This window comes from Mesorhizobium sp. M7A.F.Ca.US.006.01.1.1, assembly GCF_003997935.1.
GTDB lineage: Bacteria > Pseudomonadota > Alphaproteobacteria > Rhizobiales > Rhizobiaceae > Mesorhizobium.
Genome location: NZ_RZQL01000001.1, coordinates 1 through 56578 on the forward strand (window position 1 = coordinate 1; position 56578 = coordinate 56578).

The window sequence follows — 56578 nt, forward strand, 5'->3', positions numbered from 1 at the left end:
TCTCAGCACCATGGGCAAGATGGACATCAAGGGGCCGGACGCCGAGGCGCTGGTCAACCATGTCATCGTCAATGATGCCGCTGCCATGAAACCGGGCCAGGTCCGCTATTCCACCGTCTGCCGCGAGGATGGCGGCATCATGGACGACCTCACCGTGTTCCGGTTGGCGGCCGAGCACTTCATGCTGGTGACCGGCTCGGTCAACCGCCTGAAGATGCTGCCCTGGCTGCAGCATCACGCGCAGGGTCGCAAGGCCTATGTCACCGACATCACGGCGGCCATCGCCTTCCCGACCATCCAGGGTCCGCGCTCGCGCGAACTGCTGAAAGCGTTGATCGCGGATGCCGATCTGGATGGACTGAAGCGCTGGTCGTTCACGTCGGGCCATATCAACGGCACGCGGGTGCTGATCTCGCGCACCGGCGTCACCGGCGAACTCGGCTTCGAGCTGTTCGTGCCGGCCGACCAGGCGGCTTCGGTCTGGGAGGCGCTGATGCGGACCGGCCGTGACTTCGGCCTGAAACCCTATGGCGTGCTGGCGATGTTCACGCTCGGGCTGGAAAAGGCCTATCCGGCGCATGGCATCGACATGGACGAGAGCCGCACGCCGTTCCATGTCGGCCTCGACCGCTGGATCAAGTTCGACAAGGGCGATTTCGTCGGCCGCGAAGCGCTGCTCAAGGTCCGCGACCAGGGCCTCGACGAGCAATGGGTCGGGCTGATCCTCGACGGCGACAAACCAGCCGCGACCGATGCCAGGGTCCTGGCCGATGGCGAGGACGCCGGGGTGGTCACCTACAGCGACCACGGCTATTCCCTCGGCAAGGTGCTGGCCACCGCGCACCTGCAGCTGCCCTTCACCGCCATCGGCACCGAACTCAGCATCGACATCGACGGCAAGCCGACCCGCGCGGTCGTGGCGCCGATACCGTTCTTCGACCCCGAGGGGATGAGGTTGCGCGGCTAACTCGGCTTGCGTCAACAACTGCGTGCGTTGGCGATTGGCGGAAACGTCCACCGCTTCGTCTCCACGGGCGGAGCAAGGAGCGAAGCGACGCAGCGCAGACCCGAGGATCCATGCCGGGACTCCAACGCGTCACCACTGTGCAGAATTCTGCTCCGCTGCGTTCCACGGCTAAGGTCACGGAATGGATCCTCGGGTCTCCGCGACGGAGCTTCGCTCCTCCTTCGCCCGTGAATGACGAAGGCGGGGAGGCCTCCGCCTATCCCGCACGCGGCGGTGCCATCAACCAGTCTTTCACCCCCGTCTATCCAGCCTCGCCACCAGCCTGTCCCCCACCCACTGGATGCCGCAGACCAGGATGATCAGCACGATGACCACGGCGATCATCACCGACGTCTCGAAGCGCTGATAACCATAGCGGATGGCGAGGTCGCCGAGGCCGCCGGCACCGATGGCGCCGGCCATGGCTGACGCACCGATCAGCGTCACCAGCGTCACCGTGAAGCCGGCGACGATGCCGGGCAGGGCTTCAGGCACCAGCACCTCGCGGATGATCGTCCAGCGGTTGCCGCCCATGGCGCGCGCCGCCTCGATCAACCCGCGGTCGACTTCGCGCAGCGACACTTCGGCGATGCGCGCGTAATAGGGCGTGGCGGCGATCGACAGCGGCACGATGGCTGCCCATGTGCCGATCGAGGTGCCGACGATCAGCCGCGTCACCGGGATCAGTGCCACCAGAAGGATGATGAAGGGCACCGAGCGGAAACCGTTGATGACGGCGCCGAGCGCCCGGTTCACCCACAGGCTTTCGGCAATGCCGCCGCGTTCGGTAGCAATCAGGGCCAGGCCGAGCGGCAGGCCGAAAACCAGCGAGATGAGGCCGGAGGCGGCCGTCATCAGCACCGTCTCCCAGATCGAACGCAGCAGAAGTTCAAACAGGATTGGCGACATGGCCAAGCACCTCCACCCGCGCCTGGCGGGCCTTCAGGAATGTGATGATGTCAGCGAGATGATTTGCATCGCTGCCGGGAACCGAAAGGAACAGCGTGCCGACCGGCTGCTGCTGGATATGGTCGATGCCGCCATGGACGAGGCGGAAGGCGCCTGGAACAGCCGTGGCAAGGTCGGACAGCAATGGCCCGCTTGCCGCTTCGCCGGCCACATCCACGCGCAGGATCGTCTCCGCGCCGGCCGCCGGCAGCAGCCGGGCCGCCAACTCGGCCGGCAGTTGCGGCCGGATGGCGCCGAGCAGGCTTTTGGTGATGTCCGAGCGCGGGTCGGCAAACACCGACCAGACCGGCCCTTGCTCGACGATGCGTCCGGCGTCGATCACCGCAACCCGGTCGGCGATCGAACGGATCACCTCCATCTCATGGGTGATCAAAAGGATGGTCAGGCCAAACTGCCGGTTGATGTCCTTGAGAAGGGCGAGGATGGAGCGCGTTGTTTCCGGATCGAGCGCCGAGGTGGCTTCGTCCGACAAGAGCAGCGCCGGGCGTGCTGCCAGCGCCCGGGCGATGCCGACACGCTGCTTCTGGCCGCCCGACAGCGACGCCGGATAGGCTTTTGCCTTCTCCGACAGGCCGACGAGGTCGAGCAGTTCGGCGGCGCGCTTCAGTCGCTCGGCCTTCGGGCGGCCTTCGATCTTGAGCGGCAGCGCCACATTGTCTTCGACGGTCTTGGCCGACAGCAGGTTGAAATGCTGGAAGATCATGCCGATGCGCCGCCGCAGCGGCTGCAGCTCGCGCTCGCCGAGCCGGCTGATCTCGCGGCCCTCGATGAACACCTCGCCGGAGTCAGGCCGTTCCAGCCCGTTCAGGCAGCGGATCAGCGTTGATTTGCCGGCGCCGCTGCGGCCGATGATGCCGAGGATCTCGCCCTTGCGCACCATCAGCGACACGCCGTCGAGCGCCGCCGTCACACCGAAGCGGCGCTTCAGGTCGACGAGGCGCACGACGTCCTGGCATGTGTCGGGCCGGGCCTGGGTCGGATCGGCGGTGTCCCCGGATGCCGTGATATGCTGGTTCATGAATGTTCCTGTTCCCGAAAACGCAATCGCGGCCCGCGCCTGAGCGCGGACCGCTGTTGCTCTCGAACCGGGCTTCCGGTCGACGATCGGATCAATAGGCGCTGAGGCCGGTGCCCTTGTAGACCTTGTCGAACTCGGCCTTCACCGCCTCGTTCTGATAGGAGGCGACCAGCGTCTTCACCCAGGCCTCGTTCTCGTTGCCGGTCTTCACCGCGATGAAGTTGCGATACGGATTGTCGGCGATGGGCTCCTGCGCGATGCGGTTTTCCGGAGACAGGCCGCTTTTCAGCGCCCAGTCGGTGTTGACCACGGCCGCGTCGAGATCCTCGACCGAGCGGCCGACGATACCGGCGTCGAGTTCCTTGATCACCACCTTCTTCGCATTCTCGGCGATGTCGGCGGTGGTGGCGAGAATGCCGGTGCCATCCCTGAGCTTGATCACGCCCTCGTTCTGCAGCACGCGCAGCGCCCGGCCCTCGTTGGATGGGTCGTTGGGCACACCGACGACCGCGCCCTCAGGCAGGTCGGCGACCTTCGTATACTTCTTCGAGTAGAGGCCGATCGGCCAGACGCCGGTATAGCCGACGCGCACGATGTGATAGCCTTGAGTCTTGATCTGGTTGTCGAGATAGGGCTGGTGCTGGAAGGCGTTGGCGTCGATTTCGCCACGCTCCAGCGCCTCGTTGGGCTGGGTGTAGTCGTTGAACACGATGGTCTCGATGGCGAGGCCCTTTTCGGCGGCTTGCGCGACCACGACGCGCCAGACATCCTCGTCCTCGCCGCTGATGATGCCTACCTTGATCGCCTTCTTGTCTTCAGCGAACGACGCATGAGGCGCCATCAGGCTGCCGATCGCGACGGCTGAGGCGAACAGCAGAGCCAAGCCGCTGCGCCGGTTGACGGTTGACCCCGGGGAAGATGGCAAAGTGTTCTTGAAGTCGGACATGATTGATCTCTGCGGTTGTGAAGTCATGGCAGCCAGGCGGATTGCCTAGCCCTGGTCACATCCTCAGAAATTCTATCTGTCATATCAAAGAACGCGTTTCGCAGTTCTCATCAAAGCCGGGAATATTCTCTCAAAAATCTCAAGAACGTGAGCAAAAGACGCCACCTGGCCGGCCACAGCTGGTCGCGGTGCGATCTCGCGCGCCTCGGGAGGTCGTCAGATTCTCAGGGCCGCCGGTCTCAAAGCGCGATCCAGGCGGTCTTCAGGTCAACATACTTTTCCAGCGCGTGAAGCGACTTGTCGCGGCCAAAGCCGGACTGCTTGACGCCGCCGAGCGGCACGGTGATATCGGCGCCACCATAGGTGTTGACATGGACGACCCCGGCATTGATGGCACGCACCATGCGATGCGCGGTGGAAATGTTGGCGGTCCACACCGCCGAGGCAAGGCCGTAGACGGTCGAATTGGCAAGCCGCACCGCTTCTTCCTCAGTGTCGAAGCGCATGACGCTGAGCACCGGCCCGAACACTTCTTCGCGGGCCAGCTGCATCTCCTGCGTCACGTTCTCGAAGATCGTCGGCGCCATGTAGCTGCCGCCGGTCTCGGTCAGAATCTGTTCGCCGCCGGTGACCAGCCGGGCGCCTTCTTCGGTGGCCCTGGCGACGAAACCGAGATTCTTGTCGAGCTGTTCGGCACTCGACACCGCGCCGACATCACTGGTCAGATCGAGCGGATCGCCGACCTTGAGCCGTGTGGTAGCAGCGAGAAGCGCGTCCATGAAGCGGTCATAGACCGACGACTGGACGAGAAGGCGCGAGCCGGCGACGCACACCTGGCCGGAATTGCGAAAGATGCCATTGGCCGAGACGACCGCCGCCCGTTTCAGGTCGGGGGCATCGGCAAAGACGATGTTCGGCGACTTGCCGCCGAGTTCGAGGAAGACGCGCTTCAGATTGGAGCGAGCGGAATATTCGAGCAGCCGCCTGCCGACCGGGCCGGAACCGGTGAAGGCGATGGCATCGACATCCATATGCAGGCCGAGCGCCTCGCCGGTAACCGAACCACGGCCGGTGACGACATTGAGCACACCGGCGGGAAGTCCGGCCTCGCTTGCCAGTTCGGCCAGCCGCAGCAGCGTCAGCGAAGCGATTTCCGGCGGCTTGACCACCACGCAATTGCCGGCGGCCAGTGCTGGCGCGATCTTCCAGGCGCCGATCATCAGCGGGAAATTCCACGGCACGATGACGCCGACGACGCCGAGCGGCTCCTTGTGGATCAGCCCGAGCACATTGTCGGCCGTCGGCGCGATCTCGCCATAGACCTTGTCAATGGCCTCGGCGTAGTAGCGGATGGTGCCTGCCGCCGAGAGCGGTTCGGCCTTGTAGGCCATGCCGATCTCGGTGCCATTGTCGCGCACGCCGAGCACGGCGAGCTCGTCGGCATGCTTTTCGACCAGCTCGGCGAATTTCGTCAGCACCTTCTTGCGAAAGGCCGGCGCTGATCGCGACCATGAGCCCTTCTCGAACGCCTTGCGCGCCGACTTGACGGCGCGGTCGATATCGGCGGCGTTGCCGTCGGCGATGCTGGCGAAAGGCCGGCCATCGATCGGCGACGTCACCGGCAGGCTCGCGCCGCTTGTTGCCTCGACCTGCACGCCATCGATGAACAGGCCCCGTGCGCCGATCTCCGTCTTGCGCAGCGTGTCGATGGCATTCTGACTGATCATGGGTGACGGACTCCAAGGGAAACATGCAATGTGGTTGGCGCGCGGAATTCCCAGCCGCGAAACACCGATTCCTTGCCGTGCACAAGGCTGAGATCGGGGAACCGCTGGAGCAGCAGTTTTACCGCAAGGCACATCTGCTCACGCGCGAAGAACCGGCCCGAGCAGAAATGATGGCCGAAGCCGAAGGCGGCATGATTGCCTTCGTCGCGGTTGATGTCGAAGCGGTCGGGATCGGCAAAGCGGCTCTCGTCGCGGCTTGCCGAGGAGACGAGTGCGGCGACGGCGGCACCGGCTGGAATCGTCACGCCGCCAAGCTCGACCGCCCGTGTCGTCTGCCGCGTCTGCGTGCCGATCGGCGCCACCCAGCGCAGGCCCTCGTCGACCGCTTTGGGCACGAAGGTCTCGGGATCGGCGAGCACCTGCCGCAGTTGCTCGGGGTGGGCCAGCAGGCCGGCGAGGATCGAGCCGGCGCCATGTCCGGGCTCCTGCATGCCGCCGAGCAGGATGACCTTGATGCTCGGCATCAAAAAATCGATTGGCCGCGTCGTGCCCTCCGGCATGCCGTCATGCAGCATATGCGACAGCGCCGAGTCATCTGGCTGGCGCGCAAGCCTTTCCAGCGTCGGCAGGATGGCGTCGCCAACCTCGGCACTGATTGCGTCGGCGATCTCCTGCCGCTTCGGGTCGTTCTCGAAATTGATGGCGCCCTGGGCAAGGCCGTAGAACCAGCGGCGCAGCGTCGGCATCTCGATGTCGGCAAGACCGAGCGAGCGCGCCAGGCTGAGCGTCGACACCGGCTCGAAATAATCGGCCATCAGCTCGGCGGAGCCCTGGTTGGCGATCCGGTCGAGAAAAGGTTCGGCAATCGACCGCACGAGGTCGCCGGCATAGGCGGCGACGGTGCGCGGCCGGTATTTCGGGTCGACGCCTTGGCGCAGTTGCTTGTGCGTCTCGCCATCGGTGGTCAGGATGGTGGGCTTGCCGAAGGACCGCTCGACCGGCGACGAGCCGACGACGGCGGAGAAGATGTCGGGCGACTTGGCGACGCTCTCGACATCTTTCCAGCGGGTGACGAACCACAGATTGACCGCCGGCACGAAGACAACCGGCGCACTGCGCCTGAGCTCTGCGTAGATCGGGTAGGGATCGGCTTCCAATGCCTCGACGGTGATATTTTCGGCAAAGCTCAAACCCGCCACTCCCTTTGTAGTAAGGGGCGGCGTGGCACGCCGCCCCTTTGCTCTTTTCAATCTTTCAGCGGCTGGCCGAGGTTTTTGAAGGCTATGGGATCACGGCTCTTCAGCGCGCTGGCCAGCAGCAGTCCGACGATCGCGGCGATCAGCACCAGCCCCGGCAGGAGCACGCCAAGGAAACCGCCGGCTCCCGACAGGCTGCCGAAATTGATGACGATCAAATAGATGATGATGACGAAGGCGATGAAGGTCAGCCCTGGCAGGATGGTGGTCTTCAGCGCATTCTCGTGGGCCGCCGGGTTGGCTCGGAAGAACATCACCACGGCGAGCGAGGCCACCGCCATCATGACGATGACGCCGAGCGTCGCGACATTGGTCAGCCACGAAAACAGCGCCAGCACCGGATCGAGGCCGAGCACGGCGAACAGCCCGACGACGACCGCGGCGAGCACGCTCTGGATGACGGAAGCGACATGCGGGCTCTGATGCACCGAATGCGTCACGCCGATCGTCTGCGGCAACAGCTTCTCGCGGCCCGAGACATAGATGTAGCGGGCAACCGCGTTGTGGAACGCCAGCACGCCGGCAAACAGGCTCGACACGAACAGGATGCTCATCGCCTGCGACAGCATCGTGCCGGCGTAGCGGTCGGACAGGCCGAACAGGAAGTTCGTCGGATCCTGCAGCCCCTGCAGTGTCGGCAGCAGCTTATCGACACCGGCGCCGACCGCCATCAGCCATGCCGTGAGCATGTAGAAGACGCCGATCAGTACGACCGAGAAATAGGTGGCGCGCGGAATGGTGACCTTTGGATCGCGGGCTTCCTCGGCATAGATCGTCGTCGCCTCGAAACCGATGAAAGCGGCGAAGCAGAACAGGATGGCGATGGCCGGCGAGCCGCTGACGATCTGGCTCCAGCTGAACGGCGCCGCCGACAGGCCGCTATCGCCGCCGGTCTTGAGGATGGCGATGTCGAGGACCAGCACTACAAGATATTCGCACAGCACCAGCACCGTCAGGATCTTGGCCGACAGATCGACCTGTCGGTAGCCGAGCACGGCGACCAGCGCGATGGCGATAAAACTCCACACCCACCAGGGCAGGTTGATGCCCCAGCCGGCGAACAGGCCTGATGTCGCGGCACCGAGCAAGCCCATGACCCCGATCTGCATGGCATTGTAGGACAGGATGGCGATCAGCGCCGTGGCGCCGCCGGCCATGCTGCCGAGGCCGCGCGCCGCATAGGCATAGAAGGCGCCGGCATTGCCGACATGGCGTGACATGGCGACATAGCCGACCGCGAACAAAAGCAGCAACACCGTCACGATCAGATAAGTGCCGGCAAAGCCGGCGCCATTGCCCATCAGCATGCCGAGCGGCGTGCCGCCTGCGACTGCCGTCAGTGGGGCGGCCGCAGAGATCACCATGAAGGTGATGGCGCCGACGCCAAGACTGTTCTTGCGCAGCCTGTTGGCCGGCGCCTGTTCTGCAACTGCTGTCATTGATCCCTCCTGTTTGCGAACCCTTGAGCTCGCCGGCCGAATGGCCTGTCCCATGCACTCTGGTGGTTGGTTCATTATTTGAACCGTTATTTTGAATATAGACTTGCAAACAATACCGATGCCTGTCAAGTTAATTCACATGTTAAATGATTGTCCCGAACCGGGAGGCAAAATTTGAGTACGGTCGGAAAAGCGATCTCGCTTCTGGAGCTGTTCAGCGTCGACGAGCCCGAACTCGGCCTGTCCGATCTGGCACGCCGCTCGGGCTTCGACAAGGCGACGACAAGGCGGCTGCTGATTGCGCTGGCCGGCCGTGGTTTCGTCGAGCAGGATGCGGGTACGCGGCACTATCGCCTCGGCGCCGGCCTGTCGCGGCTGGCGCGCATCCGCGAGGCGCGCTTTCCCTTCCTGCAGACGGCTGTTCCGCTGGTGCGGGAGCTCGCGGCATCGACGGTCGAGACCGTGCATTTGTCGGAATTCGGCGTCGACAGGCTGGTCACCGTCCATGTCGAGCATCCGGCATGGGCGAACCGGGTCAACATCGACATCGGTCAGTTGCTGCCCCTGCATTCGACCGCGTCGGGCATCGCCTATCTGGCCTTCGCCCGCGACGAGACTGTCAAGGCGTGCCTGACGGGTTCGCTCGACGCCTTCACGGCCCATACGCTGATCGAGGCAGCCGCCATCTCGAGATCCATGGGTGAGGCGCGCGAGCGCGGCTATTCGATCTGCGACCAGGGCTATGAGGAAGGTGTGATCAGCGTCGCGGCGGCAATCCGCGGGGCGGATGGCTTTGCACTGGGCACCATCGCGGTGGCGGCGCCAAAGGCCAGAACGACGGCAGCCGCGATCACGGAGCGGGGACTTGCCGTGTGGGAGGCGGCACGGGAGATTTCCATGCGCCTCAACGGCGAAAACCTGCAAACCCTGAGGAGGCAGGCCTGATGCCCTCGGAGACTGCGCCCCGCATCCTGGTCATCGGCACGGGCGACACAAAGGCCGAAGAACTGCTGTTCATGAAACAGTGCATCGAGCAGTCAGGCGGCAGCGCCGTGATGATGGATGTCAGCGTTCTGGGCGACCCGCCCTACAGCCCGGATCACGACAAGCACGCCGTGGCGCGGGCGGTGGATGTGACAATCGCCGAGATCGTTTCGAGCGGTGACGAGAACACCGCCATGACGCTGATGGCCGGCGGCGCCGTGCAGCTGGTGCGCAAGCTCCATCAAAACGGCGAGATCGACGCCTTCATCGCCATCGGCGGTTCGATGGGGACCGATCTGGCGCTCGACGTGGCGCTTTGCCTGCCGCTCGGCGTGCCGAAATTCGTCGTCTCGACCATCGCCTATTCGCATCTCATCCCGCCCGAGCGCGTCGCGCCCGACCTGATGATGATCCTCTGGGCGGGCGGGCTGTACGGCCTCAACTCGATCTGCAGGCTGGTCCTGTCGCAGGCCTGCGGCGCGGTCGTCGGCGCGGCCAGGATCGTGCTGGAGACCCGCATGTCGGCTCCGGCAATCGGCCCGACCATCGGCATGACCTCGCTCGGCAGCAGCTGCCTGCGCTACATGAAGACGCTGAAGCCGGCGCTGGAACGGCGCGGCTATGACGTTGCCGTCTTCCACACCACCGGAATGGGCGGCCGCGCCTTCGAATCGATTGCCGGCCAGGACCATTTCTGCGCAGTCTTCGACTTCAGCCTGCAGGAAATCACCAATCATCTCGCGGGCTCAGTCGTCAGTTCCGGCACCGACCGGCTGGAGAATGCCGGCGCTCGCGGCATTCCGCAGATCGCCGCACCTGGCGCGGTCGACATGGTCGATCTGCCGACCTGGCAGGATTTGCCGGCCAAATTCTCGACGCGGCCGTTTCATGCCCACAACAGGCTGATCGCTTCGGTCACCGTCGATGCCGACGATCGCCGCCAAGTCGCCAGGACCATCGCCGCCAAGCTCGGTGCCGCGAAAGGCCGTTCCGCCTTCATACTGCCAACCGGAGGCATCCAGGAATGGGACGTGCAGGGCGAGCCGCTCTATGAACCCGAGGCTCTCGCGGCCTTCACTGACGAAATGCGCAAGGTCATTCCTGCCGGGGTCGAGTTCCACGAGATCGACGCTCACATCAACAGCGACGACTTCGTCGGCAAGGCGCTCGAGATATTCGACCGCTGGGTCGAGGAAGGCATCGTCCCGCGCGGCAAGCCGGCCGAGGGAGTGGCGGCGTGAGTGCTGTTCCCGCCCAGGCGCTTGTCCTTGATTTCGGCGGCGTCGTCACCCGCACGCTGTTCGAGACCCATGCCTTGACCGAACAGGCGCTCGGCCTTGCGCCGGGAACGCTGCAGTGGCGCGGGCCGTTCGATCCGGACCTCGATCCGCTGTGGCGCTCGATGCAAGCCGACGAGATCAGCGAGCGCGACTATTGGCGCACCCGCACAAGCGAGGTCGGGCATCTCGTCGGCGAGGACTGGCAGGCGATGGAAACCTTCGTCCGGCGCGCGCGTGGCGCAGAGCCGGAAAAGGTGGTGCGGCCGGAGGCTGACAGCGCCATTCGCACGGTGCATGCGGCCGGTTTTCGACTGGCCATCCTGTCCAATGAACTCGACCTGTTCTACGGCGCCGACTTCCGCCAGCGGCTGCCGTTGCTCGGCTTCTTCGACGTGATCATCGATGCCACTTACACCGGCATCCTGAAGCCAGATCCGCGCGCCTATGCCTTCGTCGCCGAGGCGCTCGGCCTGCCTGCCGGCGCTTGCGTCTTCGTCGACGACCAGCGGCGCAATGTCGATGGCGGCTGTGCTGCCGGCATGCGCACGGTCCATTTCGACGTCGCTCGCCCGGCTCATTCCTATGCCGAGGCCCTCGGCCATTTCGACCTCGTCCCAGTTGCCTGAGATTTTGCGGAGCCCTTTATGCGCGACATCAATTTTCTCACCGAAACCAACGCCAAGCCGATCTGGCACCCTATGGCGCATCCGGCCGAGATGCGGGCCAATCCGCCAAAAGTGATCATGAAAGGCGAGGGTGTGATGGTCACCGACATCGCCGGCAACACCGTGCTCGATGCCGTCGGCGGCCTGTGGAACGTCAATCTCGGCTACAGCTGCGAACCGATCAAGAAAGCGATCGCCGACCAGCTTGGCGCACTGCCCTATTATTCCGGCTTTCGCGGCACCTCGACCGGCCCGTCGATCGAGCTCGCCTACGAACTCTGCGAATGGTTCGAGCCCGAAGGCATGGTGCGGACCTTCTTCACCTCGGGCGGTTCGGACTCGGTCGAAACAGCGCTGCGGCTGGCCCGGCAATACTGGAAGATCCGCGGCCAGGCCGATCGGACAAAATTCCTCGCCTTGAAGAAAGGCTATCACGGCACGCATTTCGGCGGCGCCTCGGTCAACGGCAACGCCAATTTCCGCCGCAACTACGAGCCGCTGCTGCCGGGCGTCTTCCACATTCCCGCGCCCTGGACCTTCCGCAATCCGTTCGACGAGACCGACCCGGCGCGGCTGGCAAAACTCTGCGCCAGGGCGCTGGAGGACGAGATCGCCTTCCAGGGCGGCGACACCATCGCCGCGTTCATCATGGAGCCGGTTCTCGGCGCCGGCGGCGTCATCGTTCCGCACGAGAGCTTCATGCCGCTGGTGAGCGAGATCTGCGACCGCCACGAGATCCTGCTGATCGCCGACGAGGTGGTGACGGGCTTCGGCCGCACCGGCGCCTGGTCGGGTTCGCGGCTGTCGGGTGTGAAGCCGGATTTCATGACCATCGCCAAGGCGATCACCTCGGGCTATTTCCCACTCGGCGCCACGCTGATCGGCGGCAAGGTAGCCGATGTCTTCGAGGCGGACAAAACCAGCTTCGGCGCCATCGGCCATGGCTATACCTATTCCGGCCATCCGGTCGGCTGCGCGGCGGGGCTGGCGGCGCTTGCCGAAACCAAGCGGCTTCGCCTGAACGAGAACGCGGCCGCGCGTGGCATCGAACTCGCGGCCGTGCTGGAGGGGCTGAAGGCCAGGCACGCGATCGTCGGCGATGTCAGGTACAAGGGCCTGATGGCGGCGCTGGAGCTGGTCTCGGACCGCGCCACCAAGAAGCCTGTCGACAAGAAGACCATGGCCGTGGTTTCGGAGGCGGCCTACGAAGCCGGCGTCATGCTGCGTGTCTCCGGCAACGCCATCATCCTGTCGCCGCCGCTCATCATCAGCGCCGCGGATGTCGCGAAGATCGGCGAAGCATTGGATGCAGGCCTGTCGAAAGTCTGATGGCTATTGGATGGAACGGAGTTTCGAGACGCAATGACTCAACCGCAAGAAGAGCTGGTTAGCCGGCGCTCGCGCCTGCTCGGTGCGAAATCGCAATTGTTCTATGATGAACCCGTGCACCTGGTGCGCGGCGAAGGTGTCTGGCTCTATGATGCCGACGGTCGCAAATATCTCGATGCCTACAACAATGTCGCCCATGTCGGTCACTGCCACCCGCATGTGGTCGAAGCCCTGTGCCGGCAGGCCAGCCTGCTCAACACCCACACGCGCTATCTGCACACCGCCATCCTCGACTATGTCGAGCGGCTGACCGCCACTTTCGACGCCAGCCTGTCGACCGCCATCCTGACCTGCACCGGCAGCGAGGCCAACGACATTGCGCTGCGCATGGCGCAGGCCGCCACCGGCCGCATGGGCATCATCGCCACCGACGCCACCTATCATGGCAACACCACGGCGGTTTCGCAGCTCAGCACCCGCATGCCGCCGGTCGGCGGTCGCGCCCGCAATGTCAGGCTGGTGCCGGCGCCTGACAGCTATCGCCATCCGGAGGCGATGGCCAATGGCAAGGCGTTTGGCGATGCGGTGCGCGAAGCCATCGCCTCGCTGGCAAAGGACGGCATCGGCCTGTCCGGCATCATCCTCTGTCCGCTGCTGGCCAACGAGGGATTTCCGACGCTCCCGTCCGGATTCTTCGATGATGCGGTGCGTGCGGTGCGCGACGCCGGAGGATTGGTCATCGCCGATGAGGTGCAGCCCGGCTTCGGCCGCACCGGCAGCCATTTCTGGGGTCATCAGCGCGCCGGCTTCGTTCCCGACATCGTCACCATGGGCAAGCCGATGGGCAACGGCCATCCGGTCGCCGCCGTGGTCACATCAAGGGACACATTGGCGACCTTTCGCAACGCGTTCCGTTACTTCAACACCTTCGGCGGCAATCCGGTTTCCTGCGCGGTGGCGAATGCCGTTCTCGACGTCATCGAGCAGGAAAATCTCGTCGCCAACGCGCGTGACGTCGGCGCCTATGCGCTCAACCTGCTGCGCCCGCTGGCCGAGCGCCATGAATGCATCGGCGAGGTCAGGGGCGCGGGCCTGTTCTTCGGCGCCGAGCTGGTTCATCACCGCGAGACCCGCGAACCGGCGCCCGACATTGCCGAGCAGGTCGCCAACCGGATGCGCCATCGCGGCGTGCTGATGGGCAAGACCGGCATCCACGGCAATGTGTTGAAGATCCGCCCGCCAATGCCGTTCTCCCGCGACAATGCCGACGTCCTGATCGGCGTCCTCGATGAGGTGCTTGGCGAAGTCGGCGGAGTGAAGGCGTGAGCGCAGTTTCCGCGCAATCCGAGTCCGAGACGGCAGCCGATGTCACGGCGCTGGCCAGACTTGCGCTCGCCCATTGGGGCATTCGTGAGGGTGAGCCGGAGCTGCTGAAATTCCGCGAGAACGCGGTCTTCCGCATCCGTCTGCCCGATGGCCAGCCGGCCGCCATGCGCATTCACCGGCTTGGCTATCACACGGACGCAGCACTGCGCTCGGAACTGCAATGGATGGGTTTTCTGCAATCGGCCGGCATCGCCACGCCATCTGCGGTCGCCACGCCGGTCGGCGATCTGTTCGTGCTTGTCAGCGCGAACGCCTCAATGCAACCCCGGCAAGTCGATTGCCTGAGCTGGCTGGAGGGCCGCGCCGTCGGGGCACGAGGCGTACCGCTGGATTTTACGCCCGAGCAGGCAAGGCAGGTCTTTACCGAGATCGGGCGTACCATCGCCCACATGCACAATGTCACAGCAGCCTGGACGCCGCCCGCCGGCTTTGCCCGCCATGCCTGGGATTTCGACGGCTTCTTCGGCGCGAACCCGAACTGGGGCCGTTTCGAGACCTCGCCCTTCCTCGACGGTCCTCGCCGCGAGCTGGTTTTCCAGGCGCGGGAAAAGGCCGTGCGCGCGCTGTCGACATATGAACGCAGTGCCCGCAATTTCGGCATCATCCACGCCGACCTGGTGCGCGAGAATGTGCTCGTCCATGACGGCGCGGTCCGCATCATCGACTTCGACGATTGCGGCCATGGCTGGCACATGTACGACCTTGCTGTCGCGCTTTACCAGAACCGCGATGAGGCGATCTATCCGCTGATCGAGGCCGCTTTGCTCGAGGGCTATCGGCGGGAGCGGGCGCTGACGGCGCAGGACATCGCCGCGCTGCCGCTGTTTTCGGCATTGCGGGCCTTCGCCTTCCTCGGCTGGGTACAGAGCCGTGTCGAAGGCGACATCACCAGGGATGTCGGCATGCGCATGTCGGCCATCGCCGCCGATGTGGTGATCGCCTATCTGCGTGGCGAATAGGGACTGCCGTGCGGGCTGGCCACGGAACCGTCAGCCCTTCGCGAAATGGATGCTGACCGTTCCCGAACTGCCGAAATCGGCGACGATGGTGTCACCGGGCCGCGCCTCGACCGGACGCACGAACGAGCCCGAGAGAACGACTTCACCGGCCGCAATCGACATGCCGTAGTGGGCAAGCCTGTCCGCCAGCCAGGCGATGCCCATCGCCGGATGGTTGAGCACGCCGGCGCCAAGTCCGGTTTCCTCGACCTCGGCATTGCGCGAAACGATGGCGCCGATCCAGCGCATGTCGGCCTCATCAGGTCGTTGCGGGCGCCCGCCGATGACGATGCCGGCATTGGCGGCGTTGTCGGAAATCGTGTCGAAGAAGGTCCGCACCTTCTTCGTCTCCGCATTGACGCGCTCGATGCGCGTGTCGAGGATTTCCAGCGACGGGGTGATGTAGTCGGTGGCGTTGAGCACATCGGAGATGGTCACGCCGGGGCCTTTCAGCGGCGCCTTCATGACGAAGGCGATCTCGGCCTCGACGCGCGGCTGGATGAAGCGGTCGGCCGGCACCGTCGCGCCGTCATTGAAGAACATGTCGTCGAACAGCACGCCCGAATCCGGCGTGTCGATGGCAAGCGCATATTGCATCGCCTTGGAGGTCAGGCCGATCTTCCACCCCTTCGGTTTCAACCCGGCATCGATCTTGCGCGTCACCAGCGCTGCCTGCACGCGATAGGCATCCTCCATCGTCGCCTCGGGAAAATCGAGGCTGAGCAGGCGGATCTGACGGCGCGACCGCTCCGCTTCGAACAGCCGTGCCGCGGCGTCTTCCACTTGCTCCGGGGTCATGCTGCTTCCTCGTCGACGACGCTGTTGCCCAGCACGCCGATGCCGTCTGCCTCGACCTCGATGACGTCGCCGGGCTTTAACCAGATCGGCGGCTCGAAGCGGGCGCCGGCACCGGTTGGCGTGCCGGTGACGATGATATCGCCCGGCACCAGCGTGGTGAAGGTCGAGATGTAATTGATGATCTTGCGGAAGGAAAAAATCATCCGACTGGTACGATCCTGCTGGCGCAGCTCGCCATTGACGCGGGTGGTCAGCGCGATGTCGGCGATCTGCGCCTCGTCGGTGAACGGCACCAGCCAAGGGCCGATCGAGCCGGTGCGATCGAAATTCTTGCCTTGCGTGACGTTGAACTTGGCATGCCGCACCCAGTCGCGGATGGTGCCTTCATTGCACAGCGACAGTGCCGCGATATGGCCGAGTGCATCGGTCTCGGCGATACGTCGCCCCGCCTTGCCGATGACGATGACGATTTCGCCCTCATAGTCGAGCTGTGGTGATTCCGGTGGCCGCACCAGCGGCGCGCCATGGCCGACGAACGAACGGGGAAAGCGGACGAACAGCGAGGGATTGGAGGGGGCTGCCTGGCCGTCCTTGTACTCCTCGTTGCGGTCCGGGTAGTTGACGCCGACGCAGATGATCTTTTCCGGTGACGGAATGGGAATCTCGTAGGCGATGGCGTCGAGCGGGAAATCTGCGGCGAAGGCCCCAGCCGCTTCCGCCAGCCGCCGCAAGGCGCCGGCCTCGATCACTTCACGCAGCGTCGGCCATTGGCCGTGGCGCGCCGACAGGTCGACGACGCCCTTGCTCGTGATCGCGCCATAGCGCACCTTGCCATCGGCGGTGAAGGTGACGAGCCGGGGCGGGGTCATGGGGCGGCTCCGGCGATGGTGATGGGCGAGGATGGCGCTCCACGGCGCCCCCCTCTGTCCTGCCGGACATCTCCCCCTCTTGGGGGGAGATCGGATGTCATCTCTGCCTTCGCCAATTTCCAACGCTGCAAGAGAGGCGCTGACCATGGGCCTAGCCAATCTCCCCCCTTGAGGGGGAGATGTCCGGCAGGACAGAGGGGGGCGCCACGGAACGCTGACATCTCCAAAATCCCACTCACGGCGCAATGATCGGCGAAGCCGCCAAATCCGGCTGGCGCGCCTCCGCCCCGGCAAACGCACTGCCTTCCTCGAACCAGCTTTTCGGCGCCGGCGCGCCCCACAGCGTCTGGCGCTGCGGGTCCTTGAGGTCCCATTTGATCGGTTCCAGGTCCGGATCGACCGTCTGGTAGTCCGAACAGTAGATCTCGATGCGGTGGTTGTCCGGATCACGGACATAGAGGAAGAAGGCATTGGAAATGCCGTGCCGGCCGGGGCCGCGTTCGATGTTCGGCAGATACCCCGTCGTTGCCATCAGGTCGAGCAGGTCGATGATGTTGAGCGGCGTCGGCACCCAGAAGGCGACATGATGCAGGCGCGGCCCGACGCCGTTGGTGAAGGCGATGTCGTGCACGCCGCCCTTGCGGTGCGTCCACGCCGCCCACAGTCTTCCGCTGCTGGCATCCTCGGTGTATTCGGTGACGCGGAAGCCGAGCTCGTTGTAGAAGGCGACGGACTCGTCGACATTGGGCGAGAAGCAGTTGAAGTGGTCGATGCGCAGCGGCTTGACGCCCTTGTAGAGCGCATATTTCTGGTGGATCGGCGGCAACCTTTCCATCTCAGCGTAGAATTCAAGCGGAATGCCGTGCGGATCGCGGGTACGAAAAGTGCGCGACTGGTAGGGCCGCTCGACCCACTCCACCGCCATGCCCTTGCCCCTGAAGAAGTGCTCGGCTTTGTCGAGATCCTCGTCCGAGAAGACCTTGAAGCCGAGGTCGCGGGCTTCGGCCGTGGCCCCCCTCTTCAGCACGATGCAATGGTGCCCGCGCTCCTCCAGCGCCCTGAGATAGATGGTGTCCGATGTCTCGTCGGTGACCTGCAGGCCGAGCGTGTCGACATAGAAGGCGCGGGATTTGGCGAGGTCGGTGACGGCCAGCTCGACATGGCTGAGGCGCACGATGTTGAAGGCGGGGTAGAGATTGGGCTTGGGCAAGGGCATCTGATTTCCTCCGGTCAGCCGCCGAGTTTCTGGATGGCGTGCGCCGTCGTCGCGAAGGCTACGTTCTTCGTCTCCATGTAGAAATCGAAGGAATGGTCGCCGCCGTCGCGGCCGATGCCGGAATTCTTGACACCGCCGAACGGTGTCGGCAAATGGCGCACATTCTCCGAATTGACCCAGATCATGCCGGCGTCCAGCGCGTCGGTGAAGCGGAAAGCGCGGGTGACGTCAGAGGTCCAGAGATAACCGGTCAGGCCGTATTGCGTGTCGTTGGCCAGCGCCAGCGCTTCGGCCTCGTCCTTGAACGGAATGGCGCTCAGCACCGGCCCGAAAATCTCCTCCTGCGCGATGCGCATGCCGTTGGTCACGTTGGTGAACAGGGTCGGGCCGACATAGCAGCCGCCGCCCGGCCCATCGACCTTGCCGCCGCCGACGGCGAGCGTGGCTCCCTCCGACCTGCCGATGTCGATATAGGACAGCACCTTCTTTTCGTGCACCGGATGGATCAACGGCCCGACCACCGTTTTCGGATCGAGCGGGTGGCCGACGACGATGCGCTTCGCCCTCTCCGCGACTTTGGCGGTGAAGCTCTCATAGACCGAGGCTTCGACCAGTAGCCGCGACGACGAGGTGCAGCGTTCGCCATTCAGCGAATAGATCATGAATACGGCGGCGTCGGCGGCGCGCTCGAGATCGGCGTCGGCAAAGACGATCACCGGGTTCTTGCCGCCAAGCTCGAAATGCACGCGCTTCAGCGTGTCGGCGCCTTGTTTCATGATCATCGAACCGGTGCGGCTTTCGCCGACAAAGCCGATCGCCTTGATGTCGGGATGCTCGGTCAGCGCCTTGCCGGCATCTTCACCAAGACCGTTGACCAGATTCCAGACGCCTTTCGGCAGGCCGGCCGCCTCGGCGATCTCGACCAGCAGGCGGGCTGTCAGCGGTGAGAATTCAGCCGGCTTATGAACCACGGTGCAGCCGGCCGCCAGCGCCGGTGCGATCTTCCAGGTCGACAGCATGAATGGCGTGTTCCATGGAGTGATGATGCCGACCGGGCCAATCGGAACGCGGGTTGTGATGTTGACCTGGCCAGATGTCCGCAGCGTCTCGCCGTCGCGGGCTTCGGGCGCACGGTCGGCGAAGAAGCGGAAATTCTCGGCACCCCGCAGCGCCGCCTTGGCCATGAACTTCAGCGCCTGGCCGGTGTCCATGCATTCGACGAAGGCGATCTCTTCGGCGCGCGCTTCAATCGCGTCGGCGATTTTGTGCAGCAGCTTCTTGCGTGCCTCGCCCGGCATGGCGGCCCAGGCCGGGAACGCCGCCTTCGCCGCCTTGGCGGCGCGGTCGATATCGGCAGCCCCGCCGCGCGCGACGCTTGCCAGCGGCTTCAGGTCCACCGGCGACAACGTTTCGAACGTCGTGCCGTCGAGCGCCGGCACCGCCTCGCCGCCGATCTGGTTCAACACGCCATCGCGCTTGAAGCGGGCCAGATAGGCCTCGGCCTTGTTCAGATTGCCTTGCAGGTCGGACATGTCGGGTTCCGTCACTTGCCGCGCAGCCGCGGGTGGATTGCGTTTTTCTTCCAGCTCAACACCGGGTCGATTTCCCGGATTTCGAGCGACAGGGCGAAATGCGGCGTCTCGAACAGGGTGGCAAGGTATTCGCTCACCGCCGCGAAGACAGCCTCGCCGGTCCGCTTCTTCTCGTCAGGACTGCGGCCGGTGCCGATGCGAAACGACATGTCGAGAAAGGCGTTTTCCGGCAGGCTGTCGGCCATCGCGTAGGCCTCGGCGCGAAAGGCCCGCACCCGCACGGCGCCGGTCTCGAACAGCCCGGTGTCCAGCACGGTGCGCAACACCAGCGCGCACAATTCGCCCATATCGACCTTGGCATCGAGATTGGCCGAATACTCGATGGAGAAGTGAGGCACGGCGCTTCGTTCCCTGGGTTATTGCCTTGTTGTAGTTAACGCGTTAATTACATGCAGCATGCGCGAAGTCAAGTCTTGCATCGGGCTTGGCGCAACGATACGGGATGGCAGGAATGGGCCCCGGCAGGCGGATTCGGCCGAGGGGAGGCCTGTTTCGATCGCAAGCGTGGGAGGCTCTTTTTTGCTGCCTGAAAATACCCGTCGTTCCCTGCCGATGGCGCTGCTTCATGCCCGCGAAGCGGTGATGGCGCGGTTTCGGCCGATGCTTGCGGCGCATGACGTGACCGAACAGCAATGGCGCGTGCTGCGTGTGCTGAGCGAAGCCGGCCCGGTCGAGGCGACGGAACTTGCCGATCGCGCCTCGGTTTTGCCGCCCAGCCTGACACGCATCATCAAGGCGCTCGAGGGACGCAAATTCATCACCCGCAACAAGGCGGAAGGCGACGGCCGCCGCGTCGTGCTGACCATTGCACCCGCCGGTTCCGCCCTGATCGACGCGCTGTCGCCCGAGCGTCGTGTCATTTATGACGATATCGAACAGCGCTTCGGCCACGAGAAGCTTGAGCAGCTTCTTGATCTGCTGGAGAGCCTGATCGACGGCGAGAGTTGAGCCTTTTTGGCAGGCAGATACATAGGCTTGGATATTGGCGAGACCCCATCGCTTCGTCATCCTATGGCGGAGCAAGGAGCGAAGCGACGCGGCGCAGACCATAGGATCCATGCCGGGACTCCTGAGCGTCGCCACGGTGCAGAATTCTGCTCCGCTGCGCCCTACGACTGAGGTCGCGGCATGGATCCTCGGGTCTCCGCGACGGAGCTTCGCTCCTGCTTCTCCCGTGGATGACGAAGTCGGGAAGGCTTCGCCTCCGCGCATAAAATCCTATCAACGCCGTCAATTGCTTCACCCGCCAAAGCTGCCCAGCCGCGTTGGCTGCGTGTAATTGCGGTCGACATAGAGCAGGGCCGAGCCGCCGCTACCGTGTCGGACATCGATGACGCGGCCGATCATGACATTGTGCGTGCCGACGACATGCACAGCCTCGATCTCGCAATCGAAATTGACGATCGCATCCGACAGCGCCGGTGTACCGGAGGTCAGCGTCTGCCAGCGCGCCGAGGAGTAGCGGGCTTCCATATCCCTGGTCGCGCCGGCGAACTTTCCCGCCAGATGCATATGGTCATGCGTCAGCACGTTGACGCAGAAGCGCCGGTTGGACAGGAACATGGCGGCCTGCGTCGAGCGCCCGTTCATGCACACGAGCAGCGTCGGCGGCTCGTCGGAGACGCTGCACATGGCGGTGGCGGTGAAGCCGCCACGCCCGGCCGGCCCATCGGTGGTGACGATGTTGACCGGCGCGCAGACCCTCGCCATGGCGTCGCGGAAATCGGTTTTCGAAATCTGCGTGGCCATCTGATTTCACTCAGCCGTTGAAACAAGCGGATTGAGCCAGGTATCTCCGGTCCAGCCATTCTCGTCATAGTCGGCCATGCAGGTGTCGACCAGTTCCTCCATCGCCTTCAGCCGCCCGCCGCGCTCAGCACCCTTCAGCACCTGCAGCCGCACCTCTTCCGGCGCGCCGGCATAGTTGAGCTCATAGAGCGCGTGGCGACCGCCGAACTCGGTGCCGGTCGCGTCCCACAGCAGCTTCATGATCTTGATGCGTTCGATGTGGCCCATGTCGTTGGAGCCGCGCACATATTGCGCCAGATATTTGTCGATCTCGGGGTTGTTGAAGTCGCGCACCGATGACGGCAGGTAGATCAGCCCCGAGGCGATCACCCGGCGCACGGTGTCGATGACGCGCGGATAGGCTTCCGACATGAAAGTTCGGTAGGCGAGTGCCGCTTCCAGATTGGGCAGCACCGCGCCATTCGCCCACGGGATCGGGTTGTAGGCCATGGCATTGGAAAAGCTCCAGAACATGTGCCTGAGCGCAATGACCTCGCCAAGTGCCGCCCGGTTGCCGCGGAAGGCATCGCCGCCGGTGGCGCGCAGCGCCTTGGCCAGCAGGCCGGCGAGGAAATCGAGCTTGACGGCGAAACGCGTGCAGCCCTGGAAGCAGTAGCCATGCATGAAGCCGGAGGCCGGATGGAAGGACAGGATTTTCTGCGCGTCGCGCAGCACCAGAACGTCCTCCCAGGGGATGAAGACATTGTCGAGCACCAGGATCGCGTCGTTCTCGTCGAAGCGCGACGACAGCGGATAGTCGAAGGGTGCCGCCACGGTGTTGGCCGTCTGCTCGTAGGAGACGCGGCAGAACATCTTTATCCCAGGTGCATTCATCGGCACGATGAACATCACCGACAGCGACGGATCCTCAGTGATCGTCGCCGACCCCTGCGCCAGAAAATTGTAATGGGTCAGCGCCGAGGACGTCGCCACCACCTTGGCGCCGGAGACATAGATGCCGGCATCCGTCTCCCTGGTGATGTGGACGAAGACGTCCTTTACCTGTTCGGCCGGCTTGTGGCGGTCGATCGGCGGGTTGACGATGGCGTGGTTCATGAACAGTGCGGCTTCCTGCGCACGCCTGTGCCAGGACAGCGCATTGTCCTTGAACGGCCCGTACCAGTCGGCATTGGCGCCGAGCGTGTTCATCAGCGCCGCCTTGTAGTCGGGTGTGCGGCCCATCCAGCCATAGGACATGCGCGACCACTCGGCGATTGCCGTCTGCTGGGCGACAAGCTCGGCGGAAGACTTGGCAACGCGGAAATACTTGTGGGTGTAGCCGCCCGAGCCGGTGTCGGTCGGCGAGGTCAGCGTGTCCCGTCGCTTGGCCTCATGCAGCGCGTCGTAGAGGCGTGCCAGCGACCGCGCCGAATTGCGCATCGAAGGGTGCGTGGTGACGTCGGCAATGCGTTCGCCGTTGATATAGACCTCGCGGCCGTCGCGCAGGCTCTCCAGATATTCGGCGCCGGTGAACGGGCGTGTTTTATCAGTGCGGAAGTCTTCTGATCGCATGATGGTCCTCCTCTTAAGCCGCAACACTAGCGCCCTGGGCATCGATCGGTTATGGACGGAACGGCAAAACCGATTGGACTTTTTCCGGCGACATGAGCCAGAATTCCATCCCCGACTTCTTCGTCTATGGCGAGCCGGTGCGGCCGCTCGATGTCGGTTTCCTGCATGTCGAGACCGTGCTTGCGCGCAGCAATATCCATCTTGGTCAGGTGGCAGCGCACAAACATCCGCAGATGGGCCAGATCACCTACTGGACCAGCGGCTCCGGCGCCTATCGCATCGAAGACCAGACCTGGGACTTTTCGGCGCCCGCCGTCAGCTTCGTGCCGAGCACTATCGTGCATGGCTTCTCGATCGGGCCCGGCACCGACGCCATCGTCGTCTCGGTCGCCGACGGCGCGCTCGCCGCAATCGCCGCTCACAGCCTGCTGCCGCTGGACCGGCCGGTCTTTGCCGACGGCCTGCCGCGGCACGCAGCGTGGGCGAGATTGGCGGCGGTGCTGGAGATGATCGCCGCCGAATACGCCGAGGCGCAGGCCGGCAATGACAGGGTACTGCCGGCGCTGATCGCCGTCGCGCTCTCCCACATTGCGCGCCTCAGCCCCGGCGTGACCGCTGCCGCAACCTCTTCCGACGCTTCGCTGGCGCTAGGGCTGCGCCGGCTCGCCGACGCACATTTCCGCGACAACTGGCCTGTCGACCGCTACGTCGAGGCGCTGGCAACGACACCGCATCTTCTCGACAAGGCTGCCCATGCGGTTCTGGGCGCCGGCGTCAAGCGGGTCGTCAGCGAAAGGCGACTGCTGGAGGCCAAGCGGCTGCTGCTGTTCACCGTGCGCACGGTCGAGGACATCGCCTACGAAATCGGCTTTGACGACCCGGCGTATTTTTCACGGTTCTTTCGCGCGCGGGTCGGCGAAGCGCCCGCCGCCTGGCGGCGAAAACAGTTGCAGGGCCATTGATCTGGCCATGATGGATACGGCCCTTGCGGCCCGCATCCAGTTTCGGGCTAGCGCTCCCGGCGCGCGAGCCCGCTTCCCAATCGCCAGCCATGATGCAGCCACTGCCAATTTTTCGTGAAGCTGAACGGGTTGATCCGATCGCCTGTTTGCCTAGGTAGAAAGGGGCGGCGGGCGCCACGCAAATCCGACAATCGGGCAAATCTACAATCGATATGATATTTTCCTGTGTTCGAAAGCTTGCCCTTCCAGTCCTGTTCGTCGCCATCCAGGCTTCCTGCGTCGTTCCCGACGATACGTCGCGTATCGCCAAGGTTGATCCGACGGCGGCGGCTGCCCGCAAGGAGATGGTCGGCCTCAGCGAAGCCGATGTTCGAATGTGCGCCGGGTTTCCGACCGCCACCGCCGACGCCGGCCGATCGGGCCAGATCTGGACCTACAAGCGCATCGTCCAGCGCGGCAATCTCAGCATTGTGGTTCCGACTTTGGCGGTCGGCGCGATCCCGGCGGTCGGCGGCTCCGTCAATGTCGCTCCCGGCGGCTATTGCGACACGCAAATCCGCATGGTCGACGGCCGCGTCGCCGAAGTTGCCTATGCCGGCGACAACAATCTGCCGAACAGGCGCGACGCGCTTTGTGTCAGCACGGTTGACGCCTGTGTGACCTATGCCCGTCAACCGGGTCAGAGGCCGGCGGCCAGATAGCCGGCGGCAGCGAAACGGCGATGACGGTCACGCAAATATCGTTGAGGGCTTGACTGACCCGCCGGACAGAATACGCTAGTGCAAAATACCGGCTCTGATCGCCGGGCGGCAAGAATGCCTCGTATGCCTCGCCCCTCCGGCGCAGGCTGCGGGGCATTGTCATTTTGGGGTCCTGTTTGAAACGGCGCATCAAGATCGGCATCCTGTATTCCCGCTCGGGGAGCTATCAGCTCGTCTCCGATGCGTGCCGGATCGGCGCCATGCGTGCGATTGCCGACATCAACGCCGATCGCAGCTCAGGCATCGAACTGGTGCCGGTCGAGCGCGATCCGCAAAGCAATGCGGACCGCTACGCGACGCTGTGCGAGGATATTTTCAAGACCAGCAGCGCCCGCCATGTCGTCGGCTGCGTCACCTCGTGGAGCCGCAAGGAAACCATTCCGGTGCTCGAGAAGGCGGGCGGCATGCTCTGGTACGCCTGCCCCTATGAGGGCTTCGAGGCCAACGAGCACGTCGTCTACATGCACGCCTGCCCCAACCAGCATCTGGTGCCGTTGATGGCGCATGTCGTGCCGCGTTTCGGCGCCAACGGCTTCCTGCTCGGCTCGAACTACATCTGGGGCTGGGAGATGAACCGCGTCGCGCGCGACCTGATCGCCGATGCGGGCGGCAAGGTGCTGGGCGAACGCTACCTGCGCATCGGCGAGACCGATGTGTCGCGTCTGATTGCGGAGATCCGCGCCACGCGGCCGAACTTCATCCTCAACAATTTGATCGGCACCTCGTCCTACGCCTTCCTCGCGGCCTACCGCGACCTGGGTCACGAGGATGCCGCCTTCAGTCCCGAGACTTGTCCCGTCATCTCCTGCAACCTCACCGAAGGTGAGCTGCCGGCGATTGGTGAATCCGGCAAGGGACATCTGTCGGTCGGGCCGTATTTCGCGCCGCGCCCGGCCGCCTTCGCCTCGTCCTTCGAGGCCTCCGCCTATGCCTCGGTGCAGGTGATGGCCGACGTGCTCTCACGCGATGCCGACGCCGGTCCGGCGGAATTCTCCAAAGCCTTCGCCGAACGGCGCTTCTCCACCCGGCTCGGGCCGATCGCCATCGACGCCCACTCGCAGCACGCGACATTGCCGGTGATCATCGGGCGCATCGCGGATGGCTTCTTCGAGGTCGTCAGCCGCGAAGACGAAGTTGCGCCGGATCCGTATCTGTCGCGCTACGACCCGGCAAAAACATTCGGCCGCCCGCGCCTGAGGGTGGTGTCGTGACGAGAGCCTCACGCATCCCCAATCTCGGCGGCGCCAGGGCGTTTATCCTGCATCGCCCGCATCCGACGGTGCAGGCGATCACCAGGCAATTGTCGGCCATCGGCCTGATCACGCTGGATTGCTGGCCGGAACTGCCGCCCGAGGCGCTGGCCGCCGATTTCGTCTTCTTCGACGCCGATCTCGGCTTTGACGAGCAATTCCCCTGGAAGCCGGGCGAAGCGCCGATGCCGCTGGTGGCGCTGATCGGTTCCGAGGCGCCCGGCCGCATCGAATGGGCGCTGTCGCACAAGGCCGACGCCCAGCTGCTGAAGCCGGTCGGCAATGCCGGCGTCTACAGCGCACTGCTGATCGCAAGGCAAAGTTTCGAGGCGCGCAAGCACCTGGCCAGCGAAATCGCCTCGCTTCGCCAGCGCGTCGCCGAGCGCCAGACCATCGTGCGCGCGGTGACGGCACTCGCGAAAGGCACCGACGACGGCCGCGCCTATGCGCAGCTGCGCTCGCTGGCAATGAGCTGGCAGATCAGCGTCGAGGATGCCGCGCGGCGGATCGTGGCCATGACAAGTGAACAAGCAACGGAAGAAGAAGGCGGCGATGACCAGTCCCATCGCGCCTGATCTCACCGCGCCAGGCCGCATGCCGGTCAAGCCACGCGCCGGCGTCTGGCGCCGGCTGGTCAGGCGCCGTCTGGCGCTGCTTGGGCTGGTGATCGTCGCCATTGTCGTTGCCGGCGCCGTGCTGGCGCCATGGCTGACCGGCTACGACCCCAACGAGCAGATGTTCGACGGCCTGACCATCGAGGGCTCGCCACTGCCGCCGGATGCAAAATTCTGGCTGGGCACTGATCTGCTCGGCCGCGACCTCCTGACCCGCATCCTCTACGGCGCCCGCACCTCGCTGATCATCGGCATCGTCGCCAACGGCGTGGCGCTGTTCATCGGCACGCTGGTCGGTGTTGTCGCCGGTTATTTCCGTGGCTGGATCGGCAGCGCGCTGATGCGTTTCACCGATTTGATGATGGCGTTTCCGGCACTGCTGCTCGCCATTTGCCTGGCGGCGGTGTTCGAGCCCAGCCTGTGGATCGTCGCCATGGTCATCGCCCTGGTCAACTGGGTGCAGACCGCCCGCGTCATCTACACCGAGACCTCATCACTGGCCGAGCGTGAATTCATCGATGCCGAACGCACCATCGGGGCGAGCGCACCGCGCATCCTGTTTCGCCACATTCTGCCGCATCTGCTGCCAACCATCATCGTCTGGGGCACGCTCGGCATCTCGACCACGGTGCTGCTCGAAGCGACGCTTTCCTTCCTTGGCATCGGCGTGCAGCCGCCGACGGCGTCCTGGGGCAACATCATCTTCGAGAACCAGACCTATTTCCAGGCCGCACCCTGGCTGGTGTTCTTCCCCGGTGCCGCGATCCTGGCGCTGGCGCTCGCCTTCAACCTGATCGGCGATGCGCTGCGCGACATTCTCGATCCGACGCAGAGGGGCCGGGCATGATCGCCTATCTCGGCCGCCGCCTCATCCAGTCGCTGCTGATCCTGCTCGGCGTCTCGCTGATCACCTTCGCGCTGCTCTATCTCCTGCCCGCCGATCCGGTGCGCCAGATCGCCGGTCGCAGCGCCACGCCGCAGACGGTCGAGAACATCCGCCAGCAGCTCGGCCTCGACCAACCCTTCATCGTCCAGTACTGGCGCTATCTGGTGAAGCTCGTCAGCGGCGATTTCGGCCGCTCCTACATCCAGCGCTCCGAGGTCACCGAGCTGATCGTCTCGCGGCTGCCGGCCAGCCTGTTGCTGATGGTCGGCGCCATCCTGTGCGAGCTGTTGCTCGGCCTGAGCATGGGCCTGATCGCCGCGGTCAAGCGCGGCACCGGCACCGACCAGACGCTGATGGTCGCCTCCTTCGTCGGCGTCTCGGCGCCGCAATTCGTCGTCGGGCTGCTGCTGCTTTACGTCTTTTCCGTGCGGCTCAGTTGGTTTCCGATCGGCGGCTACGGCACCTGGCGCCATCTCGTGCTGCCGTCCCTGACCATGGGCATACTCGGCGCCGGCTGGTACGCCCGCATGATGCGCTCGTCGATGATCGACGTGCTGCGCCAGGATTATGTCCGCACCGCCCGCGCCAAGGGCCTGGCGCGCGGCACCATTCTGTTCCGCCATGCGCTGCCCAACGCCATCCTGCCGGTCATCGCCATGATCGGCATCGACATCGGCATCTTCATGGGCGGCATCGTCGTCGTTGAAAGCGTGTTCGGCTGGCCCGGCATCGGCCAGCTCGCCTGGCAGGCCATCCAGCGCGTCGACATTCCGATCATCATGGGCGTCACGCTGGTCTCGGCCTTCGCCATCGTGCTCGGCAATCTGTTGGCCGACGTCATCGCGCCCTTCATCGACCCCCGCATCAAGCTCAGATGAAATGAAAACCAAACAGAGAAAGGGAACATAAAAATGAAAAAGTTTCTCGCATCCACGGTAGCGGCATCGGCGCTGGCGCTGATGCTCGGAATGACAAGTGTTCGCGCCGAGGACGCCGTCGATCCGAACGCCAAGCAGGGCGGCGCCATCACCATCACCTACAAGGACGACGTCGCCACGCTCGACCCGGCGATCGGCTATGACTGGCAGAACTGGTCGATGATCAAGAGCCTGTTCGACGGGCTGATGGACTATGAGCCGGGCACCACCAATCTGAAGCCCGACCTCGCCGAAAGCTACGAGATCTCGCCCGACGGCAAGACCTTCACCTTCAAGCTGCGCCATGGCGTGAAATTCCACAATGGCCGCGAAATGACCGCCGACGACGTGAAATATTCGCTCGACCGTGTCACCAATCCGAAGACCCAGAGTCCCGGCGCCGGCTTTTTCGGCTCGATCAAGGGCTATGACGATGTCGCCGCCGGCAAGGCGGAAAGCCTGTCGGGCGTCAGCGTCGTCGATCCCTACACGGTCAAGTTCGAGCTGACCCGGCCCGACGCCACCTTCCTGCATGTCATGGCCATCAACTTCGCCCATGTCGTGCCGAAGGAGGAGGTCGAGAAATATGGCGCCGATTTCGGCAAGCATCCGGTCGGCACCGGCGCCTTCAAGCTCGCCGAGTGGACGCTCGGCCAGCGCATCGTCTTCGAGCGCAATGCTGACTATTGGCACAAGGGCCTGCCACATCTGGACAAGATCACCTTCGAGATCGGCCAGGAGCCGATCGTGGCGCTGCTGCGCTTGCAGAAGGGAGAGATCGACGTGCCCGGCGACGGCATTCCGCCAGCAAAATTCCAGGAGGTGATGGCCGATCCCGAGCAGAAGGCGCGCGTCGTCGAAGGCGGCCAACTGCACACCGGCTATGTCACCATGAACACCACCATGGCGCCGTTCGACAATGTGAAGGTGCGCCAGGCGGTCAACATGGCGATCAGCAAGGCGCGCGTCATCCAGATCATCAACGGCCGCGCCGTGCCGGCCAATCAGCCGCTGCCGCCGTCGATGCCGGGCTATGACAAGGAATACAAGGGTTATCCCTATGACGTCGCCAAGGCCAAGGCCCTGCTTGCCGAGGCCGGCCATCCCGATGGTTTCGAAACCCAGCTGTTCGCCATGAACACCGACCCCAACCCGCGCATCGCCCAGGCGATCCAGCAGGATCTGGCGGCGATTGGCATCAAGGCCAGCATCCAGTCGCTGGCGCAGGCCAATGTGATTGCAGCCGGCGGCGACAAGGCCGGCGCACCGATGATCTGGTCGGGCGGCATGGCCTGGATCGCCGATTTCCCGGATCCGTCGAACTTCTACGGCCCGATCCTCGGCTGCGCCGGTGCAGTGCCCGGCGGCTGGAACTGGTCGTGGTATTGCAACAAGGATCTCGACGCCAAAGCGGCTGAGGCCGACTCGGTGGTCGATCCGGCCAAGGCTGGCGAACGCGACAAGATGTGGAGCGCCATCTATGATAAGGTGATGGAAGACGCGCCCTGGGCGCCGGTCTTCAACGAGCAGCGCTTCACCATGAAATCGGCGCGCATGGGCGGCGCCGACAACCTCTATGTCGACCCGGTCCATATCCCGATCAACTACGACAATGTGTACGTAAAAGATGTGCAATAACTGCGACTACACCATCCACGGGCGCCAACATCATTTCGGCTGGGACAATTCGTTTGCCCCGGCCGAGCGGGTGGCGCCCGGCTCGACCATCGAGTTCCAGTGTCTCGATTCCTCCGGCGGCCAGTTGCAGGCCGACAGCACGGTCGCCGACGTCGCCAAGCTCGACTTCGCCACCGTCAATCCGGTGACCGGGCCGATTTTCGTCGAGGGCGCCGAGCCGGGTGACGCGCTGAAGGTGACGATCGAGATGTTCAAACCGTCCGGCTTCGGCTGGACGGCCAACATTCCGGGCTTTGGGCTGCTCGCCGACGACTTCAAGGAGCCGGCGCTGAACATCTGGAAATACGACGCCGTCTCGCTCGAGCCGGCGCTGTTCGGCAAAAATGCGCGTGTGCCGTTGAAACCCTTCGCCGGCACCATCGGCAACGCTCCGGCGGAAAAGGGCCACCACTCGGTGGTGCCGCCAAGGCGCGTCGGCGGCAATCTCGACATCCGCGATCTCGCCGCCGGCACCACGCTCTATCTGCCGGTGGAAGTGGCGGGCGCGCTGTTTTCGGTCGGCGATACGCACGCCGCGCAAGGCGACGGCGAGGTTTGCGGCACGGCGATCGAAAGCCCGATGGATGTCGTGCTCAAGCTCGACCTGGTCAAGGATGCCAGGTTGAAGACGCCGCGCTTCACCACGCCGGGCCCGGTGACGCGCCATCTCGACGCCAAGGGCTATGAGGTGACGACCGGCGTCGGTCCGGACTTGATGGCGGGCGCCAGGGAAGCGGTCGCGCAGATGGTCGACTTGCTCGCCGGCCGCTACAAGATCGATCCTGTTGAGGCCTACATGCTGGCCTCGGTCTGCGGCGATCTCCGCATCAGCGAGATCGTCGACATGCCGAACTGGGTGGTGTCGTTCTACTTCCCGCGCTGCGTGTTTGAATGAGATTGGGTCAGCGCCAAGACACCCCCCTCTGCCCTGCCGGGCATCTCCCCCTCAAGGGGGGAGATTGGCAGCTTCGCCGTCCTGCTTTCTTTCAAACGTTGGCGATTGGCGAAAGCCAGAGTGAAATCCAATCTCCCCCCTTGAGGGGGAGATGTCCGGCAGGACAGAGGGGGGCGTGCCGGAACAAATCCCTCGCAGTGCTGCGCCTGCGATGACCCGCGAAACAAAACCCATTCTCGACATCGCCAACCTCTGCGTCAGCGTGCGCGGCGAGGATGGCGAGCGCGAGGTCGTCTCCGACCTGTCGCTGACGCTGGCGCGTGGCGAGACGCTCTGCATTGCCGGCGAGTCCGGCTCCGGCAAATCGATGACCGCACTGGCCATCATGCAATTGCTGTCGCAGCCCGCCGCGCGTATTTCCTCCGGCACCGTCCGTCTCGGCGATACAGATCTGACGACTCTCGACGAGCGCCGGATGCGCCGCATTCGCGGCAACCGCATAGCCATGATCTTCCAGGAACCGATGACCTCGCTCAACCCGGTGCTGTCGATCGGCCGGCAACTGACCGAATCCATCGAAGCGCATACCAGCCTGTCACAGGCGCAGGCCCGCCGGCGCGCCATCGAGGCGCTGAAGGCGGTGCGCATTTCGGAGGCCGAAAGCCGGCTAAGGCAGTTTCCGCACGAACTCTCCGGCGGCATGCGCCAGCGCGTGATGATCGCCATGGCGCTGGCGCTCGAACCCGACGTGCTGATCGCCGACGAGCCGACGACGGCGCTCGACGTCACCGTGCAGGGCGAAGTGCTGGAGCTTTTGCGCGACCTGCAGCGCCAGCACGGCACCAGCGTCATCCTGATCACCCACGATATGGGCGTCGTCGCCGAAATGGCCGATCGCGTCATCATCATGCGGCATGGCCGCATGGTCGAAGAGGGAAGAACCGCCGATATTTTTGCCAGGCCGCAGGCCGACTATACGCGCGAGCTGCTCGCCGCCGTGCCGCGCATCGGCAGTGGCGTCGGCCGCCAGGAATCCAGGGATGTCGAGACGGCAACGACACCGGCCAATGTCGCCATGGTCCACGACCTGCATGTCCGCTTCGACCTGCATGGCGGCTTCTTCGGCCGGGTCACCCGCCGCGTTCACGCCGTCGAAGGCGTCAGCTTCTCGATCGCGCCCAACGAGACATTGGCGCTGGTCGGCGAATCCGGCTGCGGCAAGTCGACCACCGCCAAGGCGCTGGCCGGGCTGGTGCCTTACAGCGGTGACATCGTCATTGGCGGTCGCAATCTGTCCGGGCTTGGCCGCGATGAGCGCAAGGCGGTGCGCCGCGACGTGCAGATGATTTTCCAGGACCCCTATGCCTCGTTGGACCCGCGCATGCGTGTAGGTGACCTCGTTGCCGAGCCGCTGCTGATCCACGGCATCGCCTCGAAGCAAGAGCGCAGCGAGCGTGTGGCCTCACTGTTCGAGCGCGTCGGCTTGTCGGCCGATCAGATGGAACTCTATCCGCATGAATTCTCCGGCGGCCAACGCCAGCGCGTCTGTATCGCACGCGCTCTGGCGCTGCGGCCGAAGCTGATCATCGCCGACGAAAGCGTCTCGGCGCTCGACGTCTCGGTGCAGGCGCGTGTGCTCGATCTGTTGAAGGAATTGCAACGCGAATTCGGCGTCGCCTATCTCTTCATCTCGCACGACATGGCGGTGGTCGAGAACATCTCCGACCGCGTCGCCGTCATGTATCTCGGCCAGATCGTCGAAATGGGCACGCGCGACCAGGTCTTTTCCAACCCGCGCCACCCCTACACCAGGCGCCTGATCGAAGCCGTGCCCGTGCCCGATCCAGGCAAGCGCAGAAGCCGCTTCGCCCGCCTCGATCAGGAGATCCCGAGCGCCACCCGCAGGATCGGCGAGGCGCCGTTGAAACTGGCGCTGAGGGATGTCGGCAACGGCCACCTCGTCGCCGCCGAGGGCTGAGGCAAGTACCGCCGCAGGTCGCGGCTCACGTGCTTGTGTTTCTATCTCGGGCTCAAGGCCGGCATTCTGTCCCCAAAGTGGATCGCTTCGATCACGAAATCCGGGACGGCCTCTTGCCCTATGTCCGCTTCTTCCTCATGTTCAATACCATTGCCGATGATCGATCGTAGGGGGCGGCCGGATTCATCGTAATGGGAGGAAGTCAACCATGAAGGTAAGCCTTTTCGTTTCCGCGGCACTTCTCGCCGCATCCGCGATCCCCGCCACTGCCGCCGAAATTTCCGACGGCAAGGTCAAGATCGGCATCCTCAACGACCAATCGGGCGTCTATGCCGATTTCGGCGGCAAGTGGTCGGTCGAGGCGGCCAAGATGGCGGTCGAGGATTTCGGCGGCAAGGTGCAGGGAGCGCCGATAGAAATCATCAGCGCCGACCACCAGAACAAGCCCGATATCGCCTCCAACATCGCCCGGCAGTGGTACGACACCGAACAGGTCGATGCCATCATGGAACTGACGACCTCTTCGGTGGCGCTCGCCGTCCAGGGGATTTCCAAGGAAAAGAAGAAGATCGACATCGTCACCGGCGCGGCGACCACGGAGCTGACCGGCAAACAATGCTCGCCCTATGGCTTCCACTGGGCCTATGACACACATTCGCAAGCGGTGGGCACCGGCGGCTCTCTCGTGCAGCAGGGCGGCGACAGCTGGTTCTTCGTCACCGTCGACTATGCATTCGGCTATTCGCTGAAGGATCAGACCACCAAGTTCGTCGAGAGCCATGGCGGCAAGGTGCTGGGCGAGGTGCGTTATCCCTTGGGGTCAACCGATTATTCGTCCTTCCTGCTGCAGGCGCAATCGTCGGGCGCCAAGGTCATCGGCCTGGCCAATGCCGGCCTCGATACCTCCAACTCGATCAAACAGGCGGCCGAATTCGGCATCGTGCAAGGCGGGCAGCGTCTTGCCGCACTCCTGTTCACGCTGGCCGAGGTGCATGGGCTTGGCCTTCAAGCGGCGCAGGGCGTTGTGCTGACCGAAGGCTATTATTGGGATCGCGATGACAAGAGCCGCGAATTCGGGCAGCGCTTTTTCAAGCGCACCAACCGCATGCCGAACATGATCCAGGCCGCGACCTATTCGGCGGTGACGCAGTATTTGAAGGCGATCGACAAGGCCGGCACGGACGAGACCGAAGCCGTCGCCAAGCAACTGCATTCGATGCCTGTGGACGACGCCGCGATTACCAACGGCAAAGTGCAGGCGGACGGCAACATGGTCCACGACATGTACCTCTATCAGGTCAAGTCGCCAGCCGAGAGCACCAAGGAGTGGGACTACTACAAATATCTCGCCACCATTCCTGGCAACGAGGCCTTCCTGAGCGAAAAGGAAAGCGGCTGTCCGACGGCCGGCCAGTGATCGGCGCGGCCGATGGCGCCGACTGACCTGAGCGCGAACGAGCCGCCTGTGGTGCTTTCCGCCCGCGGGCTGCGGCGTGACTTTGCCGGCTTCATAGCCGTCAAAAACGTCGACCTCGATGTCCGCCATGGCAACATCCATGCCCTGATCGGACCCAACGGCGCCGGCAAGACGACGGTTTTCAACCTGCTCACCAAGTTCCTGGCGCCGACCAGCGGCAGGATCGAGCTGCTCGGCCACGATATCACCCGAACGCCGCCGGCCAGGGTTGCGCGGATGGGTCTGGTGCGCTCGTTCCAGATATCGGCAATTTTTCCGCACCTCAGCGTGCTCGACAATGTCCGCGTCGCCCTGCAGCGGCCGGGCGGGCTCAGCGTTCAGTTCTGGCGCTCGCTGGCGGCGCTCGACCGGTTGACGCCGCGCGCCGAGGAACTGCTGCGCTCGGTCGGTCTCGACGACGCCAGAAACAGGCTCGCCGGCGATCTTTCCTATGGCAGGAAACGCGTGCTGGAGATCGCCACGACCCTGGCGCTCGATCCGAAAGTGCTGCTGCTGGACGAGCCGATGGCCGGCATGGGGCATGAGGACGTGGCCACGGTTTCCAGCCTCATCCGTTCGGTGGCCAGGGATCGCGCCGTGCTGATGGTCGAGCACAATCTGACTGTGGTGGCCGACCTTTGCGACTGGATAACGGTCATGCAACGCGGCGAGGTGCTGGCCGCCGGCGACTACGCCACCGTCAGCCGCGACGAGCGCGTCAAGATCGCCTATATGGGCACCGCCGATGACTAGTGCCGCACCTCTGCTTGCCGTCAGCGGCCTCAACGCCTGGTATGGCGAGAGCCATGCGCTGCACGGCGTCGATCTGGAGGTGTTTGCCGGCGAGACGGTCACGCTGCTCGGCCGCAACGGCGTCGGCAAGACGACGACGCTGCGCGCCATTATGGGACTGATCCGCAAGCGGACCGGCCGGATCGCCTTCGACGGCAAGGATCTGATGCGGCTGCCGCTGCACCGCACCGCCCATCAAGGCATCGGCTTCGTGCCGGAGGAGCGCGGCATCTTCGCAACGCTGACCGTCGACGAGAACCTGGTTCTGCCGCCGGTCGTCGCCGAAGGCGGCATGAGCGTCGAGGAGATATTCGATCTCTTCCCCAATCTGAAGGAGCGGCGCAACAGTCCCGGCACGAGGCTGTCGGGCGGCGAACAGCAGATGCTGGCGATCGCACGCATGCTGCGGACCGGCGTGAAGATGCTGCTTCTCGACGAGCCGACGGAGGGTCTCGCTCCCGTCATCGTGCAGCGCATCGGCGCGTTGCTGGCGACGTTGAAAAAACGCGGCATGACGATCCTGCTGGTCGAGCAGAATTTCCGCTTCGCCAGCCGTGTCGCCGATCGCTTCTATCTGATGGAGCACGGCAAGGTGGTGGCAGGGTTTCCGGTCGGCGAACTGCCGGACCGCATGACGCAGCTTCACGAAGTCCTGGGTGTATGATGGCGCCATGACGATGATCTTCGGAATCCCGGTTCAGGCCTTCCTCGGCCAGTTGCTGGTCGGGCTGATCAACGGCTCGTTCTACGCCATGCTGAGCCTCGGTCTGGCTGTCATATTCGGCTTGCTGCGCGTCATCAATTTTGCCCATGGCGCCCAGTATATGCTCGGCGCCTTCGTCGGTTACCTGCTTCTCACCCATCTCGGCATCGGCTACTGGCCCGCGCTGATCCTTGCGCCGCTGATCGTCGGTGTGTTCGGCATCGTGGTCGAGCGCCTGGCGCTGTCGAGGCTGTACGATCTCGATCCGCTCTACGGCCTGCTCTTCACCTTCGGCCTCGCGCTCGTCCTCGAAGGCATCTTCCGCTACTATTACGGCGTGTCGGGAAACCCCTACGCCGTGCCGCCATTGCTTGCCGGAGGCACCAATCTCGGCTTCATGTTCCTGCCCAACTATCGCGGCTGGGTGGTGATCGCCTCGCTGATCGTCTGCTTCGGGACCTGGGCGCTGATCGAGAAGACCAGGCTCGGTTCCTATCTGCGCGCGGCAACCGAGAATCCCCGTCTCGTCCAGGCTTTCGGCGTCAACGTGCCGTTGCTGCTGACCCTGACCTACGGCCTCGGCTCCGCGCTGGCCGGGCTTGCCGGAATTCTGGCAGCACCAATCTACCAGGTGAGCCCGCTGATGGGGTCGGATCTCATCATCGTCGTCTTCGCCGTCGTCGTGGTCGGCGGCATGGGATCGATCCTCGGCGCGATCGTCACCGGCTACATGCTTGGCCTTGCAGAGGGCCTGACCAAGGTCTTCTACCCCGAGGCCTCCAACCTCGTGGTCTTCGTCATCATGGCCATCGTGCTTCTGGTCCGGCCGGCCGGCCTGTTCGGAAGGGACGCCTGACATGTCGGAAGGGACATCTGACATGTCGGAACTGACGCTTCGCGAGGCATCGGGCAAAACCTCGGCACGGCTGGAATGGACGCTGGTCGGGCTCGGCATCCTGGCGCTGCTGGTGGCGCCTTTCCTGGTCTATCCGATCTTCCTGATGAAGATGCTGTGCTTCGCGCTGTTTGCCTGCGCGTTCAATCTCCTGCTTGGTTACACCGGGCTGCTGTCGTTCGGCCACGCAACCTTCTTTGGCGGCGCCGCCTACCTCACCGCGCATGCCGTCAAGGTCTGGGGCTGGCCGCCGGAAGCGGGCATCCTGCTCGGCATGGCGGGTGCGGCCCTGCTCGGCCTTGTCATGGGCTTTTTCGCCATTCGCCGGCAAGGCATCTATTTCGCCATGATCACGCTGGCGCTGTCGCAGATGTTCTTCTTCTTCTGCGTGCAGGCGCCGTTCACACAAGGCGAGGATGGCATCCAAGGCGTGCCGCGCGGCATGCTGCTTGGCGTCCTCGACCTGAACGTGTCGCTGAACATGTATTATTTCGTGCTGGCGGTTTTCCTGACCGGCGTCTTCGCCATCTGGCGCATCGTCAATTCACCGTTCGGGATGATCCTGCGCTCGATCCGGGAAAACGAGAACCGCGCCATTTCGCTGGGCTATTCCGTCGCCAACTACAAGCTGGGCGCTTTCGTCATGTCGGCGGCGCTGGCCGGGCTGGCCGGCTCGCTCAAGGCGATCGTCTTCCAGTTCGCCACGCTCACCGACGTCACCTGGCAGATGTCGGGCGAGGTGATCCTGATGACGCTTCTCGGCGGCATCGGCACGATGGTCGGGCCGATCATCGGCGCCAGCCTGGTCATCGGCCTGGAAAACACGCTTGCCACCTCCGGCTTTCCGGTGACCATCGCCACCGGCCTGATCTTCATGGTGTGCGTGCTGATCTTCCGGCGCGGCATTGTCGGCGAATTTTACGCGCGGTTTTTCAAGCGGGCGGGCAAGGACTGATCAGTTCAAGCTAGCGCCTGAATAGCTGACCGCTCGATTGCCCGATTGCGTTTAGCTGTGCCATGCAAGGAGCTCGGAATCCGGAGGCCGCACGCTAATGTTGGACAACTACGCGGTGGACGGGTTTGGCGTGATCCACCAGGTCGACTCCAAACCGATCAAATACGACAAGCAATACATTTCCTATTACGAGGACCTGAGTGACCGGACCATCAAGCTCGGATATCAGCGACTCGGCTGGGTGCTGGGAATCACCGGCGAGATTCCTCGTTCCGTGCTGGAAATCGGATATGGCACCGGCACATTCATCGAAGCCGCGAAAGTAACCGGGGTCGCCGACTGCGCCGGCTGCGACATAACCAGGTTTCCGCTGCCCAAGGGCGTGCGCTTCGTCGATTGGGATGAGGCGCTCGCCAGTTCGTGGGATCTCGTCGCCATGTTCGATGTGCTTGAGCATATCCCGGATCTGGGTTTCCTCGCCCGGCTTAAGACCCGCTACCTAGCCGTCGCCATCCCCTATTGCCGCTGGCGCGAACTCGGTGCCGACGGCGACGCGTGGTTCCGGACATGGCGTATGCGTCTTCCCGACGAGCACCTCCACCACTTCGACCGTGACTCGCTGGTGGCACTCCTCGCACACAGCGGCTTCGAATGCGTGACGCTGAACTGCTTCGAGGATGGGATCAGATTGCGGCCCGGTGAAGCGGGTCCGAATATTCTGTCCGGATTCTTCAGAAAGCTATAGACCTCCATCAAATCGATGCGACAGCTTGGGAGCTGGGGCAATCGCGACAATCGCCCGGTCGGTACGGGGGAGCACTGCTGTGGGCAAATCGTGATGCGCGCATTCTTTCGGTTGCTTGTCGTTGTGATCGTGGCGTCCGGCGTGACCGGTTGCACCAGTATTTCCTATTACGCGCAGTCCGTGCAGGGTCATCTGCGGATCATGACGGCGCGCCAGGATGTCGGAAAACTGATCGAGGATCCTTCGACGCCGAAGGCATTGCGCGCCCGAATGGCATCGGCGAGCGCCATAAGACAGTTCGCAACGGATGAACTGGCCCTGCCCGACAACAACAGCTATCGCAGCTATGTCGATATCGGTCGGGATTCGGTGACATGGGCCGTCTTCGCCGCGCCGGCATTCTCGCTGACGCCGCGGACATGGTGTTTTCCCGTTTTCGGCTGCGTTCCCTACCGGGGATATTTCTCCAGGAAGTCGGCGATTGAAACCGCTGTTGAACTTCAAAAACAGGGCATGGACGTCTATGTGACGGGCATCACCGCATATTCCACGCTTGGTTGGTCGAGTGACCCGCTGCTAAGCACGATGTTCGGCGAGGATAAAACCTATCTTGCAGCGCTGGTTTTCCATGAGCTGGCCCACCAGCGCGTCTACGTGCGCGACGATTCCGCATTCAACGAGGCGTTCGCTGTCGCCGTCGAAACGACCGGCGTGAGAAAATGGCTGCGTGCGGCTGGCGATACCGCCGCATTGCGCCGTTACGAAATCGCCCGGAGGCGCAAGGCTGAATTTCTTGTGCTGGTGTCGCAGACCCGGGAGGAGCTGGCGAAAGTCTATTCCGACGTCGGCACCTCGGAGCAAAAGCTGGCCGCAAAGACGGCCGCGATTGAACGGCTGCGGATGCGCTACCGACACATGCGCGACAGGCGCTGGGGCCGATATCGGGGATACGACGCCTGGTTCGCTTCCCCGATCAACAACGCAAAGCTTGCCGCGACTTCCGTCTATAGCGACCGGGTGACCGCGTTTCTGCGCCTGTTCGATCTGTGTTCGGGCGACTATGTCAGCTTCTATGCATCGGTCCGGCGGATTGGCGCTCTGGACCAAGCTCACCGTGCCGAAGCACTTGAGGCGGCAAATCGCTGTTATTGAGTCAGCCCGTAAGGCGCGCGCGAAACAACGTGCAGCCGTCCGTCAGGCGTGACCTGGAGATATCCCGGAATCCAGCCTCGGTCATCCACGCGCGATACTGACCTTCAGTGTACGATTCGCCATGGCGGTAGAGGTTCAGGAAGGTGAGATTCAAAAAGACGCCCTCTGGCGGACCGAGGCGGTCGTCATCGACGACACCCCACCCCGCAATTGCGATTTCGCCTCCCTGTGTGAGGCAACGCGCCGCGTTCAGGATCGAACTGCGCGCCTGGTCCGGCGGAAGCACCTGGACGACGGCCTTCAGGATCGCCAGATCGTGCCGACCGACCGATGGCGCGACGGTTATGTCCCCCTCTTCGACAACCACGTCATCGGCACCGTATTCCGACAGGATAGCTGGCGCGACCGCTGCGACCGTTGGGAGTTCCATCAGCGTCGCCGCAATGTGCGGCCACTGCTCACGAAGCCCGACCAGGATGGTCCCGGCGCCGCCGCCGATGTCGATCACCGAACCGACCGCCGAGAGGTCCATCGCCTGGGCCAGATGTCGGCCGAAAATCACCCCGCCTGGCGCGAGCATGCGGCTGAAGGCCGCCGCGGACTCAGGTCCCGCTTCGGAAAAATCGTGCTGCGCGGCCGGCCGGTTCTGTCGCAGCGAGTCCGCGGTCAAAAGGTCGGCTCCCCAGAGCTCGCGCAGGAGCGCATGGTCGCCGCCGCGATAGCTCGCCTTGGACGCGTCGAGGAATTCCGACGCTTCGGCTCCGTTGCGAAATTGACCGTCCTCGACTTCGAGAAGACCGATGCTGGCGAGCGCGTAGAGGAGCCGCGACAGACGATCGGGCTCGACTTTGAGCGCGGCCCCAAGGCTGTCGGCAGTCGCAGCATCGCCACCGAGCCGGGTGAAGATGCCAAGCTCCAATCCGGCGCGAAGCGCCAAGGCCGGGGGCACCGCTGCGATCAGCTTGTCGATCCGGTCAAAATCCACCATGTCACATCCCTCCGCGATCCGGGACCGACTTTTGAAACAGCTCCCATACGATTGGAACCTGCGTGCGGCGCGGCGCCGACCGAGAACTCCCAATGGCGGGGTTGAGATCGCTCGCGCGCCGTTCTACTCCGAGAACCTCACGCTCACGCCGCGCTGCCGAAAATAAGCCTGCATCAACTTGCGGCCCGAGCGGTTGTTCTGCGCCAGCTTGGCCGGATCGAACACCGCCTGTTTCATCCCCTCTCGCGTCAGCGCCGCCTTAAGCGCCGCGATATGTGTGTCGATGTCGGCATTGTCCGCCCGGAGCGAGGCATAGATGCTCTCGGTCGCCTCGGCCACGGTCAGTTCGCTCATTGGTGTCGTCCTTTGGTTGGTTGGGCGGCGCTTAGCACAGATTCGCGGTCCGACGATACCGAGACCGTCAGTACACAGCGCCCGTCGCGAAAGCGAACCGTTCCTTATGGGGCTTCGTAGAGTTCCAGCGGCAATCCATCCGGGTCCCTGAAAAAGGTAAACCGTTGGTCTGTATATGGGTCGATCCGGATTGGCTCAACGGCAACGCCTGCGGCTCTCAGGCGTATAATTACGGGATCAAGATCAGCCACCGCAAATGCCAGATGCCTCAGGCCTGTCGCCTCTGGATGGGATGGCCGCATCGCCGGTGCAGGGAAGGAGAACAATTCCAGTTGGACCGATCCGATCCGCAAATCCGCCTTCCATGACTGCCGCTCCTCCCGATAGACCTCCCGGATCAGATCGAGGCCGAGGAGTTCGACGTAGAACCGTCGCGACCGGTCGTAGTCGGTGCAGATGAGCGCGACGTGGTGAATGGCGTTCAGCATGCTGCTAACCCTGGTCAAGCTGGGATTTGAGGCCAAGACAAAGCCGGCGCTTCAAGCCTAGATCGTCGCGCGCTCATGCCACGGCTCTGATTTACCCCTAAGCCCTTCACCCATAACACCCGCGCTCAACCGCCAGCAGACGCACCAGCGCCAGCACGACATCGATGGTCCGCGTCGGCTTATCCACCAGCCGGCCGAGTTCCTGCACGGCGCTCACCAGCGCGTCGATTTCCATCGGCCGGCCGCGCTCGAGATCCTGCAGCATCGAGGTCTTGTGCTCGCCGACATCGCCTGCGCCCTTGATGCGCCGGTCGACCGTGATGGGAAAGCGTACGCCGAGGCTTTCGCCGATCGCCTGCGCCTCCAGCATCATGGTGCGGGCGAGTGTGCGGGTGCCCTCGTCGGCCACGATCGCGGCAAGCGTGCTGCCGGTCAGCGCCGAGATCGGATTGAACGAGAGATTGCCCCACAGCTTGACCCAGATTTCGCCGCGGATGTCGTCGCGCACCGGCGCCTGCAGGCCGGCCTTGACCATCTCTTCGGCCAGAAGCGTGATCCGTTCGCTGCGCTCGCCGGAGGGTTCGCCAAGCGAGAAGCGCTTGCCCTCGACATGGCGGATGAGGCCTGGCGCATCGACCTCGACCGCGGGATAGACGACCGAGCCGATGACGCGCTGCGGCCCGATCCGCTGCCAGATCGCGCCGCCGGGATCGACCGCGTTCAGCCTGGTGCCTTCGAGCGGCCCGCCGACGCCGTGGAAATACCACCACGGCACGCCGTTCTGCATGGTGACGACGGCGGTATGTTCTCCCAGCAGCGGCGCGATCTGGTCAAGGGCCGGGGTGAGGGAATGGGCCTTCAGCGCCAGCACCACATAATCCTGAGCGCCAAGCTCGTCGGCCCTGGCGGCGGCCCGGACGGGAACCGAAATTTCCTGGCCATCCTCGATCAGGCGAAGGCCATCTGCCTTGATCGCTTCCAGATGCGCACCGCGCGCGACGATCGAAAGATCGGTGCGGCCGACGATGGCAAGCTTGGCCGCGAGATAGCCGCCGATCGCACCGGCGCCGAAGATGGTGATCTTCATCGTCAAAGCCCGAGTTTGGCGGCGAGGCCGATGCGCTGCAATTTGCCCGTCGCGCCCTTGGGTATCTCGTCCAGGATCAGGATCTTGCGCGGCACCTTGAAGTCGGCAAGCCGCGTCGCGGCATAGGTGCGAATGTCGCCCTCGGTGGCGCTGATGCCTTCGCGCAGCACCACCGCCGCCGCCACCTCCTCGCCAAGCTTGTCATGCGGCATGGCGAAGGTGACGACCTGCGCCACCGCCGGATGGTCCATCAGCACGTCGTCGACCTCAAGCGGCGAGATCTTTTCGCCGCCGCGGTTGATGATCTCCTTCAGCCGACCGGTGACCCTGAGATAGCCGTCCTCGTCCAGCACGCCCTGGTCGCCGGTGTGGAACCAGCCATGCGCGAAAGCCGTGGCATTGGCATCCGGGTTCTTCTCGTAGCCCAAGGTGACGTTGGGCCCGCGAATGACGATCTCGCCGGTCTCGCCGGCTTTCAGCAGCCGCCCGTCGGGCGCCATGACAGCCACCTCCGGACCGGCGGAGGCCCCGACGCTGCCGGGCTTGCGCTGGCCCGGCGGCAGCCGGTTCGAGGCCATCTGGTGCGCGGCCTCGGTCATCCCGTAGGATTCAATCACCGGGCAGCTGAAGGTCGCCTCCAACTCAGCCATCACCTGCGCCGGCAGCGACGCCGAGGACGAGCGGATGAAGCGCAGACGCGCCGCCGCCAGCGTCTCGGTGTTGCGCGCTGCGCGCGGCAGGATCGCCTGATGCATGGTCGGCACCGCCGTGTACCAGCTTGGCTGCGCCTCGCTTAGCCACTGGAAGAAGCGCAGCGCGTTGAAGCCGGGCGTGCAATAGATGCTGCCGCCTGAAGCCAGCGACGACAGCACGGCCGCGATCAGGCCGTGGATGTGGAACAGCGGCATGATGTTGAGGCAACGATCATTGGCTGTCAGGCCAAGTGTGCCGCCGATATGGGCAGCCGAGGCCGCGATGTTGGCATGGCTGAGCGGCACCAGTTTTGGCCGCGATGTCGTGCCGGAGGTATGCAGCAGCAGCGCAATGTCGCCGTCTTGCGCCATGTCGGGTGATGCCGGCGGTCCGATCGCCGCGCCCTCGATCGCAAAACTGCCAGCGGGTGTGCCGGGCTGCACGACAAGCCGCAGCACGCCGATGCCGAGCCGCTCGGCCACCGTCACCGCAGGGCCGGTCTCGCCCTCCGCGACAAGGACCGCCTTGGCGCCGATGTCGGTCAGGTAGAAATCGAGCTCGTCGGCCCGGTAGGCTGGATTGAGCGGTGCCGTCGAGGCGACGGCCGCCACGGCGACGAAGGCGGTGGCCATCTCGGGCCCGTTCGGCAGCACGATCGCCACCCTGTCGCCCCGGCCGATGCCGCGCGCATGCAGCTGTTTTGCCGTGTCGGTGATCAGGCTGCGCAATCCGCCATGGCTGAGCGTCGTCCTGTCGGGTGCCAGGATGGCAGGTGCATCATCGGCGCCGGCGGCGAGACGGCGGGAGAGATCTGCGTGGGTTTCAGTTTGGGTCATGATCACCGGCTGGATTTCGAACGACTATTGGCGGCAGCCCCGCTGACGGGCTTGCCTCGATATGGATACGCCATTGGACAACGGATCGCCTCAGTAGCCAAGCGCCAAACCATCCTTGCGCGGATCGGAAGCGCCGGTCAGCGTCCCCTTCTCCCAGTCGATCAGCACCACCTGCCCGCCGCCCAGCGGGTGATGCGGTTCGGCGATGCGGTGGCCGCGCCGGCGCAGGCCCTCGATCGCCTCGCTGGTGACGCCACGCTCGGCCTCCACGGTGTCGTCATTGTAAAACACCCTGGGCGCATCCAGCGCCTGCTGCGGGTCCATGCCGAAGTCGATCATGTTGGTCAGCAGATGGACATGGCCGAACGGCTGGTAGCCGCCGCCCATGACGCCGAACGGCATCACCACGCGGCCGTTCTTCGTCGCCATGCCCGGCATGATCGTGTGCATCGGCCGCTTGCCCGGTGCGATCGCGTTCGGATGCGCCGGGTCGAGGCGGAAGCTGGAACCACGGTTCTGCAGCACGATACCGGTCTTCGGGCCGACGACGCCGCTACCGAACGAATAATAGGTCGAGTTGATGAAGGAGACCGCGTTGCGGTCGCGGTCGACGATGGAGATGTAGACCGTGTCGCTGCCGGGCAGCTCCACGCGCGGCAGATGCGTCATGGCGCGGTCGCGGTCGATCTCGGCGCGCAGCCGGTCGGCATAGGCGCCGGACAGGAGCTGCTTCACCGGCACCGGAACGTGGTCCTGGTCGCCGACATAGCGATCACGGTCGCGATAGGCCAGGCGCCCGGCCTCGATCTCCAGATGCAGGCGTTCGGCGCCATTGGGGTCGAGCCCGCCAAGCTCGAAGCCCGACAGCAAATTGAGCATCAAAAGTGCTGTCAGCCCCTGATTGTTCGGCGGCATCTGGTGGATTTCATGGCCGCCATAGGAGGTGCTGACCGGCGCCACATAATCGCCTCTGGTCGTGGCGAAATCCTCGGCCGAATGAAGTCCGCCCAATTCGTTGAGCCGGCTCACCATATCGTCGGCGACCGCGCCTTCGTAGAAACCGGACCGGCCGTGTTTGGCGATGATGCGCAAGGTCGCCGCCAGTTCCGGCTGCTGGTGGACGTCACCAGCCTTCGGCGCCTTGCCGCCGGGCAGGAAGATGCGCGCGGCATGCTCGTCGGCCGACAGGTCGGTTTCCGGCTCGGCCCAGTCGAAAGCGACGCGGTCGTGCACGACATAGCCGTTCTCGGCATAATGGATGGCCGGCGCCAGCGCCTCGGCAAGGCCCTTGCGGCCATGGTCTTCGAGCAGGCGGCTCCAGGCGTCGACGGCGCCCGGCACGGTGACCGCGTGCGGCCCCTGCAGCGGGATGCGGTCGAAGCCTTTTTCGCGGTACGAGTCGACCGTCGCCCTGGCAGGCGCGCGGCCGGAGCCGTTGAAGGCCAGCACATTGCCTTGCCCCCCGGGAGAATAGAGCACGAAGCAGTCGCCACCGATGCCGGTCGATTGCGGCTCGACCACGCCCTGCACGGCGGCGGCGCAGACGGCGGCATCCATGGCATTGCCGCCGGAGCGCAGCATCTCGATGGCGGCAAGGGTTGCAAGCGGATGCGACGTCGCGGCAACCGCCTCGGTGGCACGAACCGGCGAGCGGCCGGGAAACTGGAAATCACGCATTCTGTCTTTGTATCCCTTGGTCTGATGGATGCGACGCTGCCGCCATGGCGTAACAGGATACGGCAACGGATCGCTTCGGCTTCTCGACACTGCGCATTTTGCCAATTCTCCTCGTTACGCCAGACGCATATCAGGCTCGGACCCGATAAGGCGTTAGCCAGGTTTCCAGAGCGTTCAGTGCCGAGATGATCGTGAAATTGATGGTGAGATAGATCGCGCCCGCGGCCACGAAAACCTCTACGGCGCGATAGGTCTGCGAAATAAGCCCCTGGGCGATGCCCGTCACTTCCATCAGGGTGACGATCGATGCAAGTGACGTACCCTTTACCATGAGGATGATCTCGTTGCTGTAGCTCGGTATGGCCTGGCGCAGCGCCAAAGGCAGAACGACGAGACGCAGGGTCTGGAGCCGTGTCATGCCGAAGGCAGAGGCCGCCTCGACAAGGCCGCGCGGCACACCCTGTATCGCACCCCGCAGGATTTCGCTGCCGTAGGCCGCGGTATTGAGACTGAGCGCGATGATGGCGCACCAATAGGGCTCGCGAAACAGCCACCAGAGCCCAACTGCCTGAAGTGTGGGACGAAACTGGCCGAGGCCGTAATAGATGAGGAATATCTGGACGAGCAATGGCGTGCCGCGAAAGACGGCAACGAAGGAGCGTATGGGCCAGACCAGCATCCGATGGTTTCCCTGCTGCGCCAGTGCGAGCACCAGGGCCAAGGCAAAGCCTATTCCGATCGACAACCCCGCAAGTTGCAAGGTTAACGGCAAGCCGGAGAGAAGGGTGGGAATGATCTCTCCAAAGAAGGCGAAGTCGATCATGCGTGGACCATGCCTCGCCACGCCCGTGCCTCGCCGTAGCGAAAGACCGATCCCGTCACGGTAGCGATGAGGAAATACAGCGTCGCGGCTGCTATATAGAAGACGAAGGGCTCCCGCATCGATCCCGCGCCGATCTGAGATTGCCGCATCAATTCCACCAAGCCGATCACGGAGATCAAGGCTGAATCCTTGAGCACAAGCTGCCAGACATTTCCGAGGCCCGGCAGGGCGTGCCGCATCAGTTGAGGCACGATGACGAGACGCAGCGATTGGAACCGGGACAGGCCGAGCGCCTTGCTAGCCTCAAACTGGCCGAGATCGACGGCGAGATACGCTCCGCGATAGACCTCGGCTTGATAGGCGCCCGAAATGATGCCGATCGCCAGGACGCCGGTCGCAAATGTCGGCAGCCCGATGAAGCCTGCGCTGCCGAAGAATTTACCGATCTCAGTCAATGCTATGCTGCCGCCGTAGTAAAGCAGGTAGATCGTCAACAGATCGGGCACACCCCTGAACACCGTGCCATAGCCCTTGGCGGCCCATGACGGTAAAACTCTCGTGGAGAGCCGGCCTCCTGCTGCAACCGCGCCGAAGAGGGCGCCGAGCAGGAAGCCGAGGACTGACAGCGCAAATGTCACGCCAGCTGCCAGCAGCAAGGCTCCGCCCCAGCCGCCCTTGCCCACGGAAAGGATATGGAGTGTGTCCGTCATGTGAAACCTGATCGTTCAGCACGGCACCCGGCCGATCGGTTGATACCAACCGGCCGGACAGAATACACTTGTGGCTACTTGACCGGCGTCACGTCCGTTTTCACCCATTTTTCCGAGATGCGTTTAATGGTCCCGTCGGCAATGGCGGCGCTGATCGCGTCGTTCAGCATTTCTTTGAGCTTGGCGTCTTCCTTCCTGAGTCCCGCACCCGTTCCGGCGCCGAACAAGCCGCCGACAAAGCCCGGACCTGCAACCGTGAAGCCCGAGAATTCGGGTTTCACGAGCGTGGCGGCGAGCGCTGTCTTCTGAGCGAATATCGCATCGATGCGGCCCGCGGCCAGATCGAGATCGTGCTGCTCGGTCGTCTTGTACTCACGGATTTCCACCGTGTCGCCGAAGTATTTCTTGACGAATTCGAGCATGGCCGTGGCCGCCTGGACGCCGACCACCTTGCCCTTCAGCAGGGGCTTCAACTTTTCGACCGCGGCCTTGGTAGCAGCCTCATCGTCCAGTTTGAATTTCTCGGTCGAAGCGCCGAGCTTCCCCAGATCGCTATCCTTGGCGGCCGCGAACCCGCCCGGGTCGATCGCATAAGGCTGGGTGAAGTCGATGGTCTCAAGGCGTTTCGGCGTGATGAACATGCCGGCCATGATCACATCGAACTTGCCGACCTTCAGCGAAGGGATAAGTCCGTCCCAGTCCTGAGCGATGATGGTGCATTTGACCTTCATCCGCTCGCAAAGATTGTTGGCGAGTTCGATCTCCAGTCCGTCGAGCTTGCCGTCTGCGTTGGTGAAGTTCCACGGAGCGTAGGCGCCCTCCGTGGCGATGGTTATGGCCTTGGGCGCGTCCTCGGCCAATGCGGTGTGCATGAAGCCGAGCATGCTGAGTGCGGCCGCAACTGCGGCCAAACGACAAACTTTCATATGGTTCCCCTTTTTTGATAGGCTGATCGATCTGTTCCTACGCCCGGCCATTACCGGTTCGAGGCCATTCTTGTCCGGCCGGTGTTCGTCACCGGCTCGGACTCACGAACTCGGCCAGCATCGGTGCTGTGCTGAGAATATGATCCTGCATCACCTTTTCCGCGTGAAGTTCGTCACCTGAACGCAAAGCCGCGATTACGGCGGCATGCTCCTCGCGCGCGGAATGTGGCTTGTCACAGTCGTCGAACCAGATGCGCATGTAGGGCTCTATCACCACATGCAGCGCCGCTATCTGGTGGATAAGCTTGGGCCTCCGGCTTAGCGCACAGATACGGCCATGGAATTCCTGGTGGCGGACCACCCAGTCGCTGCTGCCGCTCTGGCCCGCGCGTTCCATGCGCTCGAGCAGGCGCTCGAGTTCCTCGAACTCCTCCTCATCGATCCGGGGCATCGCCAGCCTCACGGCCAGTCCCTCCAGAACCGAGCGAATTTCGAAAATCTCGTAAAGTTCATCGACCGTCAGGCCTGCGACCACGCATCCACGATTGGGCCGCAGAACCACCAGCCCGTCGGAGGCCAGGCGCCGAAAGGCTTCCCGCACCGGCATGCGACTCATGCCGATCTCGGCGGCAATCTCCTCCGGAATAAGCCTGTCGCCCGGTTTGTAGCGGCCGAGGCGAAGGGCTCGCTGAACGTGCCTGTACGCCTCTTCCTCCGCAGTGGCGGACATCTGTGGCTCTGCCGGAAAGGCTGATGGCATGGGGCACCTAAAAGTATTTTTGTATCCACGTATCATCAAATCCGTATTTTATTTCATCGTCAATGCCCGGTGACGACGTTCTGAAGCCGATACCGGTGCAGTGCACCGCCGGCACGATCGATTTCGGGCCGGGCGAGTCTTTGGGATGGTGCCGCCCTGGGCGTGGCAAATCAGACAGGCTGCGACTACAAATGGGGACGGGCTAAAGCGCGAAACTGGCGACGCCGCCAGAGCCGGCACGCTGGCGCGCGCCCATGTGCGGGGCTCGCGCGACAACGTGCTGCGCCTGCTGCAGGCCAAGTCGGATTATCGGAACTTTCTGGCCAAGGCGTCCTGAGGGCGAGGAGGCGAGGCCTGCCCGCCGACCGATCCTGACGACAAGCGCCCTTGAGCCTTCAGCCCTTGCGCTCCTGAAGGCTGTTGCCGCCGTCGACCACCAGCAGGGCGCCAATGACATAGCTGGCGCCTTCCGAGGCCAGGAACACTACTGCGGCGGCCACCTCATCCGGCCGCCCGGCCCGCGCCGGCGGCGTATTCAGGGCGGCTTGCCGCTCCATCTCGCTCGACGATCCCGTTTCGATCCAGCCGGGAGCCACGGCATTGGCCGTGATGCCGCTTTTCGCCACTTCGAGCGCCAGTGTCCGCGTGAAGCCGACCATGCCAGCCTTGGCGGCGGAATAGGCTGCCGTGCCTTCGAAAGACACCAGCGGTCCGGTGACCGAGGCCACATTGACGATGCGCCCATAGCCCGCTTCGACCATCGCCGGCAGAAACGCCTTCGTGACGAGGAATGCGGTCTTCAGGCTGACGTCGATCCCCTGGTCCCAGTCGGCCTCGGTCATAGCGAGAAACGACTTGTCGACCGATGGCGATGCCAGCGAGCCCATGCCGGCATTGTTGACCAGTATATCGACCGCTCCGACATCGGCCCGCAGCCGCGCGACATCGTCAGCGATGGTGAGATCGGCGATTGCGGCTTTGGCATCGATGCCTTCGGCACGGAGCTCAACGGCGCGATCGAGCACGCGCGCACTGGCACCGGTGAGAAAAACGGCGTGGCCAGCATAGCCGAGCTGCCGGGCAATGGCAAAGCCGATGCCGTCGGGAGCTCCGGCCCCGGTGATAAGTGCGCGCCTGATGCTGGTAGGAGACATGGTCAAATAAGGCTCCGCTGGTTGCCGCCTGTCCCGTGGATTCTGGCAGACGCGATCACTGCACCTACTCGATCAGGATCAGCCAGCAATCCCATTACCCAAGCAATGCGCAACCTTTTGGATTTGAGCAAGCGTGCCGCGCGTTGAGCCTAAAGCTCGATCCAGAACGTAAGTACCGGCAGGTCGCTTCCATCTCATCGTTGACGGATTTGCTGGTTCCAGGAATGGGCATGCCGTCGAATCCTTGCAGCCAAGCTCGGCATGCTCCAGCCAATACTGGGGCACCGAGCGTTCCTTTCCGCCCTAGGTAATGCGCCTGGGATAATCTGGTAGACGCTCTCGGTGCTACTGGTCGCCTTCCGGGTCAAATCATCATGACCTCACAGCGTGCGCATCCTTCGGCGGCGGTTCACGATCAGATCACGCTGACGCTGCAATTGTGTCCGCACGGCAAGGGATTGTCGGAGAGCGCGTCGCTCCGGATCACATTCGTAAGATGTAGCGGATTCGCTTTCGGATCGTCGACTTGCCGCAACCCAATATGGAGCGGAAAAATGTCGGTATGTGAAACAGAGCACTGGGTTCTCGACTGCGGCGGCGGTGGTTGCGCATTGTGGGAGGGCGCCGATGGCCAAGTCTTTTTCTGGAAATGCTACCCTCAGGTCGTGTCTGCGGACCAGGGTATTACGGCGCGGAGGAAATCTCCTGGCCAGGAGCGGCTATCAATGGAGGCCTCTGAAAAGACAACCCTGTGCTACCAGCACCTCGACAGGACCCAGATCGCCGAGGTCGTTCGTGAAGTCACCGGCCGATCTGTCACCCTGACCCAGATCGCGGATGAGGGCAAGAAAACGCTTTGCCAGACCGGCACCTTTGATGAATTGCTTCAGGCATGCGGACTCCGGCTCCAGGACTGAGCTGTAGCGAAGCATGACGCGGATCCTCCTCGCCTCGGAGACGCTTCACGCGGCCGATGATGCCTGGCTTCACCCGCTGCGTCGCCGGCCGCTTCATGCCCTTGGCAGCCGGGCGAGCAAATTGGGCAGGTGGTGGAAATAATTCCACCGCCTGCCTGCATGGTTGGCGAATTCCCTCGCCGCAAAGGTATCCTATTCGGTCGGCGTTGCGCTCTGTCGACTCGCTGTGGCCTGCAGGAAGCGCGCATTCGATCTGGCCCGGGCGAGATCGATCGCGCTTGCATCTGCGCCTATCCTCCAGCGCCACCATGCCTTGACGTGACTTTCCAATATTCTGGGGCCAGTCTACAATCAGCCGCTGCAAGGCGCAGCAGACGAGGTGACGGCGCGTACGCCCGACTAGGCGCGGCTATGGAGGAGATCGGACAGCGAGGCGAAAGGGGCTGGTAAGAGCGCTCGCCGGGCTAATTGCCTTGACTGGGTGGGCCGGAATCGCCATCCACTTCAACGCCCTCGTTAGCGGACCGATGTCATGGCCGCTCGCAGTCTGGACGCTGATCGGCTATTTCACCATCACGACGAACCTATTGGTCGCGATCGTGTTAACCGGCGTCGCTCTGGGCGTCGCCGCCTTTAAGTCCCCATCGCTCCTCGCCGGGACGCTGCTCAGCATTCTCCTGGTTGGGATCGTCTATGCGCTTCTGCTGCGAGGGCTGCGCGAACTGACCGCGGGCTCAGAACTTGCCAATATTCTGCTGCACCAAGCCACGCCTCTCATGGTGACAGCCTTCTGGCTCGTCTTTGTTGGCAAGGGTGTGCTTCGTTGGCGCGATCCGTTGCTCTGGGCGCTCTATCCGCTCGGCTATTTTCTCTATGCCTTGGCACGCGGAGCGGTCGACGGACACTATCCTTATCCCTTCATCAACGTCGCCGAGATTGGCTTGCCGCGGACGCGGGAAGACGCCGGTATGATTGCCGCGGCGTTTGTCCTCGCTGGCGAGGCTCTAATCTGGTTCGATCATTGGCTGGCGGCCAGAGCGAAAGCCTGAAGGTTCAAGATCCCCCGAGCGAAGCGGTGACGAAAAGGCCGCAGGATGTCGGCAAGCATCCGATTGAACGGAGCGCACATTTGAGCGTCAATCGGCAGCGCCGAGGTGCGTAGAAAAGCGTAGATTTTGGCGCGCCCGAAGAGATTCGAACTCCTGACCCCCAGATTCGTAGTCTGGTGCTCTATCCAGCTGAGCTACGGGCGCGCAACAGGCCATGTCTTCCATGACCCCGCGATCCGATCGTGAACGACCGGTCGCGACGAGACGTGTTCCCTAGCGACTGAATTTCCGAAAAGCAAGCCGATCCGGCAAAAGTTTTGTCACAAGTGCCTTGGCCGGCGATGATGGCCCGGATTCCGGCGCTTGGAAACGGTCGAGGCCGAGGCCGGTTCACTCCTCGGTAGGAAGAAGCATCTGCACAGAGGGCACGGGCATCGGGCAGACAGTGCTTAAAGGATCATGCCGGGCGGCGCAGGCCGTTGCGGGCCTGGTCGAGCCGGACCGGCTGGTCGGGGATGGTGACGGCGAATGTGGTGCGCCCGCCAATGCTCTCGACCAGTTCCACCGTGCCGCCATGCGCGCGGATCAGTTCGTGCGCGATCGCCAGGCCAAGGCCGGTGCCGCCGCTGCGGGCCGAGCCACGAAAGGCCGCGAACAGGTTTTCCCGCGCCTTGGGCGGCAGGCCGGGGCCGGTGTCGCTGACGGCGATGCGGCTGACGCTGCCCAGGCGCACGGCCGACACCGCCAGGCGGCGCACCAGGGCGCTTTCACTGTCGGCCGCCATCGCCTGCACGGAATTCCGGCACAGATTGGTGAGCACCCTGAACAACTGGTCGGAATCGGCATCGACCTCGAAGGCCGGCTCGACCGAATTGACGAACTCGATGCCTTGCTCGATGTCGAGCAGGCCGTGCACGTCCTCGACCAGCTGCCGCAGCCTCAAGCGTCGGCGCGCCGGCGGCGGCTCCTGCGTGCGGCCGTAGTGAAGCACGCCTTCGGAATAGGACACGGCGCGGTCGAGCGCGCGCAGCAATTTCGGCGCGAAGGCCTGCACCGTCGGATCCTTGACCTGGCGCAGGCGGTCCGACATCAGCTGCGCCGAGGCCAGGATGTTGCGCATGTCATGGTTGATCTTGGAGACCGCGAGGCCGAGGTCGGCAAGATGCTTCTGCTCGGAGAGCATTTTTTGCAGCCGCTCCTGCATCTGCGACAGCTCGCGCTCGGCAACGCCGATCTCGTCGGCGCGGGCAGCCGGATGGATGATGCGCCCGGGATCGTCGGGCGCCTCGGAGAAGGACAGCATCGAGCGCGTCATCGTCCGGATCGGCCCGATCATGATCAGGTCGATGGCGGCATAGACCAGCATGGCGGTGAACAGCGAGATCAGCAGCGAGACGAAGGCGACGTTGCGCGAGTAGCGCAGCATCGCATTGCGCAGGCTGTTGTCCGGCATGATCAGTTCGAACTCCTTGTCGGAGTCGCCGACTGGACCGAAGACGCGCAGCATCCGGTCGCCGCCGAAAAACAGCGTGTCGAGCGCACCGGTCATGCCCTTGATCATGCCGATCGAGGCGATATCGATGTGCTCGTCGACCTTCGGCGGCATTTCGGCCACCACCAGCAGCCGCGAGACGCCGCCGTCGCGCACCGCGATCGCCTTGGCGCCGATCGCCATCAGCACGTCGTTCTGGGCCGTGCGCGACAGCGAGGTGGATTCACCTTGCACCAGCACGATCGACACCGCCGCCGCCGTGCTCAGCCGCTCCTTCAGCCAGTTCAGCCGGTAGCTCGCGATCCAGGGCAGGAAGATCAGCACTTCGGCCAACAGCACGAAGACGATGGTCAGCAGCAGCAGCTTGGTCGACAGCCCGCGCGACAGCGGAACCGTGCGCACGCTGGCCGGCGCCTCGGTGGACGCCGCCGTGCCGATCCCTTCCTGTGCCTGTATGGTTTCGCTCATGCGGCTAATGTCTTCACGATCACTTGATCAACGCAGATTAGGCGATTACGGCTTTTTTGCCAATTTCATCCTTGGTCGCAAACATAAACCGGCCTGAACGGAGCCGGATTGCGCCCGACGACTCCGGATTGACTTCCAAAAGCCTTCTTTCTATAAGCCCGCACACGCTCGGGCCATTCGTCCCGGCGCGGTTTCGATCGCGCCAAAGCCGGCCCGGCAAAGCTCCTGTTACACAGTGACAGAATCAAGAAGGGCCGCACCCCGCGGTATTAAAACAAATGAAGCGTACCTACCAACCGTCTAAACTCGTCCGCAAACGTCGGCACGGCTTTCGTGCCCGCATGGCCACCAAGGGTGGTCGCGGCGTCGTCGCAGCTCGCCGCAACCGCGGTCGCAAGCGGCTCAGCGCCTGAACGGAAGACGAGATCGTTGCCCGCAACCGGCAAGCCAGTGGGACTAAATCCCAAGCGGCTTCTGAAGCGCGCGGAATTCCTGGCCGTCCGTCGTGGTGAAAAGCGACGCGGGCGGCTTTTTCTCGTTGAAGTTCTCGACCGCGGCGACGGCCTGTCGCCGCGCGTCGGCTACACCGTCACCAAGAAGGTCGGCAATGCGGTTGTCCGCAACCGTGTCCGGCGGCGGTTGCGAGAAGCCGTCCGTACGCATGCGGCAAGTGACATGGTGCCTGGCAATGACTATGTCATCGTCGGGCGCGAAGACGTGCTTACCACTCCGTTCGGCCAGTTGAAGGCCGAACTCTCCCGCCGACTGCGCGGAACACGATAGGCCAAGGGCTTTCGATGGAAAACAACCGGAACTTCTTCATCACCATCGCGCTGTCGGTGCTGATCCTGGCGGTATGGCAATATTTTTACGTGTTGCCGCGCAGCGAAGCGCAACGCGAGGCCGCCCGCGTCGAACAGCAGCGCGTCGAGGAGCAGAAGAAGGCCGCCGGCACCAATCCCGGTACCGACACCGGAACGCCCGCCGCCCCTGGCGCCATTCCCAACGCACCGGGAACAGACGCCGTGACGCCGGCCGGCCGCGAACAGGCACTCGCCACGACGACCCGCGCCAGGATCGACACGCCGAGCCTCGAGGGTTCGATCAACCTGACCGGCGCCCGTCTCGACGACCTCAAGCTCAAGCACTACACCGAGACGGTCGACAAGAATTCGCCCGAGATCAGCCTGCTCAACCCGGCGGCACTGCCCAATGGCTACTATGCCGAGATCGGCTTCGTCGGCAACGACAAGACCGGCGCGGTGCCCGGTCCCGAGACTGTGTGGGCCGTCGACGGCAATGCGACGCTGACGCCGACGACCCCGGTCACGCTGACCTATTCGAACGACAAGGGCCTTACCTTCAAGCGCACCTTTTCCGTCGACACCAACTACATGTTCACGGTGTCCGACACGGTGCAGAATGCGGGCACGGCCGCCGTCTCGTTGTCCAATTACGGCCGCGTCACCCGCTTCGACAAGCCGCTCGTTGCCAGCACCTATGTGCTGCACGAGGGCCTGATCGGCTTCACCGGGACCGAAGGCCTGCAGGAGCACAAATACGCGTCCATCGAGAAGGACAAGCAGTTCACGCCGGGCAAGTCGACCGACGGATGGCTCGGCATCACCGACAAATACTGGGCGGTGACGCTGGTGCCGACCGAGAAGCAGCCGTTCCAGCCGCGCTACGCCTATTTCGAGGACGGCCGCCATCGCTACCAGTCCGATTTCCTCACCGACCCGATCACCGTCGATGCCGGTCAGTCGGCGACGGTTGAGAGCGAAATCTTCGCCGGCGCCAAGGAAGTCGGCAAGATCAACGCCTATGCGGAAGATCGTCATATCAAGCGGTTCGACCTCCTGATCGACTGGGGCTGGTTCCACTTCATCACCAAGCCGATGTTCTGGCTGATCGACACGCTCTACAAATTCTTCGGCAATTTCGGCCTAGCCATCCTTGCCACCACCGTCATCGTCAAGGCCATCTTCTACCCGCTCGCCAACAAGTCCTACGCGTCGATGGCGAACATGAAGAAGGTACAGCCGAAGATGCTCGAGATCCGCGAGAAATACGCGGACGACAAGATGAAGCAGCAGCAGGCGATGATGGAGCTGTACAAAACCGAGAAGATCAACCCGCTTGCCGGCTGCTGGCCGGTGGCGCTGCAGATCCCGGTCTTCTTCTCGCTCTACAAGGTGCTCTACATCACCATCGAGATGCGGCACGCGCCGTTCTTCGGCTGGATCCAGGATCTGGCCGCGCCCGATCCGACGTCGCTGTTCAACCTCTTCGGCCTGATCCCGGTCACCCTGCCGCACATGCTGATGATCGGCGTCTGGCCGCTGATCATGGGCGTCACCATGTTCCTGCAGATGCGCATGAACCCGACGCCGCCGGATCCGACGCAGGCGGCGATCTTCACCTGGATGCCTGTCATCTTCACCTTCATGATGGCGGGGTTCCCGGCCGGCCTGGTCATCTACTGGGCCTGGAACAACACGCTGTCGATCCTCCAGCAGGGCATCATCATGAAGCGCCAGGGCGCCAAGATCGAGCTGTGGGACAATCTGGTCGCGCTGTTCCGAAAGAAACCGTCGCCGGCCGAATAGAAGACGCAGCGCTTTCTCCAGCCTTCAAAGCCCCGCCTCGCGCGGGGCTTTTCGTTTAAGCAGCTCCGGCATCACGTTCCCGTGATCGGCGAAACTTGCGCCCGTCGGCGGCGTGACTGCCTGTGCGTTTC

55 protein-coding genes and 1 tRNA gene are annotated in these 56578 nt (G+C 63.8%); 30 read left to right on the forward strand and 26 right to left on the reverse strand.

Going from position 1 to position 56578, the window contains the following annotated elements:
* The coding region (locus EN943_RS00005) for an aminomethyltransferase family protein (protein ID WP_164778011.1) at window positions 1–967 on the forward strand (967 nt) is incomplete at its 5' end.
* 291 nt (window positions 968–1258) lie between these two features.
* On the opposite strand, the gene EN943_RS00010 is transcribed toward EN943_RS00005, so the two are convergent.
* The 6 genes from EN943_RS00010 to EN943_RS00035 form a co-directional block, all read right to left on the reverse strand.
* A complete protein-coding gene (locus EN943_RS00010; protein ID WP_109667779.1) occupies window positions 1259–1915 on the reverse strand; it encodes a methionine ABC transporter permease in 657 nt (218 codons plus the stop codon).
* A complete protein-coding gene (locus tag EN943_RS00015; protein ID WP_127410985.1) occupies window positions 1896–2993 on the reverse strand; it encodes a methionine ABC transporter ATP-binding protein in 1098 nt (365 codons plus the stop codon). Before EN943_RS00015 ends, EN943_RS00010 begins: the two co-directional genes overlap by 20 nt.
* Before the next feature lie 91 nt (window positions 2994–3084).
* Window positions 3085–3939: a MetQ/NlpA family lipoprotein gene (locus EN943_RS00020; RefSeq protein ID WP_127410986.1), complete on the reverse strand. Its 855-nt coding sequence runs from the start codon at window positions 3937–3939 to the stop codon at window positions 3085–3087.
* A 239-nt stretch (window positions 3940–4178) separates the two neighbouring features.
* Window positions 4179–5666 (reverse strand): aldehyde dehydrogenase, encoded by a 1488-nt coding sequence (locus EN943_RS00025; RefSeq protein ID WP_127410987.1) that lies wholly within the window; start codon window positions 5664–5666, stop codon window positions 4179–4181.
* Window positions 5663–6856: a cytochrome P450 gene (locus EN943_RS00030; RefSeq protein ID WP_127410988.1), complete on the reverse strand. Its 1194-nt coding sequence runs from the start codon at window positions 6854–6856 to the stop codon at window positions 5663–5665. The genes EN943_RS00025 and EN943_RS00030 overlap by 4 nt, the downstream gene beginning before the upstream one ends.
* Window positions 6857–6912: 56 nt before the next feature.
* Window positions 6913–8361: an APC family permease gene (locus tag EN943_RS00035; protein WP_127410989.1), complete on the reverse strand. Its 1449-nt coding sequence runs from the start codon at window positions 8359–8361 to the stop codon at window positions 6913–6915.
* A gap of 174 nt (window positions 8362–8535) precedes the next feature.
* Here EN943_RS00035 and EN943_RS00040 point away from each other — a divergent pair, with 174 nt between their 5' ends.
* Genes EN943_RS00040 through EN943_RS00065 form a run of 6 tightly spaced genes read left to right on the forward strand, consistent with a single transcriptional unit; the run spans window position 8536 to window position 14964 of the window.
* Window positions 8536–9306 carry an IclR family transcriptional regulator gene (locus EN943_RS00040; protein WP_127410990.1) on the forward strand — a complete coding sequence of 257 codons (771 nt, stop codon included), beginning with the start codon at window positions 8536–8538 and terminating at the stop codon, window positions 9304–9306.
* Window positions 9306–10586 (forward strand): Tm-1-like ATP-binding domain-containing protein, encoded by a 1281-nt coding sequence (locus EN943_RS00045; RefSeq protein ID WP_127410991.1) that lies wholly within the window; start codon window positions 9306–9308, stop codon window positions 10584–10586. Before EN943_RS00040 ends, EN943_RS00045 begins: the two co-directional genes overlap by 1 nt.
* Window positions 10583–11251, forward strand: a complete 669-nt coding sequence (locus EN943_RS00050; protein ID WP_127410992.1) for an HAD-IA family hydrolase — start codon at window positions 10583–10585, stop codon at window positions 11249–11251. The genes EN943_RS00045 and EN943_RS00050 overlap by 4 nt, the downstream gene beginning before the upstream one ends.
* An 18-nt stretch (window positions 11252–11269) precedes the next feature.
* Window positions 11270–12619 (forward strand): aminotransferase class III-fold pyridoxal phosphate-dependent enzyme, encoded by a 1350-nt coding sequence (locus EN943_RS00055; protein ID WP_127410993.1) that lies wholly within the window; start codon window positions 11270–11272, stop codon window positions 12617–12619.
* 33 nt (window positions 12620–12652) lie between these two features.
* Window positions 12653–13945 carry an aminotransferase class III-fold pyridoxal phosphate-dependent enzyme gene (locus tag EN943_RS00060; RefSeq protein WP_127410994.1) on the forward strand — a complete coding sequence of 431 codons (1293 nt, stop codon included), beginning with the start codon at window positions 12653–12655 and terminating at the stop codon, window positions 13943–13945.
* Window positions 13942–14964 (forward strand): phosphotransferase, encoded by a 1023-nt coding sequence (locus EN943_RS00065; RefSeq protein WP_127410995.1) that lies wholly within the window; start codon window positions 13942–13944, stop codon window positions 14962–14964. The genes EN943_RS00060 and EN943_RS00065 overlap by 4 nt, the downstream gene beginning before the upstream one ends.
* A gap of 30 nt (window positions 14965–14994) precedes the next feature.
* Here the strand turns inward: EN943_RS00065 and hpaH are convergent, their stop codons facing one another.
* From hpaH to EN943_RS00090, 5 genes are all read right to left on the reverse strand, one after another.
* Window positions 14995–15801, reverse strand: a complete 807-nt coding sequence (hpaH, locus tag EN943_RS00070; protein ID WP_127410996.1) for a 2-oxo-hept-4-ene-1,7-dioate hydratase — start codon at window positions 15799–15801, stop codon at window positions 14995–14997.
* Entirely contained in the window at window positions 15798–16670 is an 873-nt protein-coding gene (locus EN943_RS00075; protein WP_127410997.1) for a fumarylacetoacetate hydrolase family protein, read from the reverse strand. Before EN943_RS00075 ends, hpaH begins: the two co-directional genes overlap by 4 nt.
* A gap of 235 nt (window positions 16671–16905) precedes the next feature.
* Window positions 16906–17886: a 3,4-dihydroxyphenylacetate 2,3-dioxygenase gene (hpaD, locus tag EN943_RS00080; protein ID WP_127410998.1), complete on the reverse strand. Its 981-nt coding sequence runs from the start codon at window positions 17884–17886 to the stop codon at window positions 16906–16908.
* A gap of 14 nt (window positions 17887–17900) precedes the next feature.
* Window positions 17901–19418 (reverse strand): 5-carboxymethyl-2-hydroxymuconate semialdehyde dehydrogenase, encoded by a 1518-nt coding sequence (gene hpaE / locus EN943_RS00085; protein ID WP_127410999.1) that lies wholly within the window; start codon window positions 19416–19418, stop codon window positions 17901–17903.
* Between the two features lie 11 nt (window positions 19419–19429).
* On the reverse strand, window positions 19430–19816 hold the full coding sequence (locus EN943_RS00090; RefSeq protein WP_127411000.1) for a 5-carboxymethyl-2-hydroxymuconate Delta-isomerase: 387 nt from the start codon (window positions 19814–19816) through the stop codon (window positions 19430–19432).
* A gap of 214 nt (window positions 19817–20030) precedes the next feature.
* Here EN943_RS00090 and hpaR point away from each other — a divergent pair, with 214 nt between their 5' ends.
* Window positions 20031–20426, forward strand: coding sequence for a homoprotocatechuate degradation operon regulator HpaR (gene hpaR / locus EN943_RS00095; protein ID WP_224620863.1), 396 nt, complete (start codon window positions 20031–20033; stop codon window positions 20424–20426).
* 291 nt (window positions 20427–20717) lie between these two features.
* Here the strand turns inward: hpaR and EN943_RS00105 are convergent, their stop codons facing one another.
* Window positions 20718–21227, reverse strand: coding sequence for a flavin reductase (locus EN943_RS00105; protein ID WP_127411002.1), 510 nt, complete (start codon window positions 21225–21227; stop codon window positions 20718–20720).
* Between the two features lie 6 nt (window positions 21228–21233).
* Complete coding sequence (locus EN943_RS00110; RefSeq protein WP_127411003.1) at window positions 21234–22778, reverse strand: 4-hydroxyphenylacetate 3-hydroxylase N-terminal domain-containing protein; 1545 nt, start codon at window positions 22776–22778, stop codon at window positions 21234–21236.
* Window positions 22779–22870: 92 nt separating this feature from the next.
* Between EN943_RS00110 and EN943_RS00115 the strand changes: the two genes are divergently transcribed.
* The 16 genes from EN943_RS00115 (at window position 22871) to EN943_RS00195 (ending at window position 39416) form a co-directional block, all read left to right on the forward strand.
* Window positions 22871–23740 (forward strand): helix-turn-helix domain-containing protein, encoded by an 870-nt coding sequence (locus EN943_RS00115; RefSeq protein ID WP_127411004.1) that lies wholly within the window; start codon window positions 22871–22873, stop codon window positions 23738–23740.
* Between the two features lie 212 nt (window positions 23741–23952).
* Entirely contained in the window at window positions 23953–24441 is a 489-nt protein-coding gene (locus EN943_RS00120) for a hypothetical protein (protein WP_127411005.1), read from the forward strand.
* A 176-nt stretch (window positions 24442–24617) separates the two neighbouring features.
* Entirely contained in the window at window positions 24618–25712 is a 1095-nt protein-coding gene (locus tag EN943_RS00125; RefSeq protein WP_127411006.1) for a transporter substrate-binding protein, read from the forward strand.
* Window positions 25709–26326 (forward strand): ANTAR domain-containing protein, encoded by a 618-nt coding sequence (locus tag EN943_RS00130; protein ID WP_127411007.1) that lies wholly within the window; start codon window positions 25709–25711, stop codon window positions 26324–26326. Before EN943_RS00125 ends, EN943_RS00130 begins: the two co-directional genes overlap by 4 nt.
* 19 nt (window positions 26327–26345) lie before the next feature.
* Window positions 26346–27212 carry an ABC transporter permease gene (locus EN943_RS00135; protein ID WP_128278528.1) on the forward strand — a complete coding sequence of 289 codons (867 nt, stop codon included), beginning with the start codon at window positions 26346–26348 and terminating at the stop codon, window positions 27210–27212.
* Complete coding sequence (locus EN943_RS00140) at window positions 27209–28129, forward strand: ABC transporter permease (protein ID WP_127411008.1); 921 nt, start codon at window positions 27209–27211, stop codon at window positions 28127–28129. Before EN943_RS00135 ends, EN943_RS00140 begins: the two co-directional genes overlap by 4 nt.
* Before the next feature lie 33 nt (window positions 28130–28162).
* On the forward strand, window positions 28163–29806 hold the full coding sequence (locus EN943_RS00145; protein ID WP_127411009.1) for an ABC transporter substrate-binding protein: 1644 nt from the start codon (window positions 28163–28165) through the stop codon (window positions 29804–29806).
* The gene (locus EN943_RS00150) at window positions 29796–30740 is read left to right on the forward strand and encodes an acetamidase/formamidase family protein (protein WP_127411010.1); all 945 of its coding nucleotides are present in this window, start codon (window positions 29796–29798) and stop codon (window positions 30738–30740) included. Before EN943_RS00145 ends, EN943_RS00150 begins: the two co-directional genes overlap by 11 nt.
* 211 nt (window positions 30741–30951) lie before the next feature.
* Window positions 30952–32718: an ABC transporter ATP-binding protein gene (locus EN943_RS00160; RefSeq protein WP_127411012.1), complete on the forward strand. Its 1767-nt coding sequence runs from the start codon at window positions 30952–30954 to the stop codon at window positions 32716–32718.
* A 208-nt stretch (window positions 32719–32926) separates the two neighbouring features.
* Window positions 32927–34135, forward strand: coding sequence for an ABC transporter substrate-binding protein (locus EN943_RS00165; protein WP_127411013.1), 1209 nt, complete (start codon window positions 32927–32929; stop codon window positions 34133–34135).
* 12 nt (window positions 34136–34147) lie between these two features.
* Window positions 34148–34927 (forward strand): ABC transporter ATP-binding protein, encoded by a 780-nt coding sequence (locus EN943_RS00170; RefSeq protein ID WP_127411014.1) that lies wholly within the window; start codon window positions 34148–34150, stop codon window positions 34925–34927.
* Window positions 34920–35630 carry an ABC transporter ATP-binding protein gene (locus tag EN943_RS00175; RefSeq protein ID WP_127411015.1) on the forward strand — a complete coding sequence of 237 codons (711 nt, stop codon included), beginning with the start codon at window positions 34920–34922 and terminating at the stop codon, window positions 35628–35630. The genes EN943_RS00170 and EN943_RS00175 overlap by 8 nt, the downstream gene beginning before the upstream one ends.
* A gap of 7 nt (window positions 35631–35637) precedes the next feature.
* The gene (locus EN943_RS00180; protein ID WP_127411016.1) at window positions 35638–36525 is read left to right on the forward strand and encodes a branched-chain amino acid ABC transporter permease; all 888 of its coding nucleotides are present in this window, start codon (window positions 35638–35640) and stop codon (window positions 36523–36525) included.
* Between the two features lie 22 nt (window positions 36526–36547).
* Entirely contained in the window at window positions 36548–37519 is a 972-nt protein-coding gene (locus EN943_RS00185) for a branched-chain amino acid ABC transporter permease (protein ID WP_127411017.1), read from the forward strand.
* Between the two features lie 97 nt (window positions 37520–37616).
* The gene (locus EN943_RS00190) at window positions 37617–38264 is read left to right on the forward strand and encodes a class I SAM-dependent methyltransferase (RefSeq protein WP_127411018.1); all 648 of its coding nucleotides are present in this window, start codon (window positions 37617–37619) and stop codon (window positions 38262–38264) included.
* Window positions 38265–38357: 93 nt separating this feature from the next.
* On the forward strand, window positions 38358–39416 hold the full coding sequence (locus EN943_RS00195; RefSeq protein WP_127411019.1) for an aminopeptidase: 1059 nt from the start codon (window positions 38358–38360) through the stop codon (window positions 39414–39416).
* A gap of 1 nt (window position 39417) precedes the next feature.
* Here the strand turns inward: EN943_RS00195 and EN943_RS00200 are convergent, their stop codons facing one another.
* The 10 genes from EN943_RS00200 to EN943_RS00245 form a co-directional block, all read right to left on the reverse strand.
* The gene (locus EN943_RS00200; protein WP_127411020.1) at window positions 39418–40404 is read right to left on the reverse strand and encodes a methyltransferase; all 987 of its coding nucleotides are present in this window, start codon (window positions 40402–40404) and stop codon (window positions 39418–39420) included.
* Between the two features lie 123 nt (window positions 40405–40527).
* On the reverse strand, window positions 40528–40758 hold the full coding sequence (locus tag EN943_RS00205) for a hypothetical protein (protein ID WP_127411021.1): 231 nt from the start codon (window positions 40756–40758) through the stop codon (window positions 40528–40530).
* Between the two features lie 104 nt (window positions 40759–40862).
* The gene (locus tag EN943_RS00210) at window positions 40863–41246 is read right to left on the reverse strand and encodes a VOC family protein (RefSeq protein ID WP_127411022.1); all 384 of its coding nucleotides are present in this window, start codon (window positions 41244–41246) and stop codon (window positions 40863–40865) included.
* A 106-nt stretch (window positions 41247–41352) separates the two neighbouring features.
* Window positions 41353–42333, reverse strand: a complete 981-nt coding sequence (locus EN943_RS00215) for a 2-dehydropantoate 2-reductase (protein ID WP_127411023.1) — start codon at window positions 42331–42333, stop codon at window positions 41353–41355.
* A gap of 2 nt (window positions 42334–42335) precedes the next feature.
* Entirely contained in the window at window positions 42336–43862 is a 1527-nt protein-coding gene (locus tag EN943_RS00220) for an acyl--CoA ligase (RefSeq protein WP_127411024.1), read from the reverse strand.
* Between the two features lie 90 nt (window positions 43863–43952).
* Window positions 43953–45539: a gamma-glutamyltransferase gene (gene ggt, locus EN943_RS00225; protein WP_127411025.1), complete on the reverse strand. Its 1587-nt coding sequence runs from the start codon at window positions 45537–45539 to the stop codon at window positions 43953–43955.
* A gap of 130 nt (window positions 45540–45669) precedes the next feature.
* Complete coding sequence (locus EN943_RS00230) at window positions 45670–46362, reverse strand: ABC transporter permease (protein ID WP_027040133.1); 693 nt, start codon at window positions 46360–46362, stop codon at window positions 45670–45672.
* Entirely contained in the window at window positions 46359–47072 is a 714-nt protein-coding gene (locus EN943_RS00235) for an ABC transporter permease subunit (RefSeq protein ID WP_127411026.1), read from the reverse strand. The genes EN943_RS00230 and EN943_RS00235 overlap by 4 nt, the downstream gene beginning before the upstream one ends.
* A gap of 74 nt (window positions 47073–47146) precedes the next feature.
* A complete protein-coding gene (locus tag EN943_RS00240; RefSeq protein WP_127411027.1) occupies window positions 47147–47998 on the reverse strand; it encodes a transporter substrate-binding domain-containing protein in 852 nt (283 codons plus the stop codon).
* Between the two features lie 88 nt (window positions 47999–48086).
* Window positions 48087–48728 (reverse strand): GntR family transcriptional regulator, encoded by a 642-nt coding sequence (locus tag EN943_RS00245; RefSeq protein WP_245475545.1) that lies wholly within the window; start codon window positions 48726–48728, stop codon window positions 48087–48089.
* A 175-nt stretch (window positions 48729–48903) separates the two neighbouring features.
* On the opposite strand from EN943_RS00245, the gene EN943_RS38150 reads away from it, so the two are divergent.
* Entirely contained in the window at window positions 48904–49095 is a 192-nt protein-coding gene (locus tag EN943_RS38150) for a hypothetical protein (protein ID WP_245475546.1), read from the forward strand.
* Window positions 49096–49153: 58 nt separating this feature from the next.
* Here EN943_RS38150 and EN943_RS00255 read toward each other — a convergent pair whose 3' ends face one another.
* The gene (locus tag EN943_RS00255; protein WP_127411072.1) at window positions 49154–49912 is read right to left on the reverse strand and encodes an SDR family NAD(P)-dependent oxidoreductase; all 759 of its coding nucleotides are present in this window, start codon (window positions 49910–49912) and stop codon (window positions 49154–49156) included.
* Between the two features lie 554 nt (window positions 49913–50466).
* Between EN943_RS00255 and EN943_RS37505 the strand changes: the two genes are divergently transcribed.
* The gene (locus EN943_RS37505) at window positions 50467–50829 is read left to right on the forward strand and encodes a hypothetical protein (RefSeq protein WP_164778012.1); all 363 of its coding nucleotides are present in this window, start codon (window positions 50467–50469) and stop codon (window positions 50827–50829) included.
* A gap of 473 nt (window positions 50830–51302) precedes the next feature.
* The gene (locus EN943_RS00265; protein WP_127411029.1) at window positions 51303–51878 is read left to right on the forward strand and encodes a Pr6Pr family membrane protein; all 576 of its coding nucleotides are present in this window, start codon (window positions 51303–51305) and stop codon (window positions 51876–51878) included.
* A gap of 127 nt (window positions 51879–52005) precedes the next feature.
* Here EN943_RS00265 and EN943_RS00270 read toward each other — a convergent pair.
* Together EN943_RS00270 and EN943_RS00275 are read right to left on the reverse strand one after the other, a co-directional pair.
* Window positions 52006–52082, reverse strand: a tRNA-Arg gene (locus EN943_RS00270).
* Window positions 52083–52335: 253 nt separating this feature from the next.
* Window positions 52336–53838 (reverse strand): HAMP domain-containing sensor histidine kinase, encoded by a 1503-nt coding sequence (locus tag EN943_RS00275; RefSeq protein WP_127411030.1) that lies wholly within the window; start codon window positions 53836–53838, stop codon window positions 52336–52338.
* Window positions 53839–54116: 278 nt separating this feature from the next.
* Here EN943_RS00275 and rpmH point away from each other — a divergent pair, with 278 nt between their 5' ends.
* From rpmH to yidC, 3 genes are read left to right on the forward strand one after another with little or no spacing between them, the layout of a single operon-like run.
* Entirely contained in the window at window positions 54117–54251 is a 135-nt protein-coding gene (gene rpmH, locus EN943_RS00285) for a 50S ribosomal protein L34 (protein WP_008833937.1), read from the forward strand.
* 16 nt (window positions 54252–54267) lie between these two features.
* Window positions 54268–54621, forward strand: a complete 354-nt coding sequence (gene rnpA / locus EN943_RS00290; RefSeq protein WP_127411031.1) for a ribonuclease P protein component — start codon at window positions 54268–54270, stop codon at window positions 54619–54621.
* Window positions 54622–54635: 14 nt separating this feature from the next.
* A complete protein-coding gene (gene yidC, locus EN943_RS00295) occupies window positions 54636–56447 on the forward strand; it encodes a membrane protein insertase YidC (protein ID WP_127294616.1) in 1812 nt (603 codons plus the stop codon).
* Window positions 56448–56578: the final 131 nt, after the last annotated feature.

What these genes read in the sequence shown, in the direction of transcription:
- EN943_RS00010 (WP_109667779.1), bottom strand. Translation starts at nt 1,915, where the DNA reads ATGTCGCCAATCCTGTTTGAACTTCTGCTGCGTTCGATCTGGGAGACG.
- EN943_RS00015 (WP_127410985.1), bottom strand. Translation starts at nt 2,993, where the DNA reads ATGAACCAGCATATCACGGCATCCGGGGACACCGCCGATCCGACCCAG.
- EN943_RS00020 (WP_127410986.1), bottom strand. Translation starts at nt 3,939, where the DNA reads ATGTCCGACTTCAAGAACACTTTGCCATCTTCCCCGGGGTCAACCGTC.
- EN943_RS00025 (WP_127410987.1), bottom strand. Translation starts at nt 5,666, where the DNA reads ATGATCAGTCAGAATGCCATCGACACGCTGCGCAAGACGGAGATCGGC.
- EN943_RS00035 (WP_127410989.1), bottom strand. Translation starts at nt 8,361, where the DNA reads ATGACAGCAGTTGCAGAACAGGCGCCGGCCAACAGGCTGCGCAAGAAC.
- EN943_RS00045 (WP_127410991.1), top strand. Translation starts at nt 9,306, where the DNA reads ATGCCCTCGGAGACTGCGCCCCGCATCCTGGTCATCGGCACGGGCGAC.
- EN943_RS00055 (WP_127410993.1), top strand. Translation starts at nt 11,270, where the DNA reads ATGCGCGACATCAATTTTCTCACCGAAACCAACGCCAAGCCGATCTGG.
- EN943_RS00060 (WP_127410994.1), top strand. Translation starts at nt 12,653, where the DNA reads ATGACTCAACCGCAAGAAGAGCTGGTTAGCCGGCGCTCGCGCCTGCTC.
- hpaH (WP_127410996.1), bottom strand. Translation starts at nt 15,801, where the DNA reads ATGACCCCGGAGCAAGTGGAAGACGCCGCGGCACGGCTGTTCGAAGCG.
- EN943_RS00075 (WP_127410997.1), bottom strand. Translation starts at nt 16,670, where the DNA reads ATGACCCCGCCCCGGCTCGTCACCTTCACCGCCGATGGCAAGGTGCGC.
- hpaD (WP_127410998.1), bottom strand. Translation starts at nt 17,886, where the DNA reads ATGCCCTTGCCCAAGCCCAATCTCTACCCCGCCTTCAACATCGTGCGC.
- hpaE (WP_127410999.1), bottom strand. Translation starts at nt 19,418, where the DNA reads ATGTCCGACCTGCAAGGCAATCTGAACAAGGCCGAGGCCTATCTGGCC.
- hpaR (WP_224620863.1), top strand. Translation starts at nt 20,031, where the DNA reads ATGGCGCTGCTTCATGCCCGCGAAGCGGTGATGGCGCGGTTTCGGCCG.
- EN943_RS00105 (WP_127411002.1), bottom strand. Translation starts at nt 21,227, where the DNA reads ATGGCCACGCAGATTTCGAAAACCGATTTCCGCGACGCCATGGCGAGG.
- EN943_RS00110 (WP_127411003.1), bottom strand. Translation starts at nt 22,778, where the DNA reads ATGCGATCAGAAGACTTCCGCACTGATAAAACACGCCCGTTCACCGGC.
- EN943_RS00115 (WP_127411004.1), top strand. Translation starts at nt 22,871, where the DNA reads ATGAGCCAGAATTCCATCCCCGACTTCTTCGTCTATGGCGAGCCGGTG.
- EN943_RS00120 (WP_127411005.1), top strand. Translation starts at nt 23,953, where the DNA reads ATGATATTTTCCTGTGTTCGAAAGCTTGCCCTTCCAGTCCTGTTCGTC.
- EN943_RS00135 (WP_128278528.1), top strand. Translation starts at nt 26,346, where the DNA reads ATGCCGGTCAAGCCACGCGCCGGCGTCTGGCGCCGGCTGGTCAGGCGC.
- EN943_RS00140 (WP_127411008.1), top strand. Translation starts at nt 27,209, where the DNA reads ATGATCGCCTATCTCGGCCGCCGCCTCATCCAGTCGCTGCTGATCCTG.
- EN943_RS00145 (WP_127411009.1), top strand. Translation starts at nt 28,163, where the DNA reads ATGAAAAAGTTTCTCGCATCCACGGTAGCGGCATCGGCGCTGGCGCTG.
- EN943_RS00150 (WP_127411010.1), top strand. Translation starts at nt 29,796, where the DNA reads ATGTGCAATAACTGCGACTACACCATCCACGGGCGCCAACATCATTTC.
- EN943_RS00160 (WP_127411012.1), top strand. Translation starts at nt 30,952, where the DNA reads ATGACCCGCGAAACAAAACCCATTCTCGACATCGCCAACCTCTGCGTC.
- EN943_RS00165 (WP_127411013.1), top strand. Translation starts at nt 32,927, where the DNA reads ATGAAGGTAAGCCTTTTCGTTTCCGCGGCACTTCTCGCCGCATCCGCG.
- EN943_RS00170 (WP_127411014.1), top strand. Translation starts at nt 34,148, where the DNA reads ATGGCGCCGACTGACCTGAGCGCGAACGAGCCGCCTGTGGTGCTTTCC.
- EN943_RS00175 (WP_127411015.1), top strand. Translation starts at nt 34,920, where the DNA reads ATGACTAGTGCCGCACCTCTGCTTGCCGTCAGCGGCCTCAACGCCTGG.
- EN943_RS00180 (WP_127411016.1), top strand. Translation starts at nt 35,638, where the DNA reads ATGACGATGATCTTCGGAATCCCGGTTCAGGCCTTCCTCGGCCAGTTG.
- EN943_RS00185 (WP_127411017.1), top strand. Translation starts at nt 36,548, where the DNA reads ATGTCGGAACTGACGCTTCGCGAGGCATCGGGCAAAACCTCGGCACGG.
- EN943_RS00190 (WP_127411018.1), top strand. Translation starts at nt 37,617, where the DNA reads ATGTTGGACAACTACGCGGTGGACGGGTTTGGCGTGATCCACCAGGTC.
- EN943_RS00195 (WP_127411019.1), top strand. Translation starts at nt 38,358, where the DNA reads ATGCGCGCATTCTTTCGGTTGCTTGTCGTTGTGATCGTGGCGTCCGGC.
- EN943_RS00200 (WP_127411020.1), bottom strand. Translation starts at nt 40,404, where the DNA reads ATGGTGGATTTTGACCGGATCGACAAGCTGATCGCAGCGGTGCCCCCG.
- EN943_RS00205 (WP_127411021.1), bottom strand. Translation starts at nt 40,758, where the DNA reads ATGAGCGAACTGACCGTGGCCGAGGCGACCGAGAGCATCTATGCCTCG.
- EN943_RS00210 (WP_127411022.1), bottom strand. Translation starts at nt 41,246, where the DNA reads ATGCTGAACGCCATTCACCACGTCGCGCTCATCTGCACCGACTACGAC.
- EN943_RS00215 (WP_127411023.1), bottom strand. Translation starts at nt 42,333, where the DNA reads ATGAAGATCACCATCTTCGGCGCCGGTGCGATCGGCGGCTATCTCGCG.
- EN943_RS00220 (WP_127411024.1), bottom strand. Translation starts at nt 43,862, where the DNA reads ATGACCCAAACTGAAACCCACGCAGATCTCTCCCGCCGTCTCGCCGCC.
- ggt (WP_127411025.1), bottom strand. Translation starts at nt 45,539, where the DNA reads ATGCGTGATTTCCAGTTTCCCGGCCGCTCGCCGGTTCGTGCCACCGAG.
- EN943_RS00230 (WP_027040133.1), bottom strand. Translation starts at nt 46,362, where the DNA reads ATGATCGACTTCGCCTTCTTTGGAGAGATCATTCCCACCCTTCTCTCC.
- EN943_RS00235 (WP_127411026.1), bottom strand. Translation starts at nt 47,072, where the DNA reads ATGACGGACACACTCCATATCCTTTCCGTGGGCAAGGGCGGCTGGGGC.
- EN943_RS00240 (WP_127411027.1), bottom strand. Translation starts at nt 47,998, where the DNA reads ATGAAAGTTTGTCGTTTGGCCGCAGTTGCGGCCGCACTCAGCATGCTC.
- EN943_RS00245 (WP_245475545.1), bottom strand. Translation starts at nt 48,728, where the DNA reads ATGTCCGCCACTGCGGAGGAAGAGGCGTACAGGCACGTTCAGCGAGCC.
- EN943_RS38150 (WP_245475546.1), top strand. Translation starts at nt 48,904, where the DNA reads ATGGTGCCGCCCTGGGCGTGGCAAATCAGACAGGCTGCGACTACAAAT.
- EN943_RS00255 (WP_127411072.1), bottom strand. Translation starts at nt 49,912, where the DNA reads ATGTCTCCTACCAGCATCAGGCGCGCACTTATCACCGGGGCCGGAGCT.
- EN943_RS37505 (WP_164778012.1), top strand. Translation starts at nt 50,467, where the DNA reads ATGTCGGTATGTGAAACAGAGCACTGGGTTCTCGACTGCGGCGGCGGT.
- EN943_RS00275 (WP_127411030.1), bottom strand. Translation starts at nt 53,838, where the DNA reads ATGAGCGAAACCATACAGGCACAGGAAGGGATCGGCACGGCGGCGTCC.
- rpmH (WP_008833937.1), top strand. Translation starts at nt 54,117, where the DNA reads ATGAAGCGTACCTACCAACCGTCTAAACTCGTCCGCAAACGTCGGCAC.
- yidC (WP_127294616.1), top strand. Translation starts at nt 54,636, where the DNA reads ATGGAAAACAACCGGAACTTCTTCATCACCATCGCGCTGTCGGTGCTG.